We start from the raw sequence: 57,671 nt of genomic DNA on the forward strand, positions 1-57,671 counted from the left end.
CCCGTCCGCTCCGCCAACATAAAGACGAAAGCCTCATCGAAAGATGAGGCTTTTTTCGTTGCGTCGAATAAATAGCATCATTCTATGATGATATTTAGTTTTAATATTAAGCATTTATTCCAGATGTCAGCAATGATGATATTTTTACTTTTTAGATTAATTAAATAACTATGAAGTATTTTAAAATCATTAATTTGAGTGTTTATTGTTCAACTTTGTTGATGTTACTACTGTTGTAAATTGTTATATTTCCTCTCACTTATGCTAAATCGTAAACTCTTAGCTGGTTTCTCAAACTCGAAGCGTTAGGTTTTAACGATATCTAAAGCCGTTTCACCTAAGCCGTTATGACCTATTAAAGACTTTAGTTCTAAACTGGTGAAGGGCAATAGCTCTAAATGCAGTTCATACCACTTGTAAGTGTTTATAAGCGACTATTCGTTGCGATTGGTAATTGTGCTGCTTGTACTCAAGCAAGTCATTTGTAAGTCTCCTTAAGCTCAGTTACGTAACTGTTTAAGTAGAGTATATGATCCGACATCATGTAAATACCGTATGTAAGTGAGCTTCGCATTGCCAAAATAGCAAAGTAGATTATAAATTGCTTAATTTGGCTGAAAAACCCACAGTCAGTACGTTTGTGATAAATAATGCTTTACCTTTCGCAGTGGTTTTAGCATAATGCATTCCGTCAACAGGGGTATAGTTCCAATTGGTAGAACAGCGGTCTCCAAAACCGATGGTTGCGAGTTCGAGTCTTGCTACCCCTGCCAAATTTAGAAGGTCTAGCAGAAATGCTAGGCCTTTGTCTTTTCTGGCTTTTAATTTTTTAGATATAGCCAAATCCGTTTCAAAATCTGTATTGCTTATATTTATCCCTTTGTCTCCTCGCTTATGGCCAATTGTGCCTATACTCATTGATGTTTTTTTGTCTAAATTGGTTTGAATAATTAACATGCAAGTGACTGACTGAAACGTTACTGTGTATGATTACGTTGCATGTGTGGCATGCAAAGTATGCAGTATATTCATGGTGGTTTTTACACTATGATAATTTTATCTAAAATGTAAGGAGCGCCACCATGTTTAACGCACTTGTATTAACCCAAAATGATAAGCAGACCCAAGCTGAGGTTCGCCAATTATCTGTTGCTGATCTTCCTGAAGGTGAAGTGTTAGTTGATGTAAGTTATTCATCGCTAAATTACAAAGATGGTCTAGCGGTCACTGGGTTAGGCAAAATTATTCGTAATTTCCCAATGGTACCAGGGATTGATTTTGCGGGTGTGGTAAGTGAATCTGCAGATCCGCGTTATAAAGCTGGTGATGAGGTAATCCTAACGGGTTGGGGCGTTGGTGAAAACCATTGGGGCGGTATGGCCCAGAAGGCTCGTGTTAAAGCTGATTGGTTAGTACCTATACCTCAAAATGCTGATGCTGCTAAAGCTATGATGGTTGGCACTGCAGGGTTAACTGCGATGTTGTGTGTGCAAGCATTACAGCAGGCTGGTGTTACACCTGAGCAAGGTGAAGTGCTAGTAACGGGTGCCAGTGGCGGTGTTGGCTCTGTTGCTGTGACATTGTTAGCCCAACTTGGCTATCGTGTAGTGGCAAGCTCTGGCCGTGTTGAGTCTAATGGTGAGCTACTTAAACAGCTTGGCGCTAGTGATGTTATCGACCGCAGCGAGTTTGAACAAGCGGGTCGCCCTTTAGATAAACAGCGCTGGGCTGGGGTGGTTGATACCGTCGGTAATCAAGTGTTGGCTACCGCGTTAACCCAAATCAATTATGGTGGTAGTGCCGCTATTTGTGGTTTAGCAGGTGGCTTTGCCTTACCAACCACAGTGATGCCGTTTATTTTACGTGGAGTTAACTTGTTGGGTGTTGACTCTGTTGCTTGCCCGTTTGAAAAACGCGTGAAGGCATGGGAGCAAGTTATTGCCTTGTTGCCAGAGAGTTTTTACCAGCAAGCCTGTCAAACTGTTGCTCTTGAACAAGTACCAGAATTTGCACAGCAGATTGTTAAAGGTAAGGTGACGGGGCGGGTATTAGTTAATTGCCAATAATTTATTAGCTTGAAGCTATTCATTAAAGATTAATTTTTTAGCTCAAGCATTTATTTAAAAGATCGTAAAGCGGCTTTAATAGCCGCTTTTTTGTGTCTTTTTTTAGTGCTCATTATTGCCTGTTACTGATAAGCAAAGGCTTAATTAAGTCGACTATTTTATCCCTTAGCCAGCGCTGACCTTTATCTAATTCACAGCGTGCATGCCAAAATAAATTGTAGTTTAGTGGCGCTATTGCAAACGGCAGTGGCTTTACAATTAAACCGTGTTTGGCTGCGGCGATTTCAGCCATACCCTCTGGCAAGGTAATAATTAATGGATGCAGCTCAAGCAGTGCCAGTGCACTGTCTAAGTTTGGCGCCCTTAATAACTCTTTACGTTGTGGGAATTGCGCGATAGATGAGTCGACAATGGCTTTAACACCATCACTAATGGCAATGGTAGCGTGGGGAAAGTGTAGGTAATCTTCTAGAGATAGGGCTTTATCTGCAACAGGGTGGTTATTAGAAACTAAACAGCTAACGCCCACTAAACCTAACCTTGTTTGTTGTAATTGCTCTGTTTGATCTATGGCGCGGCAAATTGCCATGTCAGCGCCTTGTAAACTTAGTTGCGATTGAAGGTATTGATGCTGCACCGGAATGACCTCAATGCCAATATTGGGTGCTAGTTGATAGAGCTTAGGTAACACCAGTGGCAGCAGACCTTGTGCGGCAAAGTCAGTGGTAGCTATGGTGAATTTTTGTTGGCATTCTTTGGCAATAAATTCACTGGGGGTAAGCAGTTGTAGTAATTGACCTGTAGGGCCTTGCAGCTGTTGATAGCAATCTAGAGCATATTGGGTTGGTACTAATTGTTGGCCGACCCGTGAAAAGAGAGGGTCGTTGAGCATTTCCCGCAAGCGACTTAAGATTCGACTGGTGGCAGATTGACTCAAGTGCAGCCGTTTTGCTGCTTTTGTAACACTGCACTCTTCGACTAAGATTTGTAAGGCGATAAGTAAACTAAGGTCTTGTCGGTAAATTTCTTCAAGTTTCATAAGATTATTAGCAATTATTAGTCGATTTAGGTTTGATGGTTAAGCTATCACGTTAATGATTTACTGGTTTTGAAAGACTTCTATAGATAAGCAAGAAATAGCTTAATTTACGCCTAATGACGGCTTAATACATTGTATTACTATGTTTTGATTCAGCGGGTATTTGTTGAATAGAGTCCCAATGTTCGACTATCTTGCCTTGGTCATCAAATCGAAAGAAATCCATGGTGACATACTGATCGTTACCAGGCCACACTTGATGGGTATGCAGCGCCACTAAATCATCTTCTGCTATGGCCCTGACAAACTCAATTGTTTTTCCTTTATATTCAGCCATCTCAATGAAGTAATCGATGAAAGCCTGTTTACCATCTGCCACAATCGGATTGTGCTGAATGTATTCTGCGCCAACATATTTTTCAATGGCCTTAACAGGGGCGCCTAAATAAGCGCTGCGGTAAAATGCGATAGCATTGTGTTTATTGGCTTGAAGATCTTGGGGCATTGTTCGCTCCTGAGTTTGAATGGTTTTAAGTCTCTTTCATGCAAGGTATTAAATCGCCACTGCCAAAGCCTAGTTTGCCGCGGTTGTTATCGCAAGATGACGTCATAGTATTAAAATAGGGTGGTTACTTGTTAACTTGCCACAATGAATCAATGAAATAGTCGCGCGGATCTGAAAAGTGTTTAATGACCTCAAAACCGGTATGTTGGCTAATAAAGTCAATATCACTTTTGAGAAACTTAAAGGAGTACTCTAAATGAATCGGTTCAAAGGCGTCGAAATGAAATTGTCTTTTTAGCGCCGAAATATAGACATTTTGTGGCTTTGAGGCGATGACGTAGCTTTCCATAGCGCCCAGAAGGGGGCTGTAAATGCCAAAGTGCTGAAAATTATCCACTACAAAGTTAGCCCCAAGCTCTTTGTTGATCCGCGTTAATAAATTCAGGTTAAAGTCTTTGGTGAGTCCACTGGAGTCGTTATAAGCTCGGGTCAGTATATCGACATCTTTTTTTAGGTCAAAACCCACCAGTGCATAGTCGCCAGCATTCATGCTCATCCACAAACGACGTAAAAAGCCTTGGTTTTGAACTCGATCAAAATTGCCAATATTGGAGCCTAAAAACAATACCAGTTGTTTGTTGGTCGATTTTTCTCTCACCAGCCTTAAGCCTTCAAAGTATTCCGCTACTATGCCGTGACATTCAACATTAGGGTGATCGCAAATGTTGTCTTCTAACATCAGCATGGCTTCTTCTGAAATGTCGATGGGGTAGTAATTGACTTTACAGTTGTGATCCACGAACCCATCAATGATTAATTGGCTTTTATGACCGTCGCCTGCTCCGAGTTCGATAATATCAATTTCCTGTTCACCTATAAGCTCCGCCAGTTCATGTTTGATGGTGTTTAAAATTTCAAACTCAGTGCGAGTGGGGTAGTAATCTTCATGTTGGGTAATTTGCTGAAAAATCTTACTGCCAGTATCGTCGTAGAAGTATTTAGCTTGTAAGGTTTTTCGGCTAGCGCTAAGGCCAGTTAATACATCAATCGCAAATTGCTCTTTATTTATTGCGTCAATATTGTCACTTTTATAATCAATTTTAGAAATCTTCACACGATATCCTTTGCTAATCTGATCCCTGAAAACATCCATTGCTGGTGTGGTTGATAAAAATTTCTATAACTATGTCGATAGTGATGTGGCGGTGTGGCAATACAGCCGCCTCTAAGCACAAACTGATTACACATAAACTTGCCATTGTATTCTTCTAACTTGCCTTCAAAGGGCTTATAGCCGGGGTAGGCTGAATAATGGCTTTGGCTCCAACACCAGACTTGACCTGAAGTATCACCTGCATTGATGGGGTGTAACTGAGGTTGATGATAACTTGCTGGTGGCAGGCCTTGGGCTGAGATTAAGGCTTGATTGTCGCTACTGCGTAAATAATGCTCTAGCTCTTGCTCTGTGGGTAAGCGGCATTGGCGCCAATTGGCAAAGGCGTTGGCCTCAAAATAACTGACATGAACCACAGGGGCACTTAAGTCTAAAGGTGTTAGGCCATGAAGGGTGTATTCAAACCATTTTCCATCGAGATTTCGCCAATACAAAGGCGATGTAATACCGTTCTCGTTAAGCCAATCCCAGCCCATGCTTAACCAGTATTTTGGCGTTTGATAGCCTGCTGACTCAATAAACGCTAAATACTCACCATTAGTGATAAGAGTGTCAGAGATTGAGAAATCTGTCAGGTAAGTTTTATGAGGCGGTGATTCATTATCAAATGCGTAGCCTTCGCCACAATGACCAATTTCCACCAGTTGCTGAGTATAAGTGTGCCATGAGCCAGTGACCGCTTGTGCGCTCATTAACGGTGTTTTGCTGTAGCGAGGACTGCTGGGATTGCAATGCAGAATATACTTAATGTCCATATACAGAAGCTCTTGATGCTGCTGCTCATGATGAATACCAATTTCAATAATGGTAGCAATTTCTTCTGATATCCCAGCATTGAGTAAGCTTAGAATTAGCTCATCAATTTGCTGACGGTATTGGGCTATTTGCGCTACCGTAGGCCTAGACAAGTTACCGCGATCTTTTTGGGTCCAATGCAGGCCTGCTGATTTATAGTAAGAGTTAAAAATTAAGCTAAAATGCTCATCAAAGCGCTGATAACCTGCAACAAACTGGCGTAATATTAGCTCTTCAAAAAACCAAGTAGTATGTCCCAAATGCCATTTAGGTGGACTGACGTCGGCGCAGGGCTGAATACACAGATCTTCTATTTCTAACGGGGCGCATATTTCGGTTGTGGCGGCTCTGGTGGCAATATAGCGTTTAATTAACTGGTTACACTCTAAGCTCCCCTTGATATCCATCTATAAATCCCTTTCTGCAACGATATACTTAGAAGCACTATGACAATAATTTCTTTCAAGCTGATGACAGGCAACAGCAATAGGCATCTATAATTCATCTTTTGGCTTTTATGTGTCTTTTAAGACTTATCAACTGAGCTGGTTGTTTTTAATTTTTTCTAATTGGTTAAAATAACTACTAATGTTAAGCCTAGTCAAAATAAACCAAGATGAAAGTTTTTTATCATAAAATCATCTAGGTAGCATTTTACTAAGTGGTTAAGTTAAATCTGAAAATATTGGCTATAGGCTGTTGACGCGTGCACATTAAAAACTAAGGCTGAAGTTTTGCTACTAACACGACAAAGGTTTACTCCCTAATTAAAATAGCCTTAGCAATGGCTACTTTGCGATCTTATTCAGTGTAAAATAAGTCATCATATTTTTTTAAGGTTGTTGCATGCAGTTAATGAAGGTTGATAAGGCGCGATATCGTCAACGTTTGAATGTGGTTCTAGTGTCATTAGTGGCGAGTTTAACCCTATTATCCCTCGGTTTTGGTACCGTGCTAATTGAATTTTTTGGTAATAAAACGGTGGCCAGTGGTGAATCTACTGGGCACTTTCACCTAAACTTGTTAGGCGTTATCCTCGCGGTACTCACCTGCAGCTTAGTAATGAACTTTTATAAGAAGCATGAATACCTAAAAGAGATTTACTGGGTATGGAAGTTAAAACAACTGCATAATCGAATTTATCGCAAACTGGCTAAAATCAAACTGGCCGCTAGGGACAATGATCCAGATGCGTTAACGGTTTTATTGTTTTATTTGACGACTCAAAAGCAAGTGTTTGAGTTAGACAATAACACCCTGACACTGGCCACACTTCAAGCTGATATCAGTGCTATCGAATCAAAACTTGCCGATTTAAACCTTGAAATAACGACAGCGGACTTCTCTGAAAATTTACTCGAAAAGTTCTAAATCATTTAAACAAAAAGCCCCTAATTACGCTATAAATGAGTAATTTGGGGGCTTTTTGATCAGTGTTTAGAGCAATAGTCTCAACAGCTGTTTATGCTTAAACCAGTGACAGCTCAACGCGAATGTTACCGCGAGTTGCATTGGAATAAGGGCAAACTTGATGAGCTTTTTCGATTAAGGCTTGCGCTGCTACTTTATCCATTGCTGGTAAATCAATGCGAAGTGCCACCTCAATGGCAAACCCAGCGCCTTGGGTATTTGCGCCAATGCCCACGGTTGCTTCTACTGACAAATCAGCACTGAGTATTTTCTTATCTTGGGCCGCAACAAATTTCATCGCGCCAATAAAACAGGCTGAATAACCAGCAGCAAAAAGTTGTTCAGGGTTGGTTCCTTCTCCGCCTGCGCCACCTAATTCTTTTGGCGTGCTTAACTCAACAGAAAGTTTGTTGTCTGAAGATACTGAGCGTCCATCACGACCGCCGGTAGTTTTTGCTGATGCTGAATAAATGATGTCCATTATTACTCCAAATTACATAATTAAAATCATTATCTTGATACGCACACTTGAATTTAGGTTGTGCGCAACTTAACTGGGAGTGACAATAAACCACAATTATATTGCGTGCAACCTAATTGTGGTTTATTTATTTTTCCCAAGATTATTTTGAAAATGATATGGCGCTAAATAGCTGGCGCTAGATTTACTCACAGTGGGTGGATGACTTGAGTATGCTTGAGATAATTGATTCGAAAGTCGTTGAATCACGAGCTGGTTTCAAGTAGGTGGCTAACTCTTTCTAGGTATAGGATAAATGTTGAAAGCCTATAATTTTATTGGTTTTTATTAAAACTGAACATTTCTACATGTTTGAATAAATGTAGCTTGCGTGTTAATGTTTTTAGGCTATCTTAAAGTATAAACATCAGGGAGGATTGACAATGACTTCAACATTAACCAAAGAAGAGTTAGCCTGTTTCAGTGAACTTTTTGCCAAGCAGTCTCCTATTGTTAGTAAAAGTGATACTGATTCCGTTGCTGTGACCACTGAAATGCCCGAGGCTTTAGCCAGCCTGTTAGGGAAAACTCAGATGACGTTACTAGCTGAAATTGGTCACTACCGTTTATGGTTTCCTTTCTCTTTAAAAATGGATGAACTGGGCCAATTTGTGTCTCAACTGGGGATCCCTGAAGTCGTGGATACCCGAGGTGCAGATAGAAGCTGGCGCATGAAAGAGTTAGATAATGTCAGAATTATTGATTTTGATACAAATTTAGCCATTGATGTGTTGTCGCTTTCAAGCACTGGCGTCACTTTAGATGCACCGCAGATTATCGAGTCAAGCAAACCTAGGCGTGGCACCTTGGTGCTTACCCATGAAATTAGTTTTGATATTGAATATAAAAAAGTTCGCTCAGACAATGGCGTTATTGCAGCAACAATTATTGTCGGAGAAGACTCAAGAGAAACCCTCAGACAATTTTTATTTTCGATGCATAAAGCTCAGCATTCTTCTCTTTATGAGCATGGTGAGACGCAAGCGGATGTTCAAGCCACAGTCGCCTCAACTAAAGACTTTAAATAGTCTCGCATCTATATAGCTGCTATTAACTTTCTACCTTAAAGTCTCTGCTAAGTAGTGCGGTTAAATCCTTTACAAAAGCACTATCAACCTTAGGATGAACCAATTGGCTGAGTTCATCTCCAATGGGGGTAAAACGGTAATAACTGAATAGTAAGTTATTGCTATTAGGCTCAATAGCTATTTTGTTGTCTATCATATTTAATTGAATTTTAACGCCTTTGTCTAAGGTGCCAGTTTCAAATTCACTGCTGTGAAGTATTCCCGCATCAATTAAGGTCAATATACTCGAATAGGGCAAACCATATTTCGATAGCCCGAAATTCATCAGAGTCGATTTTCTAAAATATTGTTTGATACCGCCATGTATACGGTAGCCACTGAGCAGTTTATAACGGCTTTCGTGATTAAGTTTTACTGACATTCCCAAGGCTTTTTCAAGAATATGGGCTTCTCTTTGGGTCAGTTGTTTAAGGGTTGCCAATGTTCTTAGGCTAAAATTACCCGGTTTAACTATTTCACTGGCTAAAATGCGTGCCCATAAATCTTGCATTCTGCGGCTATTAATTTGCTCAGCCATTTGAAAAAACTGGTAACTCCAATCAGGGTCTAAATCTTCTCCTGTCACATCTGTAGGCGTATAAGTGAGAGCCAATTTAAAGATGGTTTCCAGATTAAGCTGATGCTGAGAGTGTAGTTTTCGTAGTCGAAACTCAGCTCGCTCAGCAATGGATGCACTGGAAGGGCGATAATCTTCTTCACTGGCTAATCCCAGTACTTTACCCAGCAAAAGCGCTTTTTTACTTGCTGAAACCTTAGCGCCGTTGTCGTTTGCCTGTGCTGAGTTTAGCGGCTTAGTCGAAGCTTTAGTTGAGGCCTTAGTTGAGGCCTTAGTGGAGACTTGGGCTTCAGCGATTTGCGGTTGAATGTTTGCCATTGTTTTATTCTTATTGTTTATTCTTATAGTTTATTCTTATTGTTTTATGGTGTTTTGAGTTTTGATGTTTTTGTTACAAAACGCCAATTAGTTTCATTGCCAGCAGCAGGAGATGTCGGGATGTTTAATGCCAATATTAACGAGCATATAGCAAAGCCGACTCCAATCATAAATACCCATTGAGGCGAGCTTAACCATAATATGCCTAACAGTGCCGGAATAATCACTGCGGCAATATGATTAATGGTAAAGCTTACCGACATACTAGCGGCAATATCTTTAGGATCGGCAATTTTTTGAAAGTAGGTTTTCATGGCGATAGCCATAGCAAATAATAGATGGTCAAAAACATACAGCGCAGCAGCTATGGTGGCATGTTCAACTACGGCGTAGCTAGCAAAAACAATAATTAATCCAAGGTACTCAATTACTAAGGCGTTACGTTCACCTATGCGGCTAATAAAGCGGCCGATAGCTGGGGCAAATAGCAAATTAACCACGTAATTGATTAAAAACAGTGAGGTGATTTGGGTGACTGAATAGCCAAACTTTTCCACCATCATAAAACCGGCAAAGACCATAAAGATTTGTCTTCTGGCGCCTGATAAAAACGTCAGTGCGTAGTAAAGCCAGTAACGCTGTCTAAAGATAAGCTTTTTGTGCTGCGGCTCAGCAATAGGGAAATGTGGGTAATACAGACTCATCATGATAACCGCAATTAAGCCTAAGCCGCCAATGATGGCATACATCCACACATAATCGAGTTTAAGCCAAGTCATTACCAGCCAAATACTGCCATAACCCAGTAAAGCTGCTGCAGAGCGCCATGCTAATGCCTTACCTAAAAACTCAGCAGTTTTAGTTTTATCAACCCATTGCAGCGTTAATGATTGATTAACAGTTTCAAAATAATGAAAGCCAATCGACATTAACACCGTGGTGATATAAAGCCCTAATACACTAGGAAAAAAGCCAGTAATGGCAATGCCAATAGCCAACACCGCCAGTGACAATAGCGCGAAGGTTTGCTCTCTAATTAGCAGTAATACAAATATAGCGGTAAAGGCTAAAAAGCCGGGTACTTCACGCAAACTTTGCAGCATGCCAATTTCAGCCCCAGTAAATGCCGCTTTCTCGATAACAAAATTATTGAGTAAGGCTTGCCATACGGCAAACACCATCGACATGATGAAGGTCATCCACAATAATAATTGCTGCGGATTTTTGTCTGAAACTGCGGGCATTAAGGTCACTTTTCCTTGTCTCTCAATCTTAGCCACATAGTTACATAATTTGCCGTTTAGCGCTAAGTGTAAAATGCTCTCTATTAGGAAGCTATCGCTTGGGCTTTAGCGATATGCGTGCTTTAGGTGGTCAGTTTGAATAGGCGTCGTAGTGCTAATTGAAGCTAACTTCGATTTGTATTTTTTACAAATTAAAAAACATAAGTGAGTGAAGCTTAGACTTTATCCCGCATTTTGTGAGCCAGCCAAAAGTCTTGATTATTAATGGGTGTTGCGACTAATTTGTCGTGATCTGATCCATGTAATTGTTGCGGCATTTCAATTAAGATGAAGTTAATGACAGATAACACTTTTTAAAATTGAGGTTAACGTGAGTAGCATTTTAATTATTTATTCAACGGTTCACGGTCAAACCCGTAAGATTTGCGATTACATGCAGCAAAAGCTCATCGCTAAAGGCAACACAGTCACCTTAGCAGCGCTGCAAGATAAGCCTGATATCAGTGCATTTGATAAAGTATTTATTGGTGCCAGTATCCGCCATGGTAAGCACCGCCCAGAACTCTATCAATTTGCTGCCGACAATAAAGCAGTCCTTGATAGTAAACCCAATGGTTTTTTCTCTGTGAGTTTAGTGGCTAGGAAACCGGGTAAAAATACCCCAGACACCAATATGTATATGCAAGCTTTTTTAAAGCAAAGTGACTGGCAACCTAAAGTGCTGGAAGTGTTTGGTGGTAATTTAGATTATCAAGGCTACGGTCCAATGGATCGTAATATTATTCGTTTTATCATGTGGATGACCAAAGGGCCTACGGATCCTAATACCCAAGTTGAGTACACCGACTGGGAAAAAGTCGATGCCTATGTAGACCAAATTCATAGTGCTTGACGAGCTTAAGACTGAGAATAAGTTAAGTGCTTATCATTACAAAAGGAATGTAAATTCATGAGTCAAAAGTCATCTGCTTTTGTTAGTGCTATTGCCGAAAAGCTGCATGTTATTGTGATAACCCTAAGCGTATTTTTGGTGGTAACTAGCCCATGGATCCTAATCGGTCGGCAATTAAGAGCTAATGCCAGTATTTGGGACAGTTTGCATGTGTATCTAGGCTTAGTGGCAGCTATATTTGGTTTGTTATTTATGCTGAAGAATCTGTTAAATGGCCACTGGCGTCAGTTCTTTCCGTGGTTAAGATTAGACTTTTCCCAATGTGTAGATGAAATTAAGCAGTTAAAGCAGGGCAAATTACCGAGTTCTGGTGGCAAAGGTATTTTCAGTGTTGTGGAAGGTATTGGGCTAATTTTAATCGCGCTAGTGAGCATTACCGGCATCGCATGGTTTATCACTCAAGGTAGCAGTGATGCGTTAATGTGGCGTAAATACCACATTCTTTTTGCCCAAGGCTTTGTGGGTTTCTTGATGGTACATATCGTGTTTGCCATGTTCCATATTATTGATATGGTCAGAAACTCTTAAGACTGTATAAATGCCATAATTTATTAAAGATAATAAAAAGCCCAAGCATGATTATCATGATTGGGCTTTTTAATACGCTAAATATCATACTTAGAAATGATACTTTTCTAGCTTATTTCTTTTCTAACGCTAGGTAATTCATCACGTCAATTAGATCGTCAAGAGTACGCATTTCATTCATGTTGATAGCATATTTATCGTTAACGATGAAAGTCGGTACGCTTTGAACGCGGTACATGATTTGCTGTTGGCGCCATTGAGACAATTTCTTATCTGTAGCTTCGCTGTCAGCAATCTTGTCATAAGCGGCGCTATCGATACCGTGAGCTGCAAACACTTGTTTGATATCGTCACGATTGTTGATTTCTGGCTCGTCATGGCTATGACCTGGAGCACTGTGGTCGTGGTGTCCGCCTTCGCCTTGAATCGCTTGGAACATGGCTTTATTTAATACATCCGCATTACCCACTTCATGAATAACGGCTAAAGCGCGCATGACTTCAGTACCAATATCACTGTTCATAAAGTCAACGTGCTTGGTTTCAAAGTTAATTTCTTTATTCAAGTTACCTTTAATTTCTGGCAGGTACTGGGTTTCCATGTTGTAACAGTTATGGCAGTAGAAAGAGAAAAATTCAGAAATCTTAGGTTCAGTTGATGCTGGTGCATCAGAAATTTGAGTGTAATGTACACCTTCAACAAATTTAGATGGAGTTACAGCAGTTTTTTCAACAGTTTCTACAGCCGTTTCAACAGCAGTTTTTTCTGCAGTTGTAACCGTTGTATCAGCAGGTTTGCCACAGCCCGTTAGGGTTAATGTGAATGCAGCAACAGCCAGCGTGAATGCAATATGTTTAATCTTTACCATGTATGCCTCGACAAAGTGGGGTGATGTTGGCGATATATCGCGAGAGATAATTAAGCTTACGCAACTTAAATAACTCAAGCAACTTAAGCACTTGCTTAATTGCCATAAAGTTAGCTGCGATTATGACTGAATCCGTTAGCAGTGTCAGTGTTAAAACTGTGATGGCCTAGTGCTTTTTAGTAAAAAGCACTGCAATTTAAACTAGCTTTTATAACGACTCAGTAAGCAGAATTTGCCAAGCTTCACAAACTTGCCGAAATTGCTCACTGTCGTCACTATTGTCACTTTTGTCACTATAGCCCGCTTAATTGTGACTATTTACACTGGCACTTTGATGAGTGGTAGTTGAGACTTATTCTATTTTGGTGATTTTATACCAAGTCGTCATTGTGCGGCTTGAGGCTTATTTGATAAATATTTCTCTTCCTCACAGACAAGTTACCTATAATTGGTATAAAATCCGCCGCAATAAAATAATAGGGGCCTTATCCAATGACAGAGAAACATTATATTAGCGCACAGCAGTTGCTTGAAGACTCATTCAAATTAGCAGCACAAGTGTACGATAGCGGATTCAGACCGCAATTTATTGTCGGGATTTGGCGTGGCGGTGCTCCAATCGGTATTGCAGTGCAAGAATTTTATGATTTTAAGAATGTTGAAACCGATCATATCGCAGTAAGAACGTCATCTTATTACGGTATTGGCACTGATAAGCAAAGCAAGAAAATCAAAGTTCATGGCCTACATTACATCATTGAAAATGCCAATGCTGATGATGGGCTATTAATTGTGGATGATGTATTTGATTCTGGCCGCAGTGTTGATGCATTAATTGATAAATTGCAAAAATTTATGCGCAAAAATATCCCGACAGATATTCGAGTGGCTTGTCCTTATTACAAACCAAAAAATACCGCAGTTGATTTAAAGCCGGATTATTTTATCCATGAGTCTGAAGAATGGCTTGTTTTTCCTCATGAAGTGTCAGGTTTAAACCCGCAAGAAATCGCTGAAGGTAAAACAGATTTTAAGAATATTCAGCATTTGTTTAAGTAAAAGCATCGATATTGGTTATTTTTTGCTAAACTAGCAGCTCAACAGTGCGTCAAGAGAGTGCCTGACACGTGGTTATTGTCCGTGTTTAATTCACCTTCTTGATGCATTTTTTATTATTACCCTGAAAAGATACTGCCCATTATGAGCTCTGTTGAGATATTTTCCCCACAACAAACCACTGATAAGCCTATAGATACTCAATCTCTAGGTTCTCAATCTCTAGCGAGCAAGTCGCAAGAGAAAAAGCAGCTTGAACTACTGGCACCCGCTAAAAATGCTGATTACGGCATTGAAGCTATTCGTCATGGTGCTGATGCTGTATATATTGGCGGACCTGCATTTGGTGCACGCCATAATGCCGGTAATAGTGTGGAAGACATTGCCAGACTGGCAGAGTTTGCTCATCGTTATCATGCTCAAGTGTTTGTAGCGTTAAATACCATTTTAATGGATGACGAAATTGCCAAAGCGCAGGCACTTATTTGGGAATTATACGAAGCAGGTGTGGATGCATTAATTATTCAAGATATGGGCTTGTTGCAGTTAGATTTACCGCCAATTGCACTGCACGCGAGTACCCAAATGGATAATCGCACCCCAGAAAAAGCAGTGTTTTTAGAACAGGTCGGTTTTTCACAGGTGGTATTAGCCCGTGAGCTGAATTTACCGCAAATTAAAGAAATTGCAGCCAGTACGCAACTTAAGCTTGAGTACTTTGTTCATGGCGCATTGTGCGTCAGTTATAGCGGCTTATGTAATATCAGTCATGCGTTTTCTAATCGCAGTGCTAACCGTGGTGAATGTTCACAAATGTGCCGTTTGCCTTGCGATTTATCCACCCGTGATGGTGAAGTGTTAGCTGAAAATCAGCATTTGTTGTCATTAAAAGACAACAACCAAACTGAGAATTTAGAAGCATTAATTGATGCAGGCGTAACATCATTTAAAGTGGAAGGCCGTTTAAAAGATATTAGTTATCTTAAAAACGTCACCGCCCATTATCGCCAGCAGTTAGATGCGATTATTGATCGCCGCAGCGATCTTGAGTCAATGTCTCATGGTCGAAGCGAATTTACTTTTACGCCAGATCCTGAAAAAAGCTTTAACCGCGGTAAGACAGATTACTTTATTAATCAACGTACTGAGCAAATTGAGCATTTTAGCTCGCCAAAGTACATTGGTGAAAAAGTGGGGGTTATCACCAGTGTTGGCCGCGATTTTATTAAAGTCGATAGCAGTAAAGCGGGTAAAGCCGTTGAGTTTAATAACGGTGATGGCTTGTGCTTCTTTATTGATGGTTATCAAAAGCAGCGTTTATCTGATAACAAAACCAAAGGCTTAAGGGTTAACCGCGCTGATGGTAATACTTTATATCTGACCGATGTGTCGAAAGACTTAAAAGTCGGTGTGGAGTTATTTAGAAACTTCGATCATCAATTTGATGCTTTGCTATCAAAAGACTCTGCTAGCCGTAACATTGCGGTTGATATGGTATTGGCTGATACGCCGCAAGGCATTTCACTGACCATCAGTGACAAGCATGCCCATAGCGTTACAGTAGAGCTTGAGTGGGCAAAAGAGCCGGCGAAAGATTACGCTAAAGCAGATGCAAGCCTGCGAACGCAGCTCGGCAAACTGGGTAACAGTGACTATCAGTTACAGCAGTTAACGATTGAATGTGCTAATCGTTGGTTTTTACCAGCGTCAGTGATTAATGGTTTAAGGCGAGATGCCATTGCCGCCTTTGATGACGCCAGAGTAAAAGGCTACCAGCGACCACAGCGAGCTGAGCATGATAAGTCAGCGCGTTTCCCGCAAAAGTATTTAAGTTTTTTATCTAATGTTGCAAACGATAAGTCTCGTGAATTTTATGAGCAACACGGTGTGGTTCAAATTGAAGACACTTACGAGAAAAACAAACTATTAACCGATGCACCATTAATGGTGACTAAGCATTGCTTACGTTACAGCTTTAATTTATGCCCTAAAGAAGTTGAAGGCATTAAAGCTGACCCAATGGTGCTCGATATTGGCAAAGACCGCTTAAAGCTGGTTTTCGATTGCCTAAAATGTGAAATGATGATCGTTGGATCAAATCAATTAGTAAAGTAATCAGGTGATGTCATCTTATTACTCAATAACCATTATCACGCGCGATGCGTGGCGATAAATTTGTAGGAAAAAGCCCAAAATGACTAAAGCAAAAAAATATGATTTTAGAGTAAAACAAGTTGGTACAACTTGGAAAACTGAAATCACTCGTCGTATGACTGCAACTAAGACTATTGTGTCTAAAAGTCATGACGGATTTGCATCAGAAGCCGAGGCTGAAGCTTGGGGTAAGCAAGAGCTTCCCGCTTTTTTAACCACGCAAGCTGAACGCAATAAACGTAAAACAGAAAAACAACTTAAGGCTAAATCAATTGCAGATGCAATTGCTGCAGAAGCATTAACCGATGAAGCAGATGCATTATCAGATGATGCTAAGCAAATAGATGCTGCCGATAGCGCAGATGTTGTTGAAGATTAAGCGTTAAAACATTACAGTAATGCAACAACTTGGTGACAAGGTTTGCCGTATTTATTTTTGAATAAACCAAACTTCACCTTTCAGCACCAATACCAAGGACGAATTAGGTATGAAAGCTTGCTTTACGACAATAATATTTTCAGGGCTGTTGTTATTAGGCCCTGGAAATAAAGTAATGGCCAAAGAGTCACAGTCTTACCTCAATAGCACCACCAATCAATCAGCAGATGCAACTAACGCTGCAAAAAGAGAGTTATCAATATTTTCCAAAAGTGTGTCTTTTGAGCTGCCTATTGGCTGGAATATGGCATTTAATTCTAGCAAAGGGAATATGTATAAAGCTGAGTTTGTTCCTGCTGGGGAAAGTTTAAATAATTGGTCTGATTTATTCTGTATTCAAGGCTTTGAGGGCTTGGCAGAAAATATCGAGCCTGAGCGATTTTTAAATAATTTTGCTAGCACCTACCAAGACAGCTGCCAAGGTGAGGTGGTTTATGAGCAACTTGGAAAAACCCAGATGGGTGGTCAAGAAGCGTATCACGGCATTATCGGCTGTACCGTTATGGCTAACTTTTTACAGCAAGGTGGCTCAGTTAAACAGCAAGGTGAAATAGGTTATTACGCCGTAATTAAAGGCGTTGAAGACTTGTACTTTATGCATAAGTCTATGCGCGGCGATGTTTTTAATAAAAACTCAGCGCCATTAAAATCGACCAATCATCGTCAATTTATGTCGAATTTTAAGCAGTTACGATTCTAGAAATTTTCTTTTTATCAATAATTGGTTTATCAACAATCCGCTTATCAGTAAGCGAGCTATTAATGAGTAATCATATTATTCAGACTATTTTTCAATAAGTTGAATAATATGATTGATTCATTTTCGTTATATCAAAAATCCCCATAAGCACGTTATACTATATCAGCTTGTTATATGGCTGCTTTAAGTCGTAGCAATCAAAAATTTATATAATTTATCGTCAATTTATAGTGGTGCCTGTGTATGACACGGGATAATCGGGAAACTAGTGAAAATCTAGTACTGCCCCCGCAACGGTAATGGTGAGGACTGAGTGCGATAAAGCTTGTAGCTGTGAAATTTAAGCTGCTATTTAACGTTAAAAATTCATGTTCGTCAGTAGCTTTGCTACTTTAACCTAAGTCCGGAGACCGGCCCTATAGATGATTTTGAGATTTCGGTGGGCAGATCTCGAAATGTAGCTCGTTGCTTGTAAATAATCATGGCTTATCGCTAACAGATAAATTTACGAGTACGATGCGCTGCGACAAATATGCCCCATTTTTCCTTTCAGGAGTTAAAGGTAAATGGGTACAAATCTAACAAAAATCGCATCAGCATTAAGCCTAGTATTTGGTCTAGCTGCTTCAACAACCTCAGTTGTTTACGCTGACACCACAACAGACAATTCTGCCAATGCAGAGGTTGAAAAAATTGTGGTTATTGGTCGTCAAGATGCAAATCCTCTTAATATTGCAGCGAATGTAAATGTGATCGACCAAGCTGATATTCAGCTTAGTGGTGCGGTGAGCTTAACGGAGTTATTACGTTCTCAAGCGGGTATTCAAGTGTCTGATAACAACTCAGGTACGACTTTTGCCATGCGCGGTTTTTCAGCGTCTCAAGCCGCCAGCAATACCTTAATTTTGATTGATGGTCGCCGCTTAAACAATATTGATATTGCGGCTCCTAGCATTAATGCAGTGCCGTTAAATCAAGTTGAGCGGGTGGAAATATTATCAGGTAGTGCTGGGGTACTTTATGGCGATCAAGCTGTTGGCGGGGTGATTAACATCATCACTAAAGCGCCTAATAAAGACGGCGGCGGACTGCAATTAAGTGCTGGCAGCTTTGATACTTATGAAGCTAAAGGGGATATTTCAGGCAAAATTAATGACGCTTGGCATTATTACTTGGCCGGCAGTTACAATCAAAGTGATAACTATCGCGATAATAACGACAGTGAAACCGGCTCAATTCTAGGCCGTTTGCAATATCAAACTGATTTACAAAATTTCTTTGTTGAAGCCAGCTACTTCGATAATGATCGCCAGGCCCCTGGTGCGCTAACACTGGAGCAGTATCTGCAAGATCCAACTCAGGCCGCACCTTTTACCGATGATGATTATGTCCATGAAATGACTACCGCACTGCGCAGTGGTTATGAATATCAACTAACTAAAGAGTGGGCATTAGTCGCTGATTTAACTTATTCAGATACGTTAACCACCAACTTCCTTTGGGGCAGTGCAGGGCGTATTGAGCGTAGCTTATTGAGCTTTTCCCCCAAAGCCACGGCAAATTATCAGTTAGATAATGGCGATTTAGACATTGTTGCTGGGATTGATTTAAGTATCGGTGAGGCCGATTTTGATACTGCTTACATTCAACGTAATAATGAACAGAAAGTGACCAGTGCTTATGTGCAAGCCTCAGTGCCATTAACGCAGTCATTATCCTATGTAGTTGGTGGGCGTTACAGTGAAGTGACAGATGACTTAACAGATCAATTATCATACGCAAATGGTGTTGAGCTTGATAATGATGCCCATGTATTTGAGTTAGGGTTAAATTATCGTCCAAGCCTTGCGCATCGTTTTTATATTCGCGCCAATGATAATTTCCGTTTTGCCAAAGTGGATGAGCAAGCCTATACCCCAATTACCACCCTTGGTCTTGATCCACAAACCGGCCGTTCATATGAAGCAGGTTGGGACTGGACCACTACAACACAAACCTTCAAATTAAACCTTTACCGTTTAGATTTGGAAGATGAAATTGTATATGACGCAGGGCGCACTGATGGTCCACAGGGCGGCGGTGCTAACGTTAATGCTGATGCTTCAACTCGTTTTGGCGTTAATGCCGCTTATGATGTGCAAATCGCTGCAGATTGGTTGCTGGGCGCATCATATGATTACATTGATGCTGAATTTACCGAAGGCGAGAACGAAGGCAAGGCGCTTTCTTGGGTTGCGGAGCATAATGCCCGTGCGTATGTGAGTTATGATATTGCCCAACAGTGGCAGGTTTTTGCTGAAGGTATTTATACTGGCGAGCGCTTTATTGAAGGTGATAATGCCAATGTTGACCCTAAGTTATCCAGTTATGTATTAGCTAACTTAGCCATTAACTATACCCGTAATGAGTGGAGTGCCAGTTTACGTGCTGACAACTTGTTAGATAAGCAATATGTCAGTGCTGGCTATTATGTTCCTGAGGAATGGGGCGGCAGCGGTTATTACTCGGGTAATGGTCGCTCAATTCGCTTAAGCTTAGGTTATCGTTTTTAAAATCCCTTTGTAATGAACTAACAGATAATAAGCGAAGCGTCTGATTTTTAGACGATAATAACTTGTTATCTAGCTAATTACACTGAAGATACTAAAGCCGACAAAGCACTTGTCGGCTTTTTGTCTTAATCAGCATTAATCACTTGACCTTTGTAGGGTTTCTATGGATAAATTCGTTAATCGAGAACGAAGAATTATACAGGGAAGCATCGCTTTATGACCTACCTTGAGCAGCAGGTACTCACTCAAGTAAAAGCTATTATTGGCAACGAAGAACAAGTCATTGGGCGCCGTGGTATTTTGATCCCTTTAAAAAAGGCCTTAATTAATGAAGCAGATATCCGCATTATTATCGATATCATTGCCAGCGATCCCGCGCTTGCCGCTCATTTACTTTGGCGCAGTAATACCGCTCAAGCTGGTGGCGTAATCGCGACAAAAAATCGCAGTATAAAAGATGCGCTTATCCGTTTAGGCCAAGTCAATATTTACCGCTATAGCTTCTCATTTTATCTAAAAGAACGCTTAGATGAATTACCTGAACCATATTGTAAATTAGTTAAGGGCTATTGGGCGCTTACTGAAAATATCGCTACCGATGCAGTGCATTATTTACGTGAGCTTGAAGACAATAAACAAGCTATAGATATTGATGCAGATGAACTGCAAACCTTGGCGCTATTTAGTGTATTTGGTCAAGTGATTACCTTAAGTGCGTTTGCATTTTTAAATGCCGCCTCAGAAAAGCCCATAGCATTACAGGTGATAAAAAAGCTCATTGATACCCAGCAGCAAAGTTTATCTATAGAAGCATTTGAGGCTCTTGGGTTAGATGATGAGTTACGCAATGAATTTATGGTGGCCCATAATATTAACCAAACGAGCAATGTAAACTCTGCAGGCTTAGTGCTTAGAGCTGTGCTGAGCAAACGTAATGTATTGATAAACCCAATTAATGAATCTAATTAATGAAGCTAGTATAGCGAGTTGATTTAATCCCATGACATAAAAAATGCCACCTTAATCGTGGCATTTTTTATGGATTTTTCACAACTTGTTTATGCACATTCTAAGAGCGATTGGTGCTTTTGACTTAATCTTTGTAACTTTAGCCCTTCAGCAGCCACTAAGGTTAGCCATTTTTGAATTAAATGGGTATTGGATGTATTAAGGCGGTAGGCTGCAAATAACGGCCTTTTTAAGCCTTCGCTGCCAAGTTTTACAGAACTTAAGTTAAGTCCATGGCCTTCATTAATTGACCAGCTTGGCAGCGCCGCTACGCCATCATTACAAGCAATACGTTGAAGCAGCATCGCTGTTAAGTCACATTGCTTTTGTTCACCCACCTCAACACCAGCAGGTTCTAAAAAGTGCTTATAAATATCAAGGCGCTGCAATGGAACAGGGTAAGTGATCAGTGTTTGCTTGGCGAGCTGCTCAGGTTTAATGAATGGCTGTTTTGCTAGAGGATGCTCATTTGAAACGACTAACTTCACTTCAAAATCAAACAAATGTTGATAGGCAAGTGCATGCCCTGGTACTGGATCTGAAGTGAGTACAATATCCAACTCACCAAGCGCTAAGGCATTTAATGAATCAAATAAATGACGGCTAGATAAATCAATACGGCCATCTGGTGCGATTTGTTTAAAGGCCTCGGTCACCGGCATTAACCAGCGAAAGCAGCTATGGCATTCAATGCCCAATTTTAAAGATTGCGCCTCTCCATCAAGGCCTTTTTTCAGATCTGATTCTGTCACCATCACTTTAGGGAGAATTTCCTCCGCCAAATTAAGTAGTCGAGTGCCTTCTTGAGTAAAAGATAATGGTTTGCTCTTTCGAATAAAAATAGATGAATTAATGCGTGTTTCTAATTCTTTTATTTGATGAGATAGCGCTGATTGAGTTACGAAGCGTTTTTTCGCAGCACCAGCAAGGCTACCACTTTCTTTAAGTGCCATCAGAGTTCGAAGGTGTCTCAGCTCTATCATATAATCCTCACATGAATTTTGCTCAACTTACGGGTGAAATCAATTCGGTTGCTTGTATCAAGACTATCACAACAAACTTCTAGACGTCCAGACGCCTATGTAATTTATTTACGAAAATGTAGTCTCATTGTTAACTTTTGTGATTGTTTTGACGTGAAAATTACAGCTTTTGATTTTATAAAAAGTGACTTTAATAAGTGATCACTAGTTTAAAGGTCATTGAGAGAGGGCTTTTTGAGGTTTTTAATCTGCGACTACGCAGTTTTGCTAGGCTTATCTATACTCTGACTGGTATTGCTTTATTTAATTTCTATGTTGATTGAGTTTAAAATGACTGGAGTCATAAATGAGCCACACTTATAAAATTATTGAGTTAACAGGATCGTCACCTATCAGCTCTGATGATGCGATAAAAAATGCAATTGCAGCAGCTAATGAATCGCTTAAACATTTACGTTGGTTTCAGGTTGTTGAGACCAGAGGTCACCTAGAAGAAGGTTTAATTGCTCACTGGCAAGTCACTATTAAAGTCGGTTTTACTTTAGATCAGAAATCACCTCATTGAAGACGTGGTGTCTGAAAGATGACAATAAGTAAAAGGTTTAAGCGTCTCTAGGTAAGCCTTTTTCAACACTGCGGATCACTCGCAAGGTTTTACGGCTTAAATGACTTTTAGGCGCCGTTTTTGTTTTATCGTCAGGGGTTAAATCTTGCTGTTTAAGTGCTTGTTGCGCTAGTGCCCAATCAATATGTTCTATGACCATTTCATCGACTTCATCGCTACATCTGCGTAGGTTAAGCGCATCAATAATTTGCTGATTAAACGGCGCGTTACCTAAGGCAATCGCAATGTTTCTTAACCAGCTTTTATGGCCAATTCGACGTATAGGGCTGCCTTCTGTAAGTGATAGAAATTGCTTTTCAGTCCAAGCAAACAAGCTTAGTAAATCAGGTTGGATCAGTTGTTTACGAATATGAAAATCAGTTTGCTGAGTTAGCGGCGCTTTACTGTTAACAGGGCACACTAATTGGCAATCATCACAACCATAAATGCGATTGCCAATGGCTTGGCGAAACTCTTCGGGTATTGCGCCTTGTAGTTCAATGGTGAGGTAAGAGATACAGCGGCGACCATCGACCACATTGTTGTCTAATATGGCATTAGTCGGGCATGATTTTATGCAGGCTACGCAGCTATTACAGCTTTGGTGGATAGGAATATCTACAGGCAAAGGTAAGTTAATTAACACTTCGCCTAAAAAGAACCAACTGCCAGCCTCAGGGTTTAGTAATAATGAATGTTTACCTGTCCAGCCAAGACCTGCTTTTTCCGCTAATGGCCGTTCAAGGATTGGGGCAGAGTCCACAAACGGTCTGAAATCAATGCCATCAAGCCCTAAGTTATGGCAGTGTGACACGATTTTATCACCGAGTTTTTTAAGCTGTTTACGAATCAGTTTATGGTAATCTCTGCCGCCTGCATAACGAGAAATATAACCTAAGTTTGGGTCTGATAAATTAGTGGCAAAGCCCGCTTGTGGCGGTAAATAGTCCATTCTGGTGCTGAGTACGCGAACGGTACCAGGGTGAAGCTCATGGGGGCGAGCGCGCATCATGCCGTGGCTGGCCATATAGCCCATTTCCCCGTGATAACCATTATCGAGCCATTGTTGTAACTTGCTCTCTTCGCTTTTTAAATCGGTATCGGTGATCCCAAGCTGAGAAAACCCTAATTCAAACGCCCAGCTCTTTATTAAGTAAGCTAACTCCGCCATCTCAGTGGCTGAAAGCTTATGCGCTAATGGCTGTAATAGTCCTGAGGGGGTTGTGGCAGACTCCTTTTCCCTAGCATTAAGCGCTGTATTAGTATTAGCCGCTGGATTAGCATTAGGAGGTATATTTGAATTAGGCATGATGACAGCTATTTACGCTAGGTTAGTGATCCACTGTTTTATTATAACCTCTGTGAGTCATCATGGTAGTACGATAGCTGATTTCGGCCATTTCTTTTGGCTTGGTAAAGCGCCATGTCTGATTTTTTTATCAGTTCAGATAATGTTTGTTCATCATAATAAGTGCTCACCCCAGCACTGATGGTGACCTTTAGCTCGGGGTTAATTGCTGAGAAATCATGACTTGATACGTCCTCGATGATCGCTTGTGTTAGTGATATCGCAGCAGTGGAGCGAATTTGCGGTAATAACACTAAGAACTCTTCACCACCTACTCTACCAATGACTGCGTTTGCTGGTAATTTGCTAGTACAGATCTCTGCTAATGTTTTAAGGACAGTATCACCAGCGTCATGACCATAGGTGTCATTTACTTGCTTAAAATGATCGACATCAAAAGACACAATAGCCAAAGTTTGCTGATTGATTAAGGCATTATTAAATAATTGATTTGCCTGTTGATACAAGGCAAGGCGGTTTGGCAACTGGGTTAGTAAATCGGTCAATGCTAACTGTTTAAATTGTTTCGACTTCTTGTTTGAGTAGAGAGTAAATATAAACAGTAATATTAATGACGCACCGCCCAGTATTAGTGCAATAATTTGTAATCTTTTATTGTCTTGTTGGGTGACTAACTGTTGCTCTTTCAGTAATTGGAATGCGATCAATTTAGCATTTTCAGCTTCAATTTTTTCACTATCAAACTTGACTAGCATTTCAGTGCTGCTTTGATTTTCCATCGCCTTATCAATTAGCTGATGTATCTCATACAGGCTAATTTGTGCGTCATAGGCTTGCTGCCAATCTTGTAAGGATTCATATATCTCTATTTTTGATTTGAGTAGCATTTCATGGCCGCGCTTATTGTGATTGCGCTCAAACCCTGCGGTGGCCTTGTCTAAGTAAGGTATTGCTTGCTCTTCGAGCCCTAACCCATGTTTAGCTTGGGCAAAGAACAATTGCATAAAACTATAATGAGTATCTACATTAGGGCCGATGACATCTTCATATTCCTTGAGATAATCAAGGGCGAGTTGATATTTGCCTAGTTCAATAAGTGGGTAAGACATATCTACAGCGACCCGTGCAGGGTATGTAGGGTCGGTATAGATAGTCTGAAAATAGTCCAATACGGTTAAATAGTGGTCGGCAGCTTTTTGGTATTGGCGTAAATCTTCATAGGCATAGGCCATGTCCATTTTTACCATCATGGCTAAATCAAGCTGGTTGCTCTTGGTAAAGGCTTGCTCAAGCTGGAGATAATATTTTAGGGCGGTGTCCGTTTCGCCCATACGGCGATAAGTGACTGCTAAATCTAGTAGGCTGAGGTGCTGTCTAGTGGGTAAATCAAACTCTTTATACAGCTCATGAGCCAATAATAAGTTTTTAAGCGCCATCGCGAAATCAGCGGTATAGGAGGCGATTTGACCAAGCTGTGAATAGGCATCAGCCATTAAGCGGCGATTGTTAATCCCTTCTGCTGCTAACAAACTTTCACGAATAAGGGCATTTGCCGCTGAGGTATCGCCGCGGTAACGCATGATAGTTGCTTCACAGAGCTTTAACTCTATTCGAGTGCTTGCTGGCATTGCTGGATAAGTTTTTAAGGTATCAATAATGAACTGATCGGCTAATTTATTTTCATCGGCATGGAAAACATTATGACTAAGACACTGTTTAGGCAGTAACAAGTAAGTGCGTTCGATATCTTCTACATCGAGCAAGCTTTCAAGGTCTTTAACCATTTTCGGAAAACTAGGATCGTTAATATCGGTTTGATCGGCGGCGTTAAAGAGTGTATCAAACTCAGGGTTTTCTATTTTGGCAAAGCTTGAGAAACTCATACTGAGCATAGCTAAACCTAAGCTAATAATGAGCAATGGCTTACGAACTAGCATTTGGATAAATTGGTTTTTATTAATGCCGTGAAAAAGGCTTTTTTGATTGCCGCTGTGCATATATCAATGCTCTCCTTTAATGATGTTTGGGAGATATTGATAATGCCTATAGCAGTCTCTGCCGTCATTTTTTGCCTCATAGAGGGCAATATCAGCTTTTTTCAAAATAGTAGAAATACTGCTTTCATCAATCACGCTTGTAATGCCGATACTGACTGAAAATATCAAGTTATCGTTTAACTGCGGTGAGTTCACAAGTTTCATTTTATGATTAATTCGCTCAGCGAAAATCATCGATTGCTCGATATTTGTCTTTGGCATAATGATCAGAAACTCTTCACCACCAATACGCGCCACAGTATCTTCCTCGCGGCAATTTTGCTGACAAGTTTGAGCAATGAGTTGTAGTGCTATATCACCGATGTCATGGCCGAATCGGTCATTGACACTCTTAAAGTGATCTACGTCGATAAGTAAGATAGAAAATTGCACTTTTTGCTTTAGCAGCTTTTGCATGACCTCGTAGGCATGTAAGCGATTAGGGATGTTGGTGAGTGGATCTTTTAATGCTATTTGTCGATATTGTTGTGACTTTTTTTGCAGCTTAACAATTAAAATAACTAATATTAACAAGAAGATAAATGTCATTGCGAGGGCGGTGTATTGTAATTTTTGCTGAGTTTTTACGGCATTAAGCTGAATGTCTTTAAGCGCTTGGAACTCAATTAACTGTGCTTGTTTATCTTCTAGGTTATCTGAGTCAAACTTGAGTCTCATGTCGGAATTATAGGTGTCCAGCCTTAACTGATCGAGTTGTTTATGAATGCTTAAGAACTGATGGTGCCAGTAGTTAGCTGACTTATAATCAGCTTGGATAGCAAATAACTGACTGGCTAACTGATAACTAATAGCTAAACCTTTTTGCATATTATACTTTTGAAAGTTAGCTGTTGCTGCATTGAAATGCTCAAAGGCGCTAGCATAGTTGCCTTGTAACATGCGCAGCTCTAAATAATAACTATGCATGTAACCATAGTGAGAGTACATCTCGGGGGTCATGTAAGGTCGAGCTTGATTTAGCCACTTTTCTGCTTCTGCTAATCGGCCAAGTTTAATCAGCGGCGCTGACATATCAATCGCAACTCTAGCGGTGTAAAGCGGATCATTGATCCCCTCGATGACCTGATAGACTTTTTCAAAGTATTCCAGTGCTTGCTGATATTCACCGCGATCTAATTCTATATAAGCGAGTGAGTTTTCAATATTGGCAAGTAACATTAAGTCTTTGGTTTTATTAAGGTAACCCTTTATTCTGTTGTAGTAATAAAGTGCTTTTTCGTTATCGCCTGAGCGCCGGTAAATACCTGCTAAATTCAGTAAGTCTAAGCTAGCTGCATGCTGTAAGCCTATTTGTTGATTGAGCTCAAAAGACTGAGTGAAGCTATCAATCGCTTTGGAAAACTGACCTTGATAAAGTGCTTGTTTGGCAATGTTATTATGGGCTTTGGCGATGATATGCTTGTCATTTAGTGCTAAGGCTTGTTCAAGTGCAGCCTGATTTAGTTTAATTGCGCTGCTATGTTGGTCAAGGTATCTGAATGCTTTTGAACGACATAAATTCAGCAAAATTGGAATTTGTGGACTAAAAAAAGATTGCTGCTCAATGTTGTTTGTCGTGGTAATAAAGTTGTTGTTTTGCTCACTGTCACTGGAGCTAAAGGTTTTACATTGCTCAGTAAGTAACAGCTGCTGGCGCTCAATATCGTTACTGGCAATAATGTTCTCGAGTTTGAGTAATGTTTGCTCTATGACAAGTAAATCTGTGATCTGTTCTGTTTTTAATTGATGGAACAAGTCATCAGCTGCCTTGTTATCAAAAGTAAAAGCAGTCACTGAAGCACTATTCAGTAAACCGACTAATACCAACAATAACAGCAGCTGATTGATGTAACGACTCACCTTGTGACAGTAAAGGCCGTTAAAAACGCTAATTGTTGAATTATAATTATTATGCAATTTTTTATACTTGCTTTACGCAGTTCCTTCATGCTGTTTTTGTTTGTTAACTAAGGCTGTAAACTGGCTTGTTAACTCGCAACAATCCTTTTAAGCACAACTTTTACAAAAGTGCTAATCAACTTGAGCAAAACAGTGCTCAGTGCTTTTTATTGTTAGGCTACAGGTTAAAAATTGGCCGCTTTGCTTAATATCGGCCATGCAACTTTTCCCTGAATTAATATTTTTGTATTTTATTATTTAGTATTTGATAACAATATAAAAAGTTCAATTAGCCACTAGGATCAATAATATCTTTTTTCTGCAGGTGAGTATCAATAAATTTACTTAACTTTACTAACTTATTGTTATCAGCTTGGTAACTATTGCTGGTGCAGCTATCTAGGTATGTCGAATTACGTAAAGCTGCATAAATCGTTAAGCAGGCATAAAAGTTAATAAAAAAAGAGATAAGATCTATATCAAAGATTGCTAATTTAACTTACTGGCTTCACAACATTATGACAGAAATTTTGGTTTGTTCAATCAAAGCTGAATAAGTAGCGCTGTTATGGCTAAGCTTCTGTTTAAAAGGGTAAATAAATAAGTATGTGTCACACAAAGAACACTTCAGCCTGTGCTTTTGTTAATATTTACTCGCGTTTTTTTGTTTAAATGCACTGTGAGGTAATCTGATTAATTGTTTATTTCATCTTTTAAAAATAGCTGTTGCTAATATAGTTCGTTAACTGTGTTTACCATAGTGAAAACACCTTAAAAAGAGTCGATAAATGTTAAAAGCATCATCATTCATGAGTCAAGTTGTTTGCATTCATTTTATGTGTTTAACGGGCCACTTTTAATCTAACTGGATAAGATCACATTATTGACTGGGTAGGTATTTGCAGCTTCACAAAAACAACCAATATATATGTCTATAACCTATAAAGGCGTTGATAATATCGTTTATACTAGTCTGTTGCTAAATAACATAAAGCTTAAAGGTTTAATGGCAGTATTTTCTGCGATAGAAACCTTATGCCTGTGCCATTTTAAGTGCTGTTAATGCGACTTAGTTACTCAAACTGCGTTAATCACATGAATTCATGGCGCTAACTTAATCATTGAAATAGAGAACAAACTAATGAGTCAACTAAGCGAAGAGTATAAAGCAACAGCAAAGCAGATTTCTTTTAATGTCGCTAATAAAGTGCTGCCGATGGATAAATTACCAGAGACTTTACTTGAGGCTTATGAAGGTTTGTTTAATGAGCTAATTGAAGACAAGGCTGAGTTATTTGCTAAAAGCTGGCAAGCAATGCCTGCGAGTGCACAAAAATTACTGCCCAAGGCGGAGTTTCATGGTTTTTATATTGCCAATGCGTGGATGCAGTTAAGCCGTGTTGCCCAAGAAATTGCAGATGAGGCTGAGTCAGAAAAAGAAATTGATGAAAAAGAATATGATGGTGTATTTGGCCGCTTGGCAGAGCAATCATTAAAAGAAAGTATTAGAAAATTAAAAAAAGCACGTACAGATCGCTCAATGCTTAATAGCTTTAAACAAGTTATGTCTGCTTAACGCTTGCTGAAATGTTTGACTGGAGAATAAATGACACTCGCGTTACGTAAACAAATAAACTGGCCCTGTGAATTGAGCGAAAGAACCAAAGCTGAGATCATGGATATTGCTGTCGATGATCAAGGCATTGAGAAATACAGTAACCTACTGGCTGATGACAGTGAACGGGGGTATTTTTACTGTATCGATGGTCTGGGTACATTTGCCACCACCAGTGCTGATAACCGCCCTTTAGCGAGTTTTATATTTGGTAAAGAAATGTGGGTTGGGGCTGTAGCGGTTGAGATTTTCCCTAAAATTAGTCTTTATACCAATGAACTGGAACCGATCAACAGCTTGTTTTTCCCTAAATGTGAACTCACTGAGTTAGCTAACATTAACCCTGAGATTTATAAGTTTATTTATAGCATTATGCGCCGTAATACCCCTAAACTGGTTCAAGGTATGCACTTGTCATTTTATGGTATTGAAGAACGTATCATTCATTTTTTATTAGAATTAGTACGTGCTAAACGCATGATTGATTTGCTCGTTATTGAACTAAAAATCACCCAGCAGCAACTGAGTGAAATTGCCAATGTAAGTCGCCCTCGAGTCAATGAAGTACTCAATAAGTTGGCTGAAGATGGCTATATTGATTTAGTCAGAGGCAAGATGATTATTTTAGATTATACAAGGTTGTCAGAATTATTAGCGCTACGAGTGACAATGTAATACGAGTGATTATGTAAAACGAATGACTATGTTATACGAGTGAATTGTCACAATCTCGACGGGTTTATAGCTGCTATTCGGGTTAGGTTGTGAGCTGGCGTTAAATGAAAAAAAAGGGCCTTCTTTGTAGAAGGCCCAAGCACTAGTTTGGAATGCTATCCTAGTGTAGTTTACGGCGACGTTTAGCGCCTAATGTGCCGAGTAATATCAGACTTAAGATCCCCATGCTAGCGCCTGTAACTGCAGCATGAAGATAAAAACGCTACTTCAATTCGATATTGCCGCTTATGGTATTAACGCTAAATTTACCTGTGGCATCGCCGGTTGTAAATTGGATGCTTTCTCTTGCTGAATACTTAGTTTTTAGCGGTTTATCATCGGTTAATTCGTTATTAATATCGCCACCTGGGCCACCATCAATTTCAAATGTCAGGTTAGGCATTTGAGTGAATTTGACTTCAACATCACCGCTAACCGTATCAAATGATGCCTTAGTGACTTTGGCGCTTAAACTGATGTCGATATCGCCACTGACACTGACAATTTTGATTTTTTCTACCGCGCTAAAGTTGCCTTCAATATCACCTGATACTTGATCGATACTAAGCTTAGTGACTTGGTTATCTTTAGACTCTAACTCGCCACTGACGAGGCGATACTGAGCTTTGCCTGCAGAGCTTTTATCCTTGATATCGCCAGAAACGGTTTCTAATTCAAGCTTGCCATTGAGCTTGTCTGACTCAATATTGCCTGACACTGTTTGTAGTTTTATGTCGCCATCCATGTGGTTAGCTTTTAAGTTACCACTGACTAATGCCAAGTCTATTTCGCCTGACAGATTTTCAATCTTGTAATCTGCTGAAACCCCTTCAGCTTCAAGCATTAGCTTTATGGGTAATTTGATGACTAAATTTGAGCCATCTTCATCATGACCCCGATAGCTGTTGGGTAGCTTATCTTCAATAGTGATTTGATTGCCTTTTTGCTCAAAGATAAACCCTTCAGACAATTCATCTAACTGACCGGATACTGTGATGAGGTCTTTGTCCCAGCCGATGATCTCTACTTTGCCGCGCTGCACTTTTAGCTCAATTTGTGGTTTCGCATTAACCGTCATTTCTTGTTCAACGGATTGTGCTGCAAAGGCCATTGTTGATGTCATGAGTGTTGTTGTGAATAGCAGGCTGCCGCCAATGATAAGTCGGCTGATAAACTGACTAGTTTGATTGTTCATATGGAATTTCCTTGAGTCGATGGAGTCGTGTTAATTGGGGTGCGTTGTTGCTGTTGTAACAGCTGTATTTCGCGCTTCATTACCCATAACCATAAATCCCACACTTGCTTGTTATTGGGATCGCTTTTAAGGGCTTTTTGGATCTCTTTTGATGCAAGCTGCAATTCGCTATAACCCTTATTGAATGGATTAGTAAGGTCATCAAGCTGCATGCCAACAGTATATTTGTTGTCATCAAAGCCATTAATTTGCTGTTGATGGGTCAGGGCTATTTGATCAACCAAGGCAATTAAATCTTCAGTAGACTGATTGCTAAGGGCATTTGTGACGGTGATAGGCTCAAGGCTTGGCTTTTGTGCTGTAGGGCTTGTTAATAGCCAGCCTAATACCAATACAAAACTAATACTGGCGGCAACGGCAAGATGTCGCCAGTATTGCGAGTTAGCGCTGCGGTACTGAGTTGCAGCATCAGTTTGCTTTGCTGGCACTGAAGAATTTGTTGGGGCGCTTATTTTCGCCTCAATGTCTTGCCATAGATCTTTGTTTGGTGAGATCTCTTTTGGCAAGCTATCAATAAGCCTTGTTAATTGTTGCTGCTGATTGCTATTTTTCATGCCAACATCTCCTGTAGCATCTGCTTTGCTCTGTGGTATTGGGCTTTACTGGTGCCAACGGCAATATCCAAAATCTGCGCAACTTCATCATGTTGATAACCTTCAATTGCGCACAGTACAAACACCACGCGGGTGCGTTGTGGCAGTTGCATAATTAATTTATCAAGGCGGTGATACTCTTGATGGCCGTTTTGCGTTTGATGATTTTCGCTGAGACTTTGATGATGCTCACTCAAGCTCGATTCTGGTAAAAATCGATGCCAAAAGCTTTGCTTTGCTTTCATGCTGTTAATAGCTTGGTGGACACACAGCTTATATAACCAAGTCGTAAACTGACTATCGCCATTAAACTGATTTAGCTTTTGCCATAATCTGACAAAGCAGTCTTGGCAAATTTCATCGGCATGATCAGCGCTACCACTTAAACGCAAACAAATTGCATACACACGGCCTTGATGGCGCTGATAAAGTAGCTTAAACGCTGCTTTATCGCCGCCCTTAGCTTTCGCCACTAAAGCGTCATCTAAGCAGGCATTATTGATTTCACCAGCTTCAGCAGCGCGAGTATTACTGCTGAGTTGATTATCAATGTCTGTGATATTGCTTGAGGTTAAGTTCACCAATTATTCCAATGTGATGTGAGTTACTAGATTAGACATTAGCAAGTTGCTAAAAGGTTTACTTGATTAAATAAAATATTTTTTTGATTACCATGGGGAGTCAAAATGCTGAAAAGCATCTGCTTGAGTAAGCTTAGGTGTGAAAGGTTAAAGTGAAAATTTTAAGTGGAAGCAAGTAGGATAGGGGCTTGGCACAACTTTAAGGGCTTTATGGTTATAAAAACAAAAATGCCCAATGGTGAATTGAGCATTTTATCAGTGCGATTAACTTTAATTACCGGACTTAAGCAACTAGCCTTTAGGACTATTTGGCGACAATCGTGTTAACGCCATCTGGGCTGCCAACCAGCAATACATCAGCACCGCGGTTAGCAAATAAACCATTAGTGACCACACCAACAATATCATTTAATTGCTTTTCTAAGGTTTTAGGATCAAGAATGCGGTAGTTGTACATATCCAAAATTACATTACCATTGTCAGTGACGACACCTTCACGGTAAACCGGATCGCCACCTAATTTTACTAATTCACGAGCAACGTAAGAGCGCGCCATTGGGATCACTTCAATAGGCAGTGGAAACTCACCTAAAATCTCAACTTGCTTGGTATTATCAACAATACAAACAAACTTTTTAGCCACAGCCGCGACAATTTTTTCACGGGTTAATGCCGCGCCGCCGCCTTTAATCATGTCCATATGGTCATTGATTTCATCAGCGCCATCAACGTACACAGATAGATCTGAGACACTATTGAGATCAAATACTTCAATGCCTAAACTTTTTAGTTTTTGGGTTGAGGCTTCAGAGCTTGATACGGCGCCTTCAATGTCATCTTTCATTGTCGCTAACGCATCAATAAAGTGATTAACCGTTGAACCTGTTCCAACACCAACAATTGAACCTTCTTCAACATATTTAAGTGCAGCCCATCCAGCGGCTTTTTTCATTTCGTCTTGGGTCATATCAACATCCTGAGGTGGCAATCTACCAATGGTAAGTAATAAATTTGGTTAAGTATAACAAATGCTAAGCCATAGCAGGTACGTTGTTGGCTGATTTATTAACTGGCAGTTACACGAATCGTTACACTCAAGAGTTATAAGTGTATTGCCATATGCGTCAGTAAATCCCTATATACTTAACTTCGGTAAATAATATAGCTAAGCCATATGGGCGAGAAAATCAGCTTTAAGGAGTGATGGAGCTTAATAGGCAAGAATAAGCTGCATTTTTTATCGCGATATTACACCTGTAAAAAGTCATTTGTATCAATATTGGCGCAGTGTTTGATACAAAAGGATGTGATCTACAGCAATCTTAATCGCTATTGGTGGTGTGCAGGTTTAATTTAATCGAATGGTTCGTTAACCTATCTTATTTTTAAAAATAAACAGTGACTTAAGCCGCATAAATAGAATTTGCGATTGCGATGGACTTAATCGGATTTTACCGTTTTAACCTAAGATATAGAACAATTAAGATGCTTGCCATTAAACCATACTATGAACAAGGTTATTTATTATGACTAAGCTGACCACCGTTGCTGTAATGCTAGCTTCGATTTTTTCTATTTCAACTTCTCAGGCCAGTGAGCCCATTGAAGTCATTAAGCCTGCGGTGATCACCGAGCCTGAAAAAGTTGAGCTAGGTAAAATGCTTTTCTTTGAGCCACGTCTATCAATGTCTGGTTTTATCTCATGTAACTCATGTCATAACTTGTCCCTTGGTGGTGTGGATGCACTGCCGACCTCAATTGGTCATGAGTGGCAACAAGGTCCAATAAACTCGCCTACAGTCTTAAACGCTGATTATATGCTGGCGCAATTTTGGGATGGCCGCGCTGCAACCTTAAAAGAGCAAGCTGCAGGTCCTATCGATAATCCAAAAGAAATGGGTTATACCCATGATTTAGCAGTAGATACTATCGCTTCAATGCCTGCATATGTTGCGCGTTTTAATGACATTTATGGTTCAAATGAAGTCAACATCGACCGTATTACAGATGCCATAGCGACATTCGAAAAAACCTTAGTGACGCCAAATAGCCCATTTGATAAATATTTAGAAGGCGATAAAAAAGCCATCTCTGCAGATGCACAAACGGGTTATCAGTTATTTAAAGACAAAGGGTGTGTCGCGTGTCATAACGGCCCAGCGGTTGGCGGCACTATGTACATGAAAATGGGCTTAATTAAACCATTCCACACAGACAATCCAGCGGAAGGGCGTAAAGGGGTTACCGGTAAAGAAGCTGATAAGTTCGTCTTTAAAGTACCAACCTTACGTAACATTGATCTTACCTACCCATACTTCCATGATGGTAGCGTATGGAACCTAGATGAAGCGGTTAATACCATGGCCGACATTCAACTAGGGCAAAAAATGTCAGCTAAAGAAACTGCACAAATGGTTGAGTTTTTGAACAGTTTAACCGGTGAGCAGCCACAAATTATGTTGCCGATTTTACCGCCTTCAAATGCGAATACACCGCGTCCAGTGCCGTTTAAATAATAATGCCGTTTAAATAATAGTGCCGTTTAAATAATAATGCCTTTTAATAATAGCGGCGTTTAAACAGTATTGAAGTCGCGATAACACTTCAGCTTAACTTTATCACTTAGCTGGAAATTATCTGAAACTCCCTCAAAGCCTGCACTAGCGATAGTGCAGGTTTTTTATTTCCCTGCTATTCATTTATCAGCTAATGATTTGTTAGCTATTTATTTCGTTTAAGTCCTATTACACTGATATATAAATTCAGCAGGAAATCACTATGCTTAACATGGACTTTAGTCAGCGGGTTGTTATTGATACCAATAAGCTTCAATGGGATAAAAGCCCAGCTCAAGGGGTATGGCGTAAAAGATTGGCCAGAGAAGAAGCTGAACGTGGTCATGCGACCAGTGTGGTGAAGTATGACGCTGGAGCAAGTTTTTCATCGCATCCGCATCCTTTAGGTGAAGAAATACTGGTACTCAGTGGGATATTTTCAGATGAAAGCGGCGATTATCCCGCTGGCAGTTATATTCGTAACCCTGAAGGCTTTAGTCATGCGCCATTTAGTGAACAAGGCTGCGAGTTACTGGTAAAGCTACATCAATTTCAAGCCTCCGATAGCGCTCAAATTCGTATCGATACTAACAATACACCATGGTCTGCTGGGCAAGGTGATTTAAAGGTGATGCCGCTGCATCAACATCTTACCGAATCGACAGCCTTAGTTTTTTGGCCTGCAGGTTGCCAATTTCAGCCTCATCGTCATTTTGGTGGTGAAGAAATTTACGTTATTAGCGGTGAGTTTATTGATGAATTAGGTCGTTATCCTGCAGGCACTTGGATCCGCAGTCCACATTTAAGTCAGCATAATCCTTATGTTGAACAAGATACGCTTATTTGGGTGAAAGTGGGTCATTTGCTGCTGGATGAGTAAGTTACACATTTTATAAGGACGATTGGTTAATCTTTTTATATGATGTTTATAGGATTTTTCACACTGTTTATGACAGCAATACAGGATTTAACATGACTGAACTGACAAATACTCAAGCTGATGTTGTTAGCTTTATCGAAACACTGTCTCAAACAACTGCTGAACCCGTTCGCTTTGAAGACACGATGGCAATCATCGATGCTCACTATGATTTCACTCCAAGCGCTTTTACTAATGGTAAACAAGCTAATGACGCTGGCGAAAACTCAGGTTCTTGTAAGGTGTTTTCGTTTGCGCAAATTCACCATTTAACCCAGCCTCAAACGCTGCGCTTGTTTGGCCAATTCTATGCTGATGTATTAGCCATGCCTGAGGGAAAAGATCATCAAAATATTCGACAATTTATGCTTAATGGTTGGCAGGGGATTGAGTTTAGCCAAGTGGCATTAGTGCTGAAAGCTTGATTTTTGCACTTTTTTGCTAATGAATGTCGGCGCAATTGTGGGAAGCATGTAGCAATGATTGCTGAAATTAAAGTGGTTTAATGAATTGAATCATGTAAGGGCTGAAAAGGTATTAGCCCTTAAATGATTTTTCTAAGCTTGTAAGTCATTTATTGTTACAAGCTCAAGTTTTGGCAAAATTGTTGATTGATAAAATAAGGCCTAATTTGAAAGGACTTAATACCCGCCAATTTTTAAATTTACTTATTGAAGATCAAAACTAACAATATTGGTTACGCCGCGCTCTAAAGTCACCATTCCAGAAGCATAAAATTTACCGGTATCGGCCTGTGCCTTGATATAGTAATTACCACTATTGATGGTGACTAATTTTGAATTAAAGTTCACGAATGGTTCTTCACTTAACCACCCTTCGGCTGAAACCTGATAAAGGTATTGATTGCTCTGCATCGGCGCGCCACTATCAAGGTGATAGGCTTCGAATCGAACCTTGGTCATGCCTTGAGGGTTTTTTTCTGTGCGTAATGGACGAATTTGACCAATTTCAGGGTTCATTTTTGTCGGTTTGGTTATACGGAATGTTTGACTTGTTTTTGCGTATTGCTGAGTCGGGTGCGAATAAGCTTGGTTAGTTGGTACACTCGTTGAGTTACCTTGTGCCGCTCCGGCAATGTCTGAAACTGAGTCAGCAATATTACGGATATCAGTAGTTTTACAGGCAGTCATAGCTAATATACATGCACATAGCAGTATTTTTTTCATTGGGCATTCCCTTGTGTGTTTATAATCCATTAAGCAAAATAAGGTTTAAGCATTTAAAACTATGCAATTAAAGCCTCACTTCGTCACTGACAAGTAAATTAACAATATCCCCCATTAGTGTCAATTATTGGTCATTATAAACTGTCGATGGAAGGGATAAATAAGCTTAAGTTTTTAAGCTATTTTCATCATGCCCCTAGGCGTTCAGCTTAATTTAATAGAATTGCTCTTTATTATTTTTAATATGCTTGACCATTTTAGAGTCCGCTATGCAAACACGGCTGTATTCGTAATAACCAGCGCATCTTGTTACGCAATTGTTGCTTTAAAGGCGCCAACTCTTTAGATTTGGTCAAGATCACTTCTTTTAGGCTTTCCTTTAAAGGTTTTACAATGCAAAGCGATGTTTCTATAGCCCGTGTTAAGCAGTTTCCATTACTCATGTGGATATTGTTGTTTGGCTCGTTTATTACTCGTGGCAGCTATTATATGGTGTGGCCGTTTCTCGCGGTCATTTTATATGACAGGTTTGCGTTAAGTGCCACAGAAGTGGGATTGATTTTATCCAGTGCTGCATTGGTGTCTGTATTCACCAGTTTTATCGGTAGTGCATTGTCAGATCGTATTGGTCGGCACAAACTGATGTACATGACTGGTGTGCTTTATATCATTTCATTTTCATTGCTAGCACAAGTCGACAGCGTTAATGGTTATGTGGTGGTGATGACCTTATGTTCAATCGCGACCTCGATATGGCGACCGCTCACCTCTGCCGTTATCGGTGACATAATCCATGATAAGCAAACACGGGAATTGGCGATGCAATCATTGTATTTCATCGTCAATGTCGGCTGCGCTGTTGGGCCTATGCTTGGCATTTGGTTAGGACTAACGGGTAAGCAATCGAGTTTTTATATAACAGCCGGTGCCTTTGTGGTGTTACTGATAATGCTTTATTGGGGTTTTAGTCATCAATCAAATATTGATTCCGCTATAAATACCGCTGATAAAGAGGCTCATTCGGGTGTAACAAAGCCTGTTGCAAAAGAGACTCGCCAGCAAGTTTTTGCCATTTTAAAACAAGATAAATTGTTTCAATGTCTAATATTGGCCAATACTTTATGCATGTTCATCTACTCGCAAATGGACAGCTCGTTGATTCAATACTTAACTCGCGCAGGGGCACCTGATTTATTGGCTTTGATATCGAGTATGATTTTTACCAATGCATTAGTGATCATTTCTACGCAGTTTATCTTATTAAAACTGATGGCTAAATATAGTTTAATTCAGCGAATTCAATTTGGGTTAATTCTATTAATGTGCTCCCAAGTTTGGCTAGCTTTAAATCCAGTAGACCTATTTTGGGGCTGGATAGGGGCCGTGGTGGTGATGAGTCTTGCTGAGACGATTTTATTTCCGACCATGAATGTGCATATTGATCGATTAGCGCCGCAACACCTTCGAGGTGCCTACTTTGGCGCAGCTTCATTTAGTGAAATTGGTTTTGCCATGGCGCCGTTAGGAGGAGGGATCATTCTTGACCTACTCGGAGGCCCGTGGCTATTTATGATAGGGGCGGTTTTATGTGTTGTGGTTATCTATCTTTATCGGATATTAACCAGACTTTCTCGACCCAGTATTGCCGAAATGAAACTGAGTTAGCCCCCCTAAAGTGGGTTTACTGTTTATCTACTTGTCGAGATAGTGGCGTCGTGTTTAATTTGCGCTGTTCTATATGATTAACGGCAATGATTACCTATATTCCAGTGTGTTTGGTGATATACCTTTGGTATACGGTGGTCATACATGTTCATCTTATCGCAATATATAACCGTCTTTGGAGGATAAAGTTACCAGCCTTCTACGCCTTCCATATCTGGTAGTTGATGGGCAATACCTTTGTGGCAATCAATACAGGTTTGTTCGCCGCTCTCTAAATACTTTGAGTGCATATTAGCTGCCCTATCTGATTGGCGAGTGAAGTCCATATAATCGTATTCATGACAATTTCGACATTCAAGTGAGTTATTGGCTTTTAATCGACGCCATTCATGTCCAGCAAGCTCACGACGTTTTGCTTCAAATTTTTCAGGGGTATCAATGGTGCCGACTAAGTCTGCCCATATTTCTTTAGACGCTTGCATTTTTCGTGCAATTTTATCGGTCCATTTATGGGGCACATGACAATCATGACAAGTCGCTCTTACGCCACTGCGATTAGTGAAATGAATGGTAGGTTTCATTTCTTCGTAAACATTTTGATGACAACTACTACAGAATTCTTCAGTGCTCGACATTTCCAATGCAGTATTAAACGCCCCCCAAATATGACTCCCGCTATAAAGCCGCCGATAACTAAGAAGCCTAAACTGTAATGAACACTAGGCTTTTAATTACTCGCCACACGGTACTTAATAATGCTTTTAGCTTTTCCATTGAATGACCTTATTGGAATGTCGGGGCAGAATGAGTGGTGCAAATGATGTGAGGTAAATGAGTTAGAAGTATAAATATAGCTGACTTGTATTAGACAAACTATAGAAGCATTAAATGATCATTTCTCTGTGTTCAGTCGCTGTGACAGAACTTTCGCCCGCGCAATCGTCATTTTATATTGAGTCACTTATGGGGATAGCTGTTTTAATCTTGGTAAGATTTATTGGCCGACAAAATCTAATTCCTTTTCAGTGAATGCAGCAAGTTTAAACGTCCTTGATTCAGAATTCACTTATCAAGCAATTTGGCAATGTAACACTTAAGGATCTAAAAGGTTACTGGCATAATCTCCACCGTTGTTATTGCATTACTATTGATGTCGCTTGTGATAGACACTCTGATATCGACTCGAAAGCGATAAAATTGTTATCACAGCAAGGATCATAATACGCTGTTACCTTATGAGAAACCTATTGCACTAATGCTTAAATCATTCAAGGCCAATCGCTTAATGGCTTATATCAATTAAACTTATTTAAAAGGATGTAATATGAAACGCCTGCTTATAGCCTTGTTAGCGAGTTACGCACCATTTGCTGCTGCCAATGACGTGGTTCAGTGGCAAGACAATAGTTTAACTTACCTATATGGTGACGACTTTAAGGTTAATCCTGAAATTCAACAAACACTGACTTTTGAACATGTTAGCGGTTGGAGTGTTGGCGATTTATTTATGTTTGTCGATTTCACTAAATACAATGGTGAAGAAGACTTTTTAAACGGTAAAAGCGCCTATTATGGTGAATTTAGCCCGCGCTTTAGCTTCAGTAAAATGCTTGGTGAACCGGTTGAAATGGGGGTTGTTAAAGATGTACTGCTAGCAACCACCGTTGAGTTTGGCGAAGGCGATGTTGAATCATTTTTAATTGGTGCAGGTATTGATTTAGCCATTCCTGGTTTTGATTTTTTTCAGCTTAATATGTATCGCCGCTTCCCCGATGGCCGCGATGGTGATACTTGGCAAATCACCCCTGCCTGGAAAGTCACCTGGCCTGTAGGCGATTCAAATATCGTATTTGATGGTTTTATTGATTGGGTAGTTGATTCTGATGGCAGTTATGAAAAGAACTTTCATTTCAATCCACAACTTAAATATGATTTAGGTAAGCAAGTCGGTATGCGAGATAGTGCACTTTATGTGGGTATTGAATATGACTATTGGAAAAACAAGTACGGTATTAAGAGCAGCTCGGGCTTTAATACCAATCAAAATGTGACTAGCTTATTGGTAAAGTACCACTTTTAAATATGCGAGTTGAACATTGCTAAGCGATCAGGGGAGTCACAGTCAGATCCCCCTGAGTTTTGTTGTTAATGATTATATTTTAATTATCCAGTGACACTCTAATCATTCATTTTGTCCCCTGACATCCCCTCTAATAGTTGCCCATAAATAAGCCCTAAACATTTTAGTTTTTAACGGACTGCTAAATTGCCATTAATTGCAGGCTTGAGGAAAGTGTTAGCTAACATGTCTATACTCAAAGAGCATGATTTTTTACTAGTGAGTAGATATGGCCTTAACAAACCCCTTAGCTCCACACGATTTATTGGTGTTTTTTAGCGCGGATAACCCTCTTTTGCAGTTTACGATTGATACGCTTCCGGTGCCGATTTTTTACAAAGATGTGAATGGGGTTTATTTGGGCTGTAATCGGGCTTTTGAAGACTTCATAAAAATATCGAGACAACAACTGGTGGGGTTTAGCGTATATCAATTGTTTGATAAAGCCTTGGCGGATAGTTACCAACAAGCGGATCAAGCCTTGTTTGATAATCCTGGGGTGCAAATTTATGAAAAAGAAATTCGCACCAATAGCGGAGATATTGTGTTTGTAAAATTTCACAAAACCAGCTTTTTTGATGCGGAAGGTAATGTGGCTGGTTTAATCGGAGTAATATTCGATGTAACCGAACAAAAAGCCTTAGAAGCCAAATTGACTCAACATGCCACTTTTGATTACTTAACAGGCTTTTATAATCGCCGTGAAGGCGCGGCTATCGCGGTAGAAAACATGGTATTAGCGGTAAATGGCGAAATTGAGTTTGGGGTGATCATGCTGGATGTTGACCACTTTAAACGTGTAAATGATCAATTCGGTCATGGCGTTGGAGATCTGGCCTTGCAACATATCGCTGCCATTATTAAGCAATCAAATTCGCCTGAAACCACAGTAATTCGATGGGGCGGTGAAGAGTTTCTTATGTTAATCAAAGCGCCTCTTAGCGATACTGTTGCTAGCCGCTCTAATGATGAGCACGATTTTAAACATGACATGCTCGTCATTGCTAACGATATTCGTGAGGCTGTTGCTTCAACGCCAATTAAACTCGACTCGCAACTTGTTCATCTTAGCATTAGCTGTGGGGTGAGTTGTTATACGAAGCAAAGCTTACGCGCACTCATTAATGAAGCTGATGAACTTTTGTATCAAGCTAAAAATAACGGCCGTAATCAAGTTTGCGGTTAATTTAGCGCTATGACCGCAAACTTATAACAAGCAGGACGATAGCGTTTTCTGAGGTATTCTTTTCATACAATCGCTTTCGTATTTCGGGCTGAACAAACTTATTCCTCAATCTTTACTCCATAAACCTTAACCCACACACCTTACGCCATACTCCACATGCCATCGTTTTAGCAGACTAGCTTCAAAATTATTGAGTTCAAGGGAGGGTTACAGACTGTCTCGCAGATTAAGCTTTTTATCAATAACGCTAGTTGTTGCATAAAGGTTAAATGACGTTTACCTTAAAATATGTGATTAAAAAATAATAAAAATTTAGCTTAGCAGTTCTTGTGCTAACGAGAACTCGATAACAAAGTTGAACTTAAGACGGAGAAAGTCAGCTGCAACTGACTCATAAAATAATAATGGACTCAAACATGATTAAGGTAATACAGATTTATTTTATCCCCGCAGCGGTATTTCTGTCAGTGCTTATTGGTGGTGGTTATGGGACGGGCAGAGAGGTTATCGAGTTTTTTACCCAATACGGCCAAATGGGAGGCGTATTAGCCATATGCACGGCAACGGTAATTTTTGCAATAGTATTAGGAATAACCTTTGAATTTGCACGGGTGTTTAAGGTTTATGATTATCGCCATTTCTTTAAGAAATTAATTGGGCCTTTTTGGGTTGTATTTGAAATCTTATACATCTTACTGTTTTTGTTAGTGCTGGGGGTGGTGAGCGCCGCTGCGGGTAACACTTTGCAAGAGCGCTTTGATGTGCCTGCCACAATAGGGCTAATTTTAATGCCAATATTGGTGGCTTTGTTTGTGCTTTTTGGGCGACTGGTGGTTGAGAAGGCGTTAGCCTTGTGGTCAGTGCTGATGTACGGGGTATTTATTACTTATTTCGTCATTGTGGTTGGCCAATCTGATACGGATTTATTAGCCGCTACTGCGCTAACGGATATTGAGCCAAGCTGGTGGTTTGGCGGCGCATTGTATGCGATGTATAACTTGGCGATTGCCCCAGGGTTATTATTTTCTACCCGCGATATTGTAACTCGGCAGCAGGCTTTCGTGTCAGCTGCGATTGCCGCAGTTGCTATTATGATCCCGGCGTTGCTGTTCCACTTAAGTTACAGCGTTGGCTATCCTGATGTATTAGATAAACCGCTGCCCAATTATTGGATGATCCAGCAATTTGCCCCCGATTGGCTGTTAATGCTATTTATCATCGCTTTGTTTGGCACGCTTATCGAAACCGGTGTCGGCTTAGTGCAAAGTGTTATTGAACGTATCCCTGCCACCAGTGATGAGGCTAATGCAAAGCCTTGGTTAAGAGCGCTCATCGCCTTCGGTACAGTGTCATTGGCTGCATTGCTTGGCACCATAGGCATTGTCGATCTCATAGGTAAAGGTTACAGCTTGATGTCTTACGGATTTGCATGTGTTTATGTGCTGCCAATATGTACCCTTGGTGTTTATAAGGTGGTTAAAGCAGGCAATGGTGGGGCGCTAGAAATGCCACTGACTGAGGTTCAATAACAATAAAGTTTATTCTTCATCGCATGTGTCGAGTTAGATGCCTATATCGTCATTTTAGATGGCGTAACAGGCGCTATTAACACTGCGGGAACATTAATCAAAACGGACTGTTAAGCCTATTCAGTGCATCTTTCAGCATGAGGTTAAGAGCGAACTCTGTCGCTCTTGACTCTAGATTCTATCTCTTAATTCTTAATTCTTAACTCCTAGCACCTAACGCCGATATAGACTGTCACTCTAGTATCATTGCTTTATTTGACGAACTTGGGATTAACCTAAGTATCGTTTCATATACCTAAAGCTGGGCTAGCTTAACTGACGGCAGCATTATTGGCTGCAGCGCGAGCGGAGACAATACGCGCTCGAAGTTGGTCATAGCACCAATTGTATATAATCGCGTATATCAAGAAGAATACCACCACGCCAATGTTCATCATAAACACCGTCCAGAAATCTAACTGCAACACCCACATCATAAAGGGCTGTGTGGCAAAAATAAGACCAAACTCAAAACCTAGACCATGACCTAAGCGCATTTTAAGGGTGCGTTTAATACGGTTATGACCAAATATATGGTCAAAGCCTAAGTTGTATGCATAATTCCAACTCATTGCAATTAGCGATAAGCCTACCGCTAAGCCTGTAGCAGACTTTGGGCCCGCATCAGTAAATAAAGTTGCGGCGCCGATAACAAATGCTAAAGCAATCGCTTCAAATAATACGCTGTGAAAAATGCGCTCTTTGGTGTTCATGGTCATTCTCATTTCTGTTGGGTAGTGGTTCTTGGTTGCTAAAGTTATCATTAATGACAAAAGAATAAAGTGAGTGACTACCTTAAAAAGTGATAGATAAAATGTAAAACAGCTTGGAATATTGTTGTAGCAGCCCAGTAAGGGGGATTTTCAGCCTTTTGCAAAAGAAGTTTCACACTAAACCTATGAGAAATCCCCGGCGTTAATGTGGCTTAGCGATGTCATCGTTGACGTCTTAAATCATTAAAGCTCACGAGACTGTGGCATTATTAATAGGAAGCTATTCAATAGGATTTTATAAATCGAGTTTTATAAATAGGGAGCAATATGCAACTCCCTACTCATTTAGGAGGATAAGCTAGTTTTAGTTAAGCGGAGTACTGACTCGCTTTACGTGAGTAACGCTGCTGAAAACTAAATGGACTCATTTTCAAGGTGCGAATCGCATCAACCCAGCCAGCTACCATAGGCACCAGTGTCCAGCTAAACACTAAGTACAAGCTACCCTTGAGATACTGACCTAAATAGAATTTATGCAAACCTAAGCCTCCAAACAGCACACTAAACCATATTGCAAGCTTCTGATTTTTGATGCGAACATCTGGGTCGACGCCACCGAGGGCATCTAAACCTAGCGCGGCATGACATTGTGGGCAAGTCACTTGGTTAAGGTCGATTTTTTGGCTGCACTGTGGGCAATTAATCTGTTGCATCGCAAACTCCAATGGTCAATATCGCTGATAAGGCATTATGGGTACAAGTGTGCGCTGAACAAAGGTGCATAGTTCACAAAACGAAAATAAAGCCAAAATCTAATAAGCTTTTAAGGTATCTAGGCAAAGGCTAGCGGATTTACAAATGCTTTTTTGATAGGTGATTAACTTGACCACTTCACATCAGTCATCCTCAGTGTATTTTGAAAATAGCGAACAATCTAATCACTCTTCTAGCATTCAAGCAGGGTAGCTGGCTTTGGTTGGCATTTAAATATTAAAAAAGCGACCTTAGGGTCGCCTTTTGTTTTAGGGAACTATGTTTATTCTATATCGACCTATTGATTGGTCACTTTGTGGCTCTCGTTAGAATCTCTCTACTGGGGCTGTGGCGAGTTCTGGGATAACATTTTTTACTTTTCCATCTTTTAAGTAATTAGGGTGGTATTTACCTACAGGAAGAGTTGTTACGGCGTTGGCGTGAACCCGTCTTGCCACTGGTACGTAATCAGTTGCTGCTGTGGCGATTGCTGTAACGATGATGTCGGCAATTAAATTGCCTGAAGAGCCAGAAGTATCTAACACGAATGTGTTTTGGTACGACCATAAAACGTTATTTGTTTCTGCTGAAACTAGTACGTATTCCATACCAACAGTCACATTGCCAGCAATGACCATGTAATTGGTTTCCCATGTTTTCAGCTTAATAAATAGTACAGACTCAGCGCCAAACTTATCTTTGTAAGTAGAAAAAGGGATCCCTTGTAGTTGTGTGCCATCAATGATTCCTGCTTCCTTGAAAATATTGCTTACAATAGGTACAGGTAAAACATAATAGCCTTTATCGGCTAGAGGTTGGGCAACTGTTGCATTTAGAAAATCTGGTGCTTCAGCGGCTGTTGTTTCATTAATAACGGGCACGATTAACATTGTTTGACGATTCACATCAGAATACATTTCGGGAAATGCAGCTTCCTTAGTCGTCGTAGTCGCTGCACAACCAGTCATGAGAAAAACAAGAGTAATTGAAATTAATATGCGCATGTTCATTCCTATTTTTGATCTGTTATTAGACGTTCAATAAAGCCTTTGGATTCTGGGTACAATTCAGCTTCTTGGCGGTAATAATTGATACTGCTATCCTTGTCTCCTCGCTTAGCAGTAATGTAGCCTATTTCTGCATATATCCCTGGCGGTACCTTTAAGCCTTTTTTCTCTGACACATTAACAATGTCATTGAGTTCATTGAGATGGTTGGTGACACTTTGCTCTGAAGGCGCTTTAATGTATTCATAATAAGTTTCAGAATAGCTTCCCCAGTAGTAGCCACTTTCGGTTACCGAAGCACAGCCTGTAAACATGAATGTTATGGCAATAATGAATAAATATTTTGTTTTAGTTAGCATTTATTGATTTCCTTTTAAAATCTGATGGTTCGTACTTGACCATCTGCAAGGTAGATATCTTTAGAGTAAAGTATGGTTCCAGCTGAGTTCTTAATTAACAACTTATGTGAACCTTTATCTAATTTGATAATGAGGATTTGACGGTTTTCATCTTCAGCGTCAGCAGCACCTACAACACCCGTAGAATATGGGGTTAAATCACTGCCATTAATCATGTGATTATTGATGTTGGCTACCGTGATTGAATTGCCAACTAAAACATCTGCAATAATGACGACCTGCTGTTCATGCTCTAGGCCTGTTTGGCTTCGCTGGACGTTAGAACCACATGCCATTAGAAAAAAACTTAGGAAAATAAATATTAGTGTTCTCATGAAAGCCTCGAGTTATTTATCTGAAAGGTAATATTTTGATAGCTCATCAGTAATGCTACCTTCAACAATATCGACAAAAGAGATCTGTTCAAATTCATCGTTACCATAGGTTGATTGGACTGTTACCTTGCCGATTTTTTTCCCTGGTAAAGTAATCACACCACCGCTTTGAGGATTTTTGACTTGCTTTCCATTTTGGTAAATGACCAATTCCATTCCTGCTGTAAGCCCTTGAGCTTCACCACCAGAAATGATTAACGTGCCATCTTCATTTGATAAGAAAAATGATTTCCATGGTTTAGCCGTCATGTTTTCTACGAGGTTGCTTATCATTTGAGAAATGGCTTGTGACAATGCTTTGTCAGTCAAGCTTTGATCAAATGCAGCTGAAGTACCTGCACCAAGGGTTTTCTTCGTTTCTGTTGTCGCTTCGCCAGCGCCTTCAACAGAGCTTATAATTCTTCCTGTTACAACATCAACTAGGCGTACATTCACTTTGGTATATGCTTTTTGTAATTTTGATTGGGAGAATAAACCCGTAGTGCTTTCTGCTGAACGGCCAAATTCACTGACTGAACCAACGATTAAATAATCAACAGAAACACCGCTGTCGCTTATACCTTTTAATATGTTCTCCGAGTTGACCTCTTCATTATCAAGGCGCTCAAACATGATAAATTTATTTGTATCAGCAAGTCGTGCACTCAGAATATCAGCTGCTTGCTTACCTATTCGATTGTTTGAACTGTCAACTAGGAAACTGTTTGCTGCTTGGGTTTCATTGGAAAATCTTGCTATAGCAACTTTACGTTTTAAGAAGGTTTGTGTGGACTCTATTGAAGTATTTTTAGATGCAGAGGTTGCATCTAACCCTGTTGCAAATGTCGGTGCATGAAAGCAAAACAATGCCATGACCGAAAATGTGAAAATATTCCTTTTTTTCATTTTTTTCTCTTTTAATTTTAATATGTAAATAATGACCCAGAGAGCGATAATTGGGCTTACTATTGAATATTCAATGTTGAATTTTTTAGCATAAAATAGATCGTAATTTATTAATTTTAGCTATTAATTAATATGGTAATTGTAAAATTTATTTTTAAGGTATTTTTGTGAGCGGTGGACATATTTGTTGAGTTATCCCAACTGGGCCACCCTACCATTGAAACCATTCGCCTACCGATTGCCAACATTGCTTTCAATTCTGAAACAATACCTTATTTAAAGTATTTTTTCCATAACTCAATAAATTCGTTAGGATCTTTCAGGCTCAGAGTGAAATTTTTCGTTGCTTAAAATAAACCTAAATCGAAGAGATAGAATATCAGGTGTAAGCGCGGCGGTGACCGTCCATGAGATGGCGAAGTTTCACTGTGCGAAACGCTCTGGGCGAGAGGTATGGATGTCGAACAGGCCGTTTAACATGATGGATGTTATTTGTTATGGCGGAGCTTTATTGGATGAACTTGCAGCGTATCACAGCTGTGCTTTCATGAAGGCCTGCGGCAGGCAATTGATAACCATGAAGCTGCGATTTTAGAATAATAACCGATACCTAAAAGGCTAAACGTTAGGCATAAAAAGTGTGGCTGGTCAGTGCGGGTTGCCCAAGGTAAATAGTTAGTTATTCTGATTTTGTTTATGTCTTTCAGTGTCACCTTGAATTTATGAGCTCCGATTTAGACCTTTTAATTGAGCACAGTGCTAATGATTTTATAAACTGTGAAAGCTCAAGTTTATACAGGATGAATTAACAATTACAAGCACGTCAACAAGGCGTATGAACCTGCTATTAAGTGATTTTTAGACAAAATGGTTGTTACATATTTACGAAATTATTATTAGATTTAGGCTGTCATCTGCTTTTAAACACTTTTCTACATCAGTTAAGTTCATGCTGTTTCTCCCGCCATCTCCAGTGAAACAAACTCTTTGGAAATAGCATTGACGCTTTTAAATTGGTACCACTGCAACCCGCATATCAACAACGAACACACAATAAAGCTGATAACGGGAAGCAGAAGCATTGTGGTTAATGGGTCTGCTAAATTAAGTAACATCATTAAATCCATTCATTAGTCCTCATTACTTACTAATGCTGTATCTGGCTCTGTTACTGATTCAGTCAACTCAAGAGAGGTACTTAGCTCAAATAGTTGCTCTGCGATTTTACTATGCAGATTCAAAGTAATTTCTTGTTTCGCAGTTTGTAGCATTTCTGTGGTTGCTTCAGTAAAACGTGTTTCTAATGCACTCACGACATCAGCACTACTCAATTCATTCGCTTGAGCGCCAATACTTGCTGTTGCAATAACGGCAATTAACGCTAATTTTTTAAATGTACGGTTAGTTTTTGTAGATGCTGAACGAGCTACTAAATTTGTATTTGAGGTTGAGTTAAACATGGTGTCTTCCTTTTCAATTATGGGGTACACCTAGGTTATTACAAGCTGCGTGCCAAGTTTGAAATAATCGCTTAACTGACTAATTTAAAATGATTTTAAATAGTTTTAATCAAAAGCAAATCAAAACATATTTAATTTGCATCTGTGTGATAAATAAACAGTTAGTCATTTTAACCACCTAAGTAGTGAGTTTAGCTAACTCTTAATTGGCAAACCGCAAATACAAAAAAATAGCTTAATCAGTGGTGATATTATTAGGGTAGGAAGTGACATCTGCAGGAGGCCGACTTTGATGCATTTTTTCAACAGCATCCCAAATGACCTCTAAATATGCTGGGTCAGAGTCTGAGGGATCCCCAATCCAGCAGCGCCCCAGCGAATATTCTTAAAAGCGAATGATTTCCAACAGGGAGATTATTTCGTGTCAGACTCATTTGGGTGAGATCAGGATTTAGTTTACTCTGATCCCACGTGTTGCCACGTGTTGATTTTAATGGCCTTGCGGCCAAGGTAAGTCGTGGCGCTTCGCCCACACCAGACCAAAAGGGTGTGAACTGCGACACCCTCTTGGAACACCCCGCAGCCCCGACGAAGTTGTCATCCTCAGTGTATTTTGAAAATAGCTAACGTTTCCGATGGGGCATCCATGCCCCGCGAAAGCTAACCTGACATCCATGTCAGGTTTACGCTATTTATCTGCATACACATCGGCAACTTCCAACGGGGAATTATCCAGCGTCTGACTTCATTTGAATTGATGGGGTTTAGATTAAGTTTACTCTGGCCCCACTTATTTGAAAAAGTTGATAACAACGGCAAGTGTTAATAATCAATATCAATACCAAGTAACTGCAGAAGATGCTAATGTTTCAGATCAGCTGAGGTTCTTCTTCAATACCGTGCCAAGCGGTGCGCAACTTGATAGTGTAAGAAAGTACATTAGACTTTTGAAAGTGATGAATATGAAAACAAGAATTCCCAATGTCCATGACTTATATGTAGATAATCATAACAAAGAAGGAGTTAATCTATATATAAAAGGCTCAGTCACTGAAGCGCTGCTGGCAGATATTAAAGATAGAAATATAACAGCATTAACATTAGATGTTGGTGATTTTGGCTCGCTGAGTTTTATTCATTCCTTTAGCGATAGCATTCAAAAATTGAGGGTTTCAGCGCAGAATGTTGACTGGAAGTCTCTTGCTGCCCTTAAAAATTTGAAGGTGTTAAGAGTAAGTGGTGACAAAAACCTTGATTTCGACATTAGCTGTTTTAAAAAGCTGGAGGTTTTACAGTTTCAAGGTAACTGCTTTAAAAGTTCAATCAGTCAGCTATATAGTTTGAAGCAGTTAAGAATCAATAATTGGTCAGAAGTGGACTTTAGTCTGCTATCTAATCTATCAAAGCTTGAAAAAGTAAGACTAGTCGATGCTCTAAAGTTAACGACGCTTAATGGGTTACAGTGTCAAAATTTACAGTGGCTGATGATTGATAGATCCCCTAAATTAACCTGTATTAATGCATTGCTAGACGCTAAAGAACTTCGATGTCTTGAATTCATCAGTACCAAAGCAATAGAGTCTTACAACGCACTCCAAAACTGTCATGCTATCTTTTCACTTGAACTGATTAAGTGTAGGCCAATTAGAAGCTTATCAGCATTTAGGCATATGCAACAACTACAATGGTTTGGCTTTGGCAATACCTTGGTTGAAGACTTTGACTTAACTCCTCTGTTTGACTTTTCATTACTTAAAAAATGCACATTTAAGAATCATGCTGATTACAATCTAACGCAGAGATCGCTCAATAAGGCATTGAAAGATAAGTGGGGTGAAAGTGTTGACGATTCCGACCATGATAGTTTCTATAAGCCGTTCGTTGTGTAACGAGATGTAAGTACATAGACACCCATAGTTAATGGTGGGTCAGAATAAACTAATCCAAACACCGCCGCAGTCTCCAACTACCCCCATTCCAAGTTGCTGAAATACGTAGATAAAAATACCGTATAGCCATCATGGTCTTTCTCGTGCATCCATGCACTTCAAGACATTCAGGCATCCTGCCTATCAGATGATGGCTAAGGCTCAGGGGGACATGGATGTCCCGTCTGAGCCGTTAGGTCTTATTTTTAACATGAGGATTGGAGTATGAGGCTTATTCGCTTTGAAAGCACAACTTGGTTGGGGCGGCAGGGGTGATTCAAGAGGGGGATTGCTGTTGATCCCCATCTTGGCCAGTGCAGGGTGGAACCCTGCGATCTACATCCAAACGAAGTTTGGAATCCTAATAAAGAGTAACCAGTGATTACTCAACATCACTCTCTATTCAGGGTCACTCTTACTCAGGGTCATAATCCAAAACGGGTGCCAACCACTTCTCCGCTTCAGCCAATGTCATGCCTTTACGCTTGGCATAATCCTCAACTTGATCGCGGCCAATATTGGTCACCCCAAAGTAACGTGATTTCGGGTGAGCAAAGTACCAACCTGATACCGCAGCGGTTGGGAACATGGCATAACTTTCAGTGATATTAAGGTCAATCGTTTCATCGGGTTTTAGTAAATCCCATAACAAGCCTTTTTCAGTATGATCAGGACAGGCTGGGTAACCAGGTGCTGGGCGAATACCTTTGTATTTTTCACGAATAAGGGCTTCGTTATCCAATACTTCATCTGCAGCGTAACCCCAAAACTCTTTTCGTACCCGTTCATGCATACGCTCTGCAAAGGCTTCAGCTAAACGGTCGGCTAGGCACTTAAGCATAATGGCGTTGTAGTCATCGTGGTTGGCTTCAAAGCGGGCGATATGTTCGTCAATGCCGTGGCCTGCGGTAACAGCAAAGCCGCCCATGTAGTCGGCGACGCCTGAGTCTTTTGGCGCGACAAAATCAGATAAACAGAAGTTGTCATTGCCCACACGTTCAAGCTGCATCCGCAAGTGATGGGTGGTCATTTCAACCGTGGTGCGTGTTTCATCTGTGTATAGCTCAATGTCGTCATGGTTGACGGTATTGGCAGGGAATAAGCCAATGACCGCTTTGGCAGTAAGCCATTTTTCACTGATGATGGTTGCAAGCATGGCTTTACCATCGGCATAGAGCTTACGGGCTTCTTCACCGACAATTTTGTCATCTAAAATTTCAGGGAAGTGACCATGCAGCTCCCAGCTTCTGAAAAACGGCGTCCAATCGATGCGATCCACTAGATCTTCTAGTGGGTAATCATCAAATACTTGGCGGCCCAATTTGTTCGGTTTAAATGGGGTGTAGTTATCCCAATCGTGTTTACAGCGGTTTTCACGGGCAGCGTCAATTGACACTATGGTTTTGCGTTTGGTTTGTGATAACCGCTTTTCACGCATGATGTCGTATTCAGCATAGGTTGCATCAATGGTGGGCTGGCGAGTGTCGTTATTTACCAGTTTTGACACCATAGGCACTGCGCGCGAGGCATCGGCAATGTAAATTGCACCATGTGGATAATGTGGGGCAATTTTTACTGCGGTATGAATTTTCGAGCAGGTTGCACCACCAATAATCGCCGGAATGGTTAACCCTTCTCGGTGGAAGGTTTTGACGTTATGTACCATTTCATCAAGGCTTGGGGTAATAAGCCCTGACATACCAATAATATCAATATTGTGCTCTTTTACGGCTTCGAGGATTTTTTCAACTGACACCATGACGCCTAGGTCGAACACTTCAAAGCCATTACAGGCTAGCACCACGCCGACAATGTTTTTACCGATATCGTGCACGTCACCTTTAACGGTAACCATTAAAATTTTACCGTTTGATTGACCTTCAACTTTTTCCGCTTCAATGTATGGGTTTAAATAAGCCACGGCTTTTTTCATTACCCGCGCTGATTTAACGACTTGCGGCAGAAACATTTTGCCTGAGCCAAATAAGTCACCGACCACGTTCATCCCATCCATTAATGGCCCTTCAATCACATCAAGTGGGCGGGTGGCAGCGGCGCGCGCTTCTTCGGTGTCTTGGTCGATAAACTCAGTAATGCCTTTCACTAAGGCGTGGGATAAGCGCTCATTAACTGGCAGGCTGCGCCAAGCTAAGTCTTCCTTTTTAGCCACTTGTTTGCCGTCACCACGAAAACGCTCAGCAACATCTAGTAGTTGCTCAGTATTGCTTGAGTCGGCAACGGGGCAAGGTAAATTCAGTACCACATTTTCGACTTTTTCTTTTAAGTCTTTGTCGATGTCATCAAATATGGCTAACTGACCTGCGTTAACGATACCCATGTCCATGCCCGCTTGTATCGCGTGGTATAAAAACACCGCATGAATGGCTTCGCGGACTGGGTTGTTACCACGAAACGAGAACGAGACGTTTGACACACCGCCAGAAATCATCGCATGGGGTAGAGTGGCTTTAATGTCTTTAATGGACTCAATAAAATCGACGGCGTAGTTATCGTGCTCGTCAATGCCGGTGGCAATGGCAAATATATTCGGGTCGAAAATGATGTCTTCTGGGGCAAAGCCAACCACATCAACCAGTATGCGATAGGCGCGGGTACAGATTTCGGTTTTACGGGCGCGGGTATCGGCTTGGCCATCTTCATCAAATGCCATCACAATGGCGGCTGCGCCATAGCGTTTCACTAAGGTGGCTTGCTGAATAAAGGCTTGTTCACCTTCTTTCATCGAAATGGAGTTAACAATCGACTTACCCTGCACGCACTTAAGGCCTGCTTCAATGACGTCCCATTTTGATGAGTCAATCATAATAGGCACGCGGGAAATATCAGGCTCTGAGGCGATTAAGTTCAAGAACTTTTTCATCGACTCGACGCCATCAAGCATACCTTCATCCATGTTGACATCGATGATTTGTGCGCCGTTTTCAACTTGCTCACGCACGACATCTAGGGCCTCTTCAAACTTTTCTTCTTTGATTAACCGCAGGAACTTGGCTGAACCTGTAACGTTGGCACGCTCGCCGACGTTAACAAATAATGAGTTGCCATCAATGGTTAATGGCTCAAGCCCTGATAAGCGACAGGCAACGGGAATATCAGGTATGACACGTGGCTCATGGCTGATAACGGCATCGCGAATAACACTAATGTGCGCTGGTGTACTACCACAACAGCCACCCACAATATTGAGCATGCCTTCCCGTGCCCAATCACTGATCACTTCGGCCATTTCTTCTGGGGTTTCATCGTAACCACCAAACTCATTAGGTAAGCCAGCGTTAGGGTGGGCAGAAACATAACATTCTGCAATCCGTGATAACTCTTCAACGTAGGGACGCAACTCTTTTGGGCCAAGGGCGCAGTTAAGGCCAATGGATAATGGTTTGATATGGCGCAGTGAGTTGTAAAAGCCTTCGGTGGTTTGCCCAGTTAGGGTACGACCTGAAGCATCAGTAATGGTGCCTGAAATCATCACAGGTAGACGATCACCAATTTGATCAAACACTAATTCGATGGCAAATAATGCGGCTTTGGCGTTGAGGGTATCAAAGATGGTTTCGACCATGATGATATCTGCGCCGCCATCAATTAATGCACGGGTTGATTCAACATAGGCTTCGACTAACTCATCAAAGCTGATATTACGAAAACTGGGGTCGTTCACATCTGGGCTGATAGAGCAAGTGCGGTTGGTTGGCCCAAGCACTCCTGCAACATAGCGTTTAACACCCGTTTGCGCAGTAATGTCATCAGCGGCTTCACGGGCAACTTTAGCCCCTTCAAGGTTAATTTCTGCTGACAACGACTGCATGTCGTAATCGGCCATAGCAATCGTGGTGGCATTAAAGGTATTGGTTTCAATAATGTCAGCACCCGCTAACAGGTATTTAGTGTGGATATCTTTAATGATTTGGCGTTGGCTTAGCACCAACATGTCGTTGTTGCCTTTTACGTCACAGTGCCAGTCTTTAAAACGCTCACCACGGTAGTCTTGTTCTTCCAATTTGTAGTCTTGAATCATTGTGCCCATGGCACCATCGAGGATAACTATGCGCTGTTTTAGCGTATTTGTAAGTTGTTCAAGTACCTGACTGTAGGAAGTCGACTTCGCCATAACGTATTACCTTAATTGCTTTTATGCTAATCACTTAATCGAGCGTTAAATAACACGCTAACTTAAGTAGTTAGTGGATTGTGTTAACGGTTTTAGATGAAATAAGCATACCTTTATTTATGCTTTTATAGGGCAGAATAATGCGAAATCCCCTGTAATAAAATTCATCTTAAAATATTTTGTTTGGACATTTAAACGTATAGACGTCCATAATACGTTTAAATAGATTGTAAGAGCAAGCCCATTGCTCACACTAAAAACATAAGCCAATTGAAACGGCCGATGGAGTCTCCTTAGATGAAGCAAGCTAAGATAATATTGTTACGCCATGGCCAATGTGAGGGCGACAGTATTTTGCGGGGTAAAACCGATGTGGCGCTAACTGATTTGGGGCTAACGAACATGCACCAGAGTGCGGCTAAGCTAGGGCTATTAGGTTGTTTGCCATCACTGCAGCTATACAGTTCGCCTTTGGTGCGCTGCCATGCGTTTGCCGCTGAATTAGCGCAGCAGTTAAACCAAGTGAGTGCTGATTTAGCTTTACAGGTTGAGATAATGTCTCAATTACAGGAAATTGATTTTGGCTTGTGGGACGGAAAAAGCTTTGCAGAGCTTTATCAGCATAGCGCTAAAGCGTTAGATGCCTATTGGGATAACCCTTGGGAGCATGGCGCGCCCCAAGCTGAGCCCATGGCTGAATTTGAACAAAGGGTGGCGCAGGCTTTTGCGCAAATAACCTTGCAAGCTTACAACTTGGCTGAAGCTCATACTGCTGAGGCTAATAGTGCTAAGGCAACAGCATCAGCCACTGCTCTGGTAGTGACTCACGGTGGAGTTATCCGTCATATTATCGCTTTGGTGTTAGGGCTTGAGCGCTGTAAAGGGCTATATGGACAACTGAATATAGATTATGCCGCGACGGTAACCATTGATGTGTTTTGGCCTGAAGCTGATGATAAATCGACTAAACCCGTCTATCGTTTAAACTGGAATAATTAGTTTTAGCCTAAAATTAGCAGAAAAAACTAACTTCACTTAGGCAGATATACCGTACAATATAAGCCGCATTTATTAAGTGCAATAAAATTTCAAATTAAGTCAATTTAGCTGCAGTTGAGTGCTTGTGTGAAATGCTTTAAGCAACACCAGTATCAAGCGGTTCGCTAAATGAGTAGGGAATCGAGAACTAGCCTAAATGCTGTTTAGCTCGAACTGTACCCGCAACTGTAAAATAGCATCTCATCACTTGTAAGATAAGTGATTAATGAATGCCATTAAGTCAGATACCTAGCTTAGTTTTTCTTGCTGAATTAGCAGCACCTAACAACAACTTGAGCGGGTAACTCAGGCGGAGTTTGTATCGTGATCAGTATTAAAACCCCAGTTGTGGCTAAACATGCCTCTTGGATAACCGCAGGGGTAGTATCTTGACTACTGCGGCATTAACAGTTGATCAGCTAAGCTGGTCAGTTGCAGACAATGAGATCCTTTCTCAAGTCAGTTTTGCCTTGCAACGTGGTGAAATGCTAGGGCTTATTGGCCCTAATGGTGCGGGTAAATCCAGCTTACTGCGCTGCTTGTATCGCTATATCACCCCTGATGCTGGCAAAATCAGCTTATTTGGCGACAATATTAATGGTTTTTCTCATAAACAATTGGCCACTAAGGTTGCCGTTGTGCAGCAAGAGTCACCCCATTATTTTGATATGACCACCCATCAACTGGTTTCTATGGGCTTAACGCCCCATAAAGGCCTTTTTGAAACCAATACCCAAGCAGATGCAGATGATATTGCCAAGGCGCTGGCTAAAGTGGGTCTTGAGCACAAAGCCTTGCAGCAATATGAGCAGTTATCTGGCGGTGAAAAACAGCGGGCATTAATTGCACGGGCTATCGTGCAAAAGCCGCAGTTATTGATCCTTGATGAGCCGACTAATCATTTAGATATTCGCTATCAAATCCAAATTCTTGAGTTGGTTAGGCAACTTGGCATTAGCGTGATTGCCTCTATTCACGATCTTAATTTAGCCAGCGCAATGTGCGATAGATTGCTGTTACTTGATCAAGGAAAGTGCATCGCTCAAGGTTTACCTGATGAAGTATTAACAGAAACCATTTTGGGGAACGTGTTTGATGTTTGCTGCCAAATATCAAGTCACCCACAGCACGGTAAACCGTTAATTACCTACTTTTATGGTTATCAAAGTCATTATGACAATGCTAATCAAAACACTTGTCAA

Annotated in this window: 49 protein-coding genes, 1 tRNA gene, 2 pseudogenes and 2 riboswitches (1 of these 54 running past the window's edge); of the genes and pseudogenes, 25 read left to right on the forward strand and 27 right to left on the reverse strand. The window is 40.5% G+C overall.

Annotation, left to right across the window (positions count from 1 at the left end; translation table 11 throughout):
* The first annotated feature begins 696 nt into the window (after window positions 1-696).
* Window positions 697-773: transfer RNA gene (locus AB4140_RS01760), tRNA-Trp, on the forward strand.
* A 309-nt stretch (window positions 774-1,082) separates the two neighbouring features.
* Entirely contained in the window at window positions 1,083-2,066 is a 984-nt protein-coding gene (locus AB4140_RS01765; RefSeq protein WP_371999547.1) for an MDR family oxidoreductase, read from the forward strand.
* A gap of 112 nt (window positions 2,067-2,178) precedes the next feature.
* On the opposite strand, the gene AB4140_RS01770 is transcribed toward AB4140_RS01765, so the two are convergent.
* The 4 genes from AB4140_RS01770 to egtB all read right to left on the reverse strand — a co-directional run bounded on the left by AB4140_RS01770 (window position 2,179) and on the right by egtB (window position 5,986).
* Window positions 2,179-3,105, reverse strand: a complete 927-nt coding sequence (locus tag AB4140_RS01770; protein WP_102476273.1) for a LysR family transcriptional regulator — start codon at window positions 3,103-3,105, stop codon at window positions 2,179-2,181.
* 124 nt (window positions 3,106-3,229) lie between these two features.
* Window positions 3,230-3,610: a nuclear transport factor 2 family protein gene (locus AB4140_RS01775; protein ID WP_371999549.1), complete on the reverse strand. Its 381-nt coding sequence runs from the start codon at window positions 3,608-3,610 to the stop codon at window positions 3,230-3,232.
* A gap of 124 nt (window positions 3,611-3,734) precedes the next feature.
* Entirely contained in the window at window positions 3,735-4,724 is a 990-nt protein-coding gene (locus AB4140_RS01780; protein WP_371999551.1) for an L-histidine N(alpha)-methyltransferase, read from the reverse strand.
* Window positions 4,721-5,986 carry an ergothioneine biosynthesis protein EgtB gene (gene egtB / locus AB4140_RS01785; RefSeq protein WP_303411677.1) on the reverse strand — a complete coding sequence of 422 codons (1,266 nt, stop codon included), beginning with the start codon at window positions 5,984-5,986 and terminating at the stop codon, window positions 4,721-4,723. Before egtB ends, AB4140_RS01780 begins: the two co-directional genes overlap by 4 nt.
* A gap of 439 nt (window positions 5,987-6,425) precedes the next feature.
* Here egtB and AB4140_RS01790 point away from each other — a divergent pair, with 439 nt between their 5' ends.
* The gene (locus AB4140_RS01790; RefSeq protein ID WP_371999553.1) at window positions 6,426-6,950 is read left to right on the forward strand and encodes a DUF3087 domain-containing protein; all 525 of its coding nucleotides are present in this window, start codon (window positions 6,426-6,428) and stop codon (window positions 6,948-6,950) included.
* A gap of 97 nt (window positions 6,951-7,047) precedes the next feature.
* On the opposite strand, the gene AB4140_RS01795 is transcribed toward AB4140_RS01790, so the two are convergent.
* Window positions 7,048-7,470, reverse strand: a complete 423-nt coding sequence (locus AB4140_RS01795) for an organic hydroperoxide resistance protein (protein WP_102436154.1) — start codon at window positions 7,468-7,470, stop codon at window positions 7,048-7,050.
* Window positions 7,471-7,892: 422 nt separating this feature from the next.
* On the opposite strand from AB4140_RS01795, the gene AB4140_RS01800 reads away from it, so the two are divergent.
* On the forward strand, window positions 7,893-8,537 hold the full coding sequence (locus AB4140_RS01800; protein ID WP_102436156.1) for a hypothetical protein: 645 nt from the start codon (window positions 7,893-7,895) through the stop codon (window positions 8,535-8,537).
* Between the two features lie 22 nt (window positions 8,538-8,559).
* Here AB4140_RS01800 and AB4140_RS01805 read toward each other — a convergent pair whose 3' ends face one another.
* Both AB4140_RS01805 and AB4140_RS01810 read right to left on the reverse strand, forming a co-directional pair.
* Window positions 8,560-9,471, reverse strand: a complete 912-nt coding sequence (locus tag AB4140_RS01805; RefSeq protein ID WP_303411673.1) for a TIGR03899 family protein — start codon at window positions 9,469-9,471, stop codon at window positions 8,560-8,562.
* A 44-nt stretch (window positions 9,472-9,515) separates the two neighbouring features.
* The gene (locus AB4140_RS01810) at window positions 9,516-10,715 is read right to left on the reverse strand and encodes an MFS transporter (RefSeq protein ID WP_371999668.1); all 1,200 of its coding nucleotides are present in this window, start codon (window positions 10,713-10,715) and stop codon (window positions 9,516-9,518) included.
* Window positions 10,716-11,085: 370 nt separating this feature from the next.
* Between AB4140_RS01810 and hemG the strand changes: the two genes are divergently transcribed.
* A complete protein-coding gene (gene hemG, locus AB4140_RS01815; protein ID WP_371999555.1) occupies window positions 11,086-11,607 on the forward strand; it encodes a menaquinone-dependent protoporphyrinogen IX dehydrogenase in 522 nt (173 codons plus the stop codon).
* Window positions 11,608-11,664: 57 nt separating this feature from the next.
* A complete protein-coding gene (locus AB4140_RS01820; protein WP_371999557.1) occupies window positions 11,665-12,195 on the forward strand; it encodes a cytochrome b/b6 domain-containing protein in 531 nt (176 codons plus the stop codon).
* Window positions 12,196-12,307: 112 nt separating this feature from the next.
* Here AB4140_RS01820 and AB4140_RS01825 read toward each other — a convergent pair whose 3' ends face one another.
* Window positions 12,308-13,063, reverse strand: a complete 756-nt coding sequence (locus AB4140_RS01825) for a DsbA family protein (RefSeq protein ID WP_371999559.1) — start codon at window positions 13,061-13,063, stop codon at window positions 12,308-12,310.
* A 492-nt stretch (window positions 13,064-13,555) separates the two neighbouring features.
* On the opposite strand from AB4140_RS01825, the gene AB4140_RS01830 reads away from it, so the two are divergent.
* The 6 genes from AB4140_RS01830 to AB4140_RS01855 all read left to right on the forward strand — a co-directional run bounded on the left by AB4140_RS01830 (window position 13,556) and on the right by AB4140_RS01855 (window position 20,933).
* The gene (locus AB4140_RS01830) at window positions 13,556-14,122 is read left to right on the forward strand and encodes a phosphoribosyltransferase (RefSeq protein ID WP_076541549.1); all 567 of its coding nucleotides are present in this window, start codon (window positions 13,556-13,558) and stop codon (window positions 14,120-14,122) included.
* 141 nt (window positions 14,123-14,263) lie between these two features.
* Window positions 14,264-16,234 (forward strand): U32 family peptidase, encoded by a 1,971-nt coding sequence (locus AB4140_RS01835; protein ID WP_371999561.1) that lies wholly within the window; start codon window positions 14,264-14,266, stop codon window positions 16,232-16,234.
* Between the two features lie 79 nt (window positions 16,235-16,313).
* Complete coding sequence (locus AB4140_RS01840; RefSeq protein WP_102440458.1) at window positions 16,314-16,652, forward strand: DUF3622 domain-containing protein; 339 nt, start codon at window positions 16,314-16,316, stop codon at window positions 16,650-16,652.
* A 109-nt stretch (window positions 16,653-16,761) separates the two neighbouring features.
* On the forward strand, window positions 16,762-17,412 hold the full coding sequence (locus tag AB4140_RS01845) for a hypothetical protein (protein WP_102440459.1): 651 nt from the start codon (window positions 16,762-16,764) through the stop codon (window positions 17,410-17,412).
* Between the two features lie 214 nt (window positions 17,413-17,626).
* Window positions 17,627-17,846, forward strand: a riboswitch (cobalamin riboswitch).
* Window positions 17,847-17,978: 132 nt separating this feature from the next.
* Entirely contained in the window at window positions 17,979-19,964 is a 1,986-nt protein-coding gene (locus AB4140_RS01850) for a TonB-dependent receptor (protein WP_371999563.1), read from the forward strand.
* A 216-nt stretch (window positions 19,965-20,180) separates the two neighbouring features.
* On the forward strand, window positions 20,181-20,933 hold the full coding sequence (locus AB4140_RS01855) for an HDOD domain-containing protein (protein WP_102476285.1): 753 nt from the start codon (window positions 20,181-20,183) through the stop codon (window positions 20,931-20,933).
* Window positions 20,934-21,022: 89 nt separating this feature from the next.
* Here AB4140_RS01855 and AB4140_RS01860 read toward each other — a convergent pair whose 3' ends face one another.
* The gene (locus tag AB4140_RS01860; RefSeq protein ID WP_102440462.1) at window positions 21,023-21,955 is read right to left on the reverse strand and encodes a LysR family transcriptional regulator; all 933 of its coding nucleotides are present in this window, start codon (window positions 21,953-21,955) and stop codon (window positions 21,023-21,025) included.
* A 346-nt stretch (window positions 21,956-22,301) separates the two neighbouring features.
* Here AB4140_RS01860 and AB4140_RS01865 point away from each other — a divergent pair, with 346 nt between their 5' ends.
* The gene (locus AB4140_RS01865) at window positions 22,302-22,520 is read left to right on the forward strand and encodes a dodecin (protein ID WP_076541563.1); all 219 of its coding nucleotides are present in this window, start codon (window positions 22,302-22,304) and stop codon (window positions 22,518-22,520) included.
* Between the two features lie 37 nt (window positions 22,521-22,557).
* Here AB4140_RS01865 and queG read toward each other — a convergent pair whose 3' ends face one another.
* From queG to AB4140_RS01880, 3 genes are all read right to left on the reverse strand, one after another.
* Window positions 22,558-23,730 (reverse strand): tRNA epoxyqueuosine(34) reductase QueG, encoded by a 1,173-nt coding sequence (queG, locus tag AB4140_RS01870; RefSeq protein ID WP_371999670.1) that lies wholly within the window; start codon window positions 23,728-23,730, stop codon window positions 22,558-22,560.
* A gap of 179 nt (window positions 23,731-23,909) precedes the next feature.
* Window positions 23,910-25,865: a diguanylate cyclase gene (locus AB4140_RS01875; RefSeq protein ID WP_371999566.1), complete on the reverse strand. Its 1,956-nt coding sequence runs from the start codon at window positions 25,863-25,865 to the stop codon at window positions 23,910-23,912.
* A 3-nt stretch (window positions 25,866-25,868) separates the two neighbouring features.
* On the reverse strand, window positions 25,869-27,764 hold the full coding sequence (locus AB4140_RS01880; RefSeq protein ID WP_371999568.1) for a GGDEF domain-containing protein: 1,896 nt from the start codon (window positions 27,762-27,764) through the stop codon (window positions 25,869-25,871).
* Window positions 27,765-28,944: 1,180 nt separating this feature from the next.
* Between AB4140_RS01880 and AB4140_RS01885 the strand changes: the two genes are divergently transcribed.
* Both AB4140_RS01885 and AB4140_RS01890 read left to right on the forward strand, forming a co-directional pair.
* Complete coding sequence (locus AB4140_RS01885) at window positions 28,945-29,379, forward strand: DUF3069 domain-containing protein (RefSeq protein WP_102440466.1); 435 nt, start codon at window positions 28,945-28,947, stop codon at window positions 29,377-29,379.
* Window positions 29,380-29,409: 30 nt separating this feature from the next.
* Window positions 29,410-30,093, forward strand: coding sequence for a Crp/Fnr family transcriptional regulator (locus tag AB4140_RS01890; protein ID WP_371999570.1), 684 nt, complete (start codon window positions 29,410-29,412; stop codon window positions 30,091-30,093).
* A gap of 160 nt (window positions 30,094-30,253) precedes the next feature.
* Here AB4140_RS01890 and AB4140_RS01895 read toward each other — a convergent pair.
* The 5 genes and pseudogenes from AB4140_RS01895 to rpiA form a co-directional block, all read right to left on the reverse strand.
* A pseudogene (locus tag AB4140_RS01895) lies at window positions 30,254-30,325 on the reverse strand (GlyGly-CTERM sorting domain-containing protein); the annotation flags it as partial.
* 30 nt (window positions 30,326-30,355) lie between these two features.
* Window positions 30,356-31,327: a DUF4097 family beta strand repeat-containing protein gene (locus AB4140_RS01900; protein WP_241903591.1), complete on the reverse strand. Its 972-nt coding sequence runs from the start codon at window positions 31,325-31,327 to the stop codon at window positions 30,356-30,358.
* Window positions 31,324-31,941, reverse strand: coding sequence for an anti-sigma factor (locus AB4140_RS01905; RefSeq protein ID WP_102440468.1), 618 nt, complete (start codon window positions 31,939-31,941; stop codon window positions 31,324-31,326). Before AB4140_RS01905 ends, AB4140_RS01900 begins: the two co-directional genes overlap by 4 nt.
* The gene (locus tag AB4140_RS01910; RefSeq protein WP_102440488.1) at window positions 31,938-32,483 is read right to left on the reverse strand and encodes an RNA polymerase sigma factor; all 546 of its coding nucleotides are present in this window, start codon (window positions 32,481-32,483) and stop codon (window positions 31,938-31,940) included. The genes AB4140_RS01905 and AB4140_RS01910 overlap by 4 nt, the downstream gene beginning before the upstream one ends.
* 382 nt (window positions 32,484-32,865) lie before the next feature.
* A complete protein-coding gene (rpiA, locus tag AB4140_RS01915) occupies window positions 32,866-33,528 on the reverse strand; it encodes a ribose-5-phosphate isomerase RpiA (protein WP_102440469.1) in 663 nt (220 codons plus the stop codon).
* 559 nt (window positions 33,529-34,087) lie between these two features.
* On the opposite strand from rpiA, the gene AB4140_RS01920 reads away from it, so the two are divergent.
* From AB4140_RS01920 to AB4140_RS01930, 3 genes are all read left to right on the forward strand, one after another.
* Window positions 34,088-35,077: a cytochrome-c peroxidase gene (locus AB4140_RS01920; RefSeq protein WP_371999573.1), complete on the forward strand. Its 990-nt coding sequence runs from the start codon at window positions 34,088-34,090 to the stop codon at window positions 35,075-35,077.
* A gap of 262 nt (window positions 35,078-35,339) precedes the next feature.
* On the forward strand, window positions 35,340-35,996 hold the full coding sequence (locus tag AB4140_RS01925; RefSeq protein ID WP_371999575.1) for a cupin domain-containing protein: 657 nt from the start codon (window positions 35,340-35,342) through the stop codon (window positions 35,994-35,996).
* 92 nt (window positions 35,997-36,088) lie between these two features.
* Window positions 36,089-36,460, forward strand: a complete 372-nt coding sequence (locus AB4140_RS01930; protein WP_371999577.1) for a HopJ type III effector protein — start codon at window positions 36,089-36,091, stop codon at window positions 36,458-36,460.
* 243 nt (window positions 36,461-36,703) lie between these two features.
* On the opposite strand, the gene AB4140_RS01935 is transcribed toward AB4140_RS01930, so the two are convergent.
* Window positions 36,704-37,222, reverse strand: coding sequence for a hypothetical protein (locus tag AB4140_RS01935; RefSeq protein ID WP_102440473.1), 519 nt, complete (start codon window positions 37,220-37,222; stop codon window positions 36,704-36,706).
* 393 nt (window positions 37,223-37,615) lie between these two features.
* Here AB4140_RS01935 and AB4140_RS01940 point away from each other — a divergent pair, with 393 nt between their 5' ends.
* Window positions 37,616-38,887, forward strand: coding sequence for an MFS transporter (locus AB4140_RS01940; protein WP_371999579.1), 1,272 nt, complete (start codon window positions 37,616-37,618; stop codon window positions 38,885-38,887).
* 188 nt (window positions 38,888-39,075) lie between these two features.
* Here the strand turns inward: AB4140_RS01940 and AB4140_RS01945 are convergent.
* A pseudogene (locus AB4140_RS01945) lies at window positions 39,076-39,661 on the reverse strand (NapC/NirT family cytochrome c).
* 550 nt (window positions 39,662-40,211) lie between these two features.
* On the opposite strand from AB4140_RS01945, the gene AB4140_RS01950 reads away from it, so the two are divergent.
* The 3 genes from AB4140_RS01950 (at window position 40,212) to AB4140_RS01960 (ending at window position 43,721) form a co-directional block, all read left to right on the forward strand.
* Window positions 40,212-40,967 (forward strand): outer membrane protein OmpK, encoded by a 756-nt coding sequence (locus tag AB4140_RS01950; protein WP_102440477.1) that lies wholly within the window; start codon window positions 40,212-40,214, stop codon window positions 40,965-40,967.
* A 268-nt stretch (window positions 40,968-41,235) separates the two neighbouring features.
* Window positions 41,236-42,192: a diguanylate cyclase gene (locus AB4140_RS01955; protein WP_371999581.1), complete on the forward strand. Its 957-nt coding sequence runs from the start codon at window positions 41,236-41,238 to the stop codon at window positions 42,190-42,192.
* A 416-nt stretch (window positions 42,193-42,608) separates the two neighbouring features.
* A complete protein-coding gene (locus AB4140_RS01960) occupies window positions 42,609-43,721 on the forward strand; it encodes a hypothetical protein (protein WP_102440479.1) in 1,113 nt (370 codons plus the stop codon).
* Window positions 43,722-44,032: 311 nt separating this feature from the next.
* On the opposite strand, the gene AB4140_RS01965 is transcribed toward AB4140_RS01960, so the two are convergent.
* The 7 genes from AB4140_RS01965 to AB4140_RS01995 form a co-directional block, all read right to left on the reverse strand.
* Window positions 44,033-44,473 (reverse strand): PACE efflux transporter, encoded by a 441-nt coding sequence (locus tag AB4140_RS01965; RefSeq protein WP_102440480.1) that lies wholly within the window; start codon window positions 44,471-44,473, stop codon window positions 44,033-44,035.
* A 368-nt stretch (window positions 44,474-44,841) separates the two neighbouring features.
* The gene (locus AB4140_RS01970) at window positions 44,842-45,186 is read right to left on the reverse strand and encodes a TM2 domain-containing protein (RefSeq protein ID WP_102440481.1); all 345 of its coding nucleotides are present in this window, start codon (window positions 45,184-45,186) and stop codon (window positions 44,842-44,844) included.
* Between the two features lie 366 nt (window positions 45,187-45,552).
* A complete protein-coding gene (locus AB4140_RS01975; RefSeq protein ID WP_198589318.1) occupies window positions 45,553-46,230 on the reverse strand; it encodes a GNA1162 family protein in 678 nt (225 codons plus the stop codon).
* Window positions 46,231-46,238: 8 nt separating this feature from the next.
* Window positions 46,239-46,592, reverse strand: a complete 354-nt coding sequence (locus AB4140_RS01980) for a DUF4810 domain-containing protein (protein ID WP_102440483.1) — start codon at window positions 46,590-46,592, stop codon at window positions 46,239-46,241.
* Window positions 46,593-46,606: 14 nt separating this feature from the next.
* Complete coding sequence (locus AB4140_RS01985; protein ID WP_133149399.1) at window positions 46,607-46,966, reverse strand: hypothetical protein; 360 nt, start codon at window positions 46,964-46,966, stop codon at window positions 46,607-46,609.
* A gap of 12 nt (window positions 46,967-46,978) precedes the next feature.
* A complete protein-coding gene (locus AB4140_RS01990) occupies window positions 46,979-47,911 on the reverse strand; it encodes a CsgG/HfaB family protein (RefSeq protein ID WP_102440485.1) in 933 nt (310 codons plus the stop codon).
* A gap of 1,130 nt (window positions 47,912-49,041) precedes the next feature.
* Complete coding sequence (locus tag AB4140_RS01995) at window positions 49,042-49,371, reverse strand: hypothetical protein (RefSeq protein ID WP_102438692.1); 330 nt, start codon at window positions 49,369-49,371, stop codon at window positions 49,042-49,044.
* 794 nt (window positions 49,372-50,165) lie between these two features.
* Here AB4140_RS01995 and AB4140_RS02000 point away from each other — a divergent pair.
* Entirely contained in the window at window positions 50,166-51,260 is a 1,095-nt protein-coding gene (locus AB4140_RS02000) for a hypothetical protein (RefSeq protein ID WP_303411611.1), read from the forward strand.
* 454 nt (window positions 51,261-51,714) lie between these two features.
* On the opposite strand, the gene metH is transcribed toward AB4140_RS02000, so the two are convergent.
* Entirely contained in the window at window positions 51,715-55,431 is a 3,717-nt protein-coding gene (gene metH, locus AB4140_RS02005; protein ID WP_371999586.1) for a methionine synthase, read from the reverse strand.
* 297 nt (window positions 55,432-55,728) lie between these two features.
* Between metH and AB4140_RS02010 the strand changes: the two genes are divergently transcribed.
* Together AB4140_RS02010 and AB4140_RS02015 are read left to right on the forward strand one after the other, a co-directional pair.
* On the forward strand, window positions 55,729-56,430 hold the full coding sequence (locus AB4140_RS02010) for a histidine phosphatase family protein (RefSeq protein WP_102520145.1): 702 nt from the start codon (window positions 55,729-55,731) through the stop codon (window positions 56,428-56,430).
* A gap of 138 nt (window positions 56,431-56,568) precedes the next feature.
* Window positions 56,569-56,741: riboswitch (cobalamin riboswitch) on the forward strand.
* A 117-nt stretch (window positions 56,742-56,858) separates the two neighbouring features.
* Window positions 56,859-57,671, forward strand: partial view of an ABC transporter ATP-binding protein gene (locus tag AB4140_RS02015; RefSeq protein ID WP_102438676.1) — the 5' portion only. 75 nt of this gene lie beyond the right edge of the window; only the first 813 of its 888 coding nucleotides appear in the window; its start codon is at window positions 56,859-56,861; its stop codon lies off the right edge, out of view.

The organism is Shewanella sp. 10N.286.51.B2 (assembly GCF_041469265.1).
Lineage (GTDB): Bacteria > Pseudomonadota > Gammaproteobacteria > Enterobacterales > Shewanellaceae > Shewanella.

Excerpts from the sequence above, each read along its gene's own strand:
- AB4140_RS01765 (WP_371999547.1), top strand. The coding sequence starts at position 1,083 with ATGTTTAACGCACTTGTATTAACCCAAAATGATAAGCAGACCCAAGCT.
- AB4140_RS01770 (WP_102476273.1), bottom strand. The coding sequence starts at position 3,105 with ATGAAACTTGAAGAAATTTACCGACAAGACCTTAGTTTACTTATCGCC.
- AB4140_RS01775 (WP_371999549.1), bottom strand. The coding sequence starts at position 3,610 with ATGCCCCAAGATCTTCAAGCCAATAAACACAATGCTATCGCATTTTAC.
- egtB (WP_303411677.1), bottom strand. The coding sequence starts at position 5,986 with ATGGATATCAAGGGGAGCTTAGAGTGTAACCAGTTAATTAAACGCTAT.
- AB4140_RS01790 (WP_371999553.1), top strand. The coding sequence starts at position 6,426 with ATGCAGTTAATGAAGGTTGATAAGGCGCGATATCGTCAACGTTTGAAT.
- AB4140_RS01795 (WP_102436154.1), bottom strand. The coding sequence starts at position 7,470 with ATGGACATCATTTATTCAGCATCAGCAAAAACTACCGGCGGTCGTGAT.
- AB4140_RS01800 (WP_102436156.1), top strand. The coding sequence starts at position 7,893 with ATGACTTCAACATTAACCAAAGAAGAGTTAGCCTGTTTCAGTGAACTT.
- AB4140_RS01805 (WP_303411673.1), bottom strand. The coding sequence starts at position 9,471 with ATGGCAAACATTCAACCGCAAATCGCTGAAGCCCAAGTCTCCACTAAG.
- AB4140_RS01810 (WP_371999668.1), bottom strand. The coding sequence starts at position 10,715 with ATGCCCGCAGTTTCAGACAAAAATCCGCAGCAATTATTATTGTGGATG.
- AB4140_RS01820 (WP_371999557.1), top strand. The coding sequence starts at position 11,665 with ATGAGTCAAAAGTCATCTGCTTTTGTTAGTGCTATTGCCGAAAAGCTG.
- AB4140_RS01825 (WP_371999559.1), bottom strand. The coding sequence starts at position 13,063 with ATGGTAAAGATTAAACATATTGCATTCACGCTGGCTGTTGCTGCATTC.
- AB4140_RS01830 (WP_076541549.1), top strand. The coding sequence starts at position 13,556 with ATGACAGAGAAACATTATATTAGCGCACAGCAGTTGCTTGAAGACTCA.
- AB4140_RS01835 (WP_371999561.1), top strand. The coding sequence starts at position 14,264 with ATGAGCTCTGTTGAGATATTTTCCCCACAACAAACCACTGATAAGCCT.
- AB4140_RS01840 (WP_102440458.1), top strand. The coding sequence starts at position 16,314 with ATGACTAAAGCAAAAAAATATGATTTTAGAGTAAAACAAGTTGGTACA.
- AB4140_RS01845 (WP_102440459.1), top strand. The coding sequence starts at position 16,762 with ATGAAAGCTTGCTTTACGACAATAATATTTTCAGGGCTGTTGTTATTA.
- AB4140_RS01850 (WP_371999563.1), top strand. The coding sequence starts at position 17,979 with ATGGGTACAAATCTAACAAAAATCGCATCAGCATTAAGCCTAGTATTT.
- AB4140_RS01855 (WP_102476285.1), top strand. The coding sequence starts at position 20,181 with ATGACCTACCTTGAGCAGCAGGTACTCACTCAAGTAAAAGCTATTATT.
- AB4140_RS01860 (WP_102440462.1), bottom strand. The coding sequence starts at position 21,955 with ATGATAGAGCTGAGACACCTTCGAACTCTGATGGCACTTAAAGAAAGT.
- AB4140_RS01865 (WP_076541563.1), top strand. The coding sequence starts at position 22,302 with ATGAGCCACACTTATAAAATTATTGAGTTAACAGGATCGTCACCTATC.
- queG (WP_371999670.1), bottom strand. The coding sequence starts at position 23,730 with ATGGCGGAGTTAGCTTACTTAATAAAGAGCTGGGCGTTTGAATTAGGG.
- AB4140_RS01875 (WP_371999566.1), bottom strand. The coding sequence starts at position 25,865 with ATGCACAGCGGCAATCAAAAAAGCCTTTTTCACGGCATTAATAAAAAC.
- AB4140_RS01885 (WP_102440466.1), top strand. The coding sequence starts at position 28,945 with ATGAGTCAACTAAGCGAAGAGTATAAAGCAACAGCAAAGCAGATTTCT.
- AB4140_RS01890 (WP_371999570.1), top strand. The coding sequence starts at position 29,410 with ATGACACTCGCGTTACGTAAACAAATAAACTGGCCCTGTGAATTGAGC.
- AB4140_RS01900 (WP_241903591.1), bottom strand. The coding sequence starts at position 31,327 with ATGAACAATCAAACTAGTCAGTTTATCAGCCGACTTATCATTGGCGGC.
- AB4140_RS01905 (WP_102440468.1), bottom strand. The coding sequence starts at position 31,941 with ATGAAAAATAGCAATCAGCAGCAACAATTAACAAGGCTTATTGATAGC.
- rpiA (WP_102440469.1), bottom strand. The coding sequence starts at position 33,528 with ATGACCCAAGACGAAATGAAAAAAGCCGCTGGATGGGCTGCACTTAAA.
- AB4140_RS01920 (WP_371999573.1), top strand. The coding sequence starts at position 34,088 with ATGACTAAGCTGACCACCGTTGCTGTAATGCTAGCTTCGATTTTTTCT.
- AB4140_RS01925 (WP_371999575.1), top strand. The coding sequence starts at position 35,340 with ATGCTTAACATGGACTTTAGTCAGCGGGTTGTTATTGATACCAATAAG.
- AB4140_RS01930 (WP_371999577.1), top strand. The coding sequence starts at position 36,089 with ATGACTGAACTGACAAATACTCAAGCTGATGTTGTTAGCTTTATCGAA.
- AB4140_RS01935 (WP_102440473.1), bottom strand. The coding sequence starts at position 37,222 with ATGAAAAAAATACTGCTATGTGCATGTATATTAGCTATGACTGCCTGT.
- AB4140_RS01940 (WP_371999579.1), top strand. The coding sequence starts at position 37,616 with ATGCAAAGCGATGTTTCTATAGCCCGTGTTAAGCAGTTTCCATTACTC.
- AB4140_RS01950 (WP_102440477.1), top strand. The coding sequence starts at position 40,212 with ATGAAACGCCTGCTTATAGCCTTGTTAGCGAGTTACGCACCATTTGCT.
- AB4140_RS01955 (WP_371999581.1), top strand. The coding sequence starts at position 41,236 with ATGGCCTTAACAAACCCCTTAGCTCCACACGATTTATTGGTGTTTTTT.
- AB4140_RS01960 (WP_102440479.1), top strand. The coding sequence starts at position 42,609 with ATGATTAAGGTAATACAGATTTATTTTATCCCCGCAGCGGTATTTCTG.
- AB4140_RS01965 (WP_102440480.1), bottom strand. The coding sequence starts at position 44,473 with ATGAACACCAAAGAGCGCATTTTTCACAGCGTATTATTTGAAGCGATT.
- AB4140_RS01970 (WP_102440481.1), bottom strand. The coding sequence starts at position 45,186 with ATGCAACAGATTAATTGCCCACAGTGCAGCCAAAAAATCGACCTTAAC.
- AB4140_RS01975 (WP_198589318.1), bottom strand. The coding sequence starts at position 46,230 with ATGCGCATATTAATTTCAATTACTCTTGTTTTTCTCATGACTGGTTGT.
- AB4140_RS01980 (WP_102440483.1), bottom strand. The coding sequence starts at position 46,592 with ATGCTAACTAAAACAAAATATTTATTCATTATTGCCATAACATTCATG.
- AB4140_RS01985 (WP_133149399.1), bottom strand. The coding sequence starts at position 46,966 with ATGAGAACACTAATATTTATTTTCCTAAGTTTTTTTCTAATGGCATGT.
- AB4140_RS01990 (WP_102440485.1), bottom strand. The coding sequence starts at position 47,911 with ATGAAAAAAAGGAATATTTTCACATTTTCGGTCATGGCATTGTTTTGC.
- AB4140_RS01995 (WP_102438692.1), bottom strand. The coding sequence starts at position 49,371 with ATGTTTAACTCAACCTCAAATACAAATTTAGTAGCTCGTTCAGCATCT.
- metH (WP_371999586.1), bottom strand. The coding sequence starts at position 55,431 with ATGGCGAAGTCGACTTCCTACAGTCAGGTACTTGAACAACTTACAAAT.
- AB4140_RS02010 (WP_102520145.1), top strand. The coding sequence starts at position 55,729 with ATGAAGCAAGCTAAGATAATATTGTTACGCCATGGCCAATGTGAGGGC.